This is a genomic window from Aeribacillus sp. JST-2 (genome assembly GCF_056032925.1).
The window spans coordinates 1-57,671 of sequence record NZ_JBVVUU010000008.1 but is presented as its reverse complement, the minus strand read 5'-3'; the positions used below and the strand labels follow the sequence as shown (position 1 = coordinate 57,671).

General features: G+C 39.8%; 48 protein-coding genes and 6 pseudogenes (1 of these 54 running past the window's edge). 39 read left to right on the top strand and 15 right to left on the bottom strand.

All coding sequences use genetic code 11. From position 1 onward, the window contains the following. Window positions 1-1,431 carry the end of an MMPL family transporter gene (locus AC0KTX_RS06355; RefSeq protein ID WP_474251385.1) on the top strand. 1,698 nt of this gene lie to the left of the window's left edge, so 1,431 of the gene's 3,129 nt are visible here — the last part of the coding sequence; its start codon lies beyond the left edge, outside the window; the stop codon is at window positions 1,429-1,431. Between the two features lie 64 nt (window positions 1,432-1,495). Here AC0KTX_RS06355 and AC0KTX_RS06350 read toward each other — a convergent pair whose 3' ends face one another. Next, window positions 1,496-3,604 (bottom strand): DNA topoisomerase III, encoded by a 2,109-nt coding sequence (locus tag AC0KTX_RS06350; protein ID WP_474251384.1) that lies wholly within the window; start codon window positions 3,602-3,604, stop codon window positions 1,496-1,498. 280 nt (window positions 3,605-3,884) lie between these two features. Here AC0KTX_RS06350 and AC0KTX_RS06345 point away from each other — a divergent pair, with 280 nt between their 5' ends. The 3 genes and pseudogenes from AC0KTX_RS06345 to AC0KTX_RS06335 all read left to right on the top strand — a co-directional run bounded on the left by AC0KTX_RS06345 (window position 3,885) and on the right by AC0KTX_RS06335 (window position 7,978). Further along, window positions 3,885-4,289, top strand: a complete 405-nt coding sequence (locus AC0KTX_RS06345; protein WP_474251383.1) for an acyl-CoA thioesterase — start codon at window positions 3,885-3,887, stop codon at window positions 4,287-4,289. 365 nt (window positions 4,290-4,654) lie between these two features. Continuing rightward, window positions 4,655-5,627: pseudogene (locus AC0KTX_RS06340) on the top strand (L-rhamnose isomerase). An 899-nt stretch (window positions 5,628-6,526) separates the two neighbouring features. Then, window positions 6,527-7,978 (top strand): MDR family MFS transporter, encoded by a 1,452-nt coding sequence (locus AC0KTX_RS06335; protein ID WP_474251382.1) that lies wholly within the window; start codon window positions 6,527-6,529, stop codon window positions 7,976-7,978. A gap of 228 nt (window positions 7,979-8,206) precedes the next feature. Here the strand turns inward: AC0KTX_RS06335 and AC0KTX_RS06330 are convergent, their stop codons facing one another. Beyond that, window positions 8,207-10,714 (bottom strand): SpoIID/LytB domain-containing protein, encoded by a 2,508-nt coding sequence (locus AC0KTX_RS06330; RefSeq protein ID WP_474251381.1) that lies wholly within the window; start codon window positions 10,712-10,714, stop codon window positions 8,207-8,209. Window positions 10,715-11,153: 439 nt separating this feature from the next. Here AC0KTX_RS06330 and uvsE point away from each other — a divergent pair, with 439 nt between their 5' ends. Beyond that, window positions 11,154-12,116 carry a UV DNA damage repair endonuclease UvsE gene (gene uvsE, locus AC0KTX_RS06325; RefSeq protein ID WP_474251380.1) on the top strand — a complete coding sequence of 321 codons (963 nt, stop codon included), beginning with the start codon at window positions 11,154-11,156 and terminating at the stop codon, window positions 12,114-12,116. Between the two features lie 91 nt (window positions 12,117-12,207). On the opposite strand, the gene AC0KTX_RS06320 is transcribed toward uvsE, so the two are convergent. The 5 genes from AC0KTX_RS06320 to AC0KTX_RS06300 form a co-directional block, all read right to left on the bottom strand. Next, window positions 12,208-12,780, bottom strand: coding sequence for a spore coat protein (locus tag AC0KTX_RS06320; RefSeq protein WP_474251379.1), 573 nt, complete (start codon window positions 12,778-12,780; stop codon window positions 12,208-12,210). Between the two features lie 104 nt (window positions 12,781-12,884). Further along, a complete protein-coding gene (locus tag AC0KTX_RS06315) occupies window positions 12,885-13,178 on the bottom strand; it encodes a hypothetical protein (protein ID WP_474251378.1) in 294 nt (97 codons plus the stop codon). Between the two features lie 209 nt (window positions 13,179-13,387). Then, complete coding sequence (locus tag AC0KTX_RS06310) at window positions 13,388-13,561, bottom strand: hypothetical protein (protein ID WP_474251377.1); 174 nt, start codon at window positions 13,559-13,561, stop codon at window positions 13,388-13,390. Between the two features lie 410 nt (window positions 13,562-13,971). Next, on the bottom strand, window positions 13,972-15,000 hold the full coding sequence (locus AC0KTX_RS06305; protein WP_474251376.1) for a glycosyltransferase family 2 protein: 1,029 nt from the start codon (window positions 14,998-15,000) through the stop codon (window positions 13,972-13,974). 21 nt (window positions 15,001-15,021) lie between these two features. Beyond that, window positions 15,022-16,713 (bottom strand): DUF6044 family protein, encoded by a 1,692-nt coding sequence (locus AC0KTX_RS06300; RefSeq protein ID WP_474251375.1) that lies wholly within the window; start codon window positions 16,711-16,713, stop codon window positions 15,022-15,024. Between the two features lie 325 nt (window positions 16,714-17,038). On the opposite strand from AC0KTX_RS06300, the pseudogene AC0KTX_RS06295 reads away from it, so the two are divergent. After that, window positions 17,039-18,144: pseudogene (locus tag AC0KTX_RS06295) on the top strand (mandelate racemase/muconate lactonizing enzyme family protein). A 615-nt stretch (window positions 18,145-18,759) separates the two neighbouring features. Then, a complete protein-coding gene (locus AC0KTX_RS06290; RefSeq protein WP_474251374.1) occupies window positions 18,760-19,566 on the top strand; it encodes an HAD family hydrolase in 807 nt (268 codons plus the stop codon). Window positions 19,567-20,042: 476 nt separating this feature from the next. On the opposite strand, the gene AC0KTX_RS06285 is transcribed toward AC0KTX_RS06290, so the two are convergent. Next, the gene (locus AC0KTX_RS06285; protein WP_474251373.1) at window positions 20,043-20,888 is read right to left on the bottom strand and encodes an SDR family oxidoreductase; all 846 of its coding nucleotides are present in this window, start codon (window positions 20,886-20,888) and stop codon (window positions 20,043-20,045) included. Between the two features lie 344 nt (window positions 20,889-21,232). On the opposite strand from AC0KTX_RS06285, the gene AC0KTX_RS06280 reads away from it, so the two are divergent. Together AC0KTX_RS06280 and AC0KTX_RS06275 are read left to right on the top strand one after the other, a co-directional pair. Continuing rightward, window positions 21,233-21,829 carry a ribonuclease H1 domain-containing protein gene (locus tag AC0KTX_RS06280; RefSeq protein ID WP_474251372.1) on the top strand — a complete coding sequence of 199 codons (597 nt, stop codon included), beginning with the start codon at window positions 21,233-21,235 and terminating at the stop codon, window positions 21,827-21,829. Window positions 21,830-21,987: 158 nt separating this feature from the next. Beyond that, window positions 21,988-23,217: a dicarboxylate/amino acid:cation symporter gene (locus AC0KTX_RS06275; protein ID WP_474251371.1), complete on the top strand. Its 1,230-nt coding sequence runs from the start codon at window positions 21,988-21,990 to the stop codon at window positions 23,215-23,217. 275 nt (window positions 23,218-23,492) lie between these two features. On the opposite strand, the gene AC0KTX_RS06270 is transcribed toward AC0KTX_RS06275, so the two are convergent. Then, entirely contained in the window at window positions 23,493-23,657 is a 165-nt protein-coding gene (locus AC0KTX_RS06270) for a DUF4177 domain-containing protein (RefSeq protein WP_474251442.1), read from the bottom strand. Between the two features lie 435 nt (window positions 23,658-24,092). Here AC0KTX_RS06270 and AC0KTX_RS06265 point away from each other — a divergent pair, with 435 nt between their 5' ends. The 4 genes from AC0KTX_RS06265 to AC0KTX_RS06250 all read left to right on the top strand — a co-directional run bounded on the left by AC0KTX_RS06265 (window position 24,093) and on the right by AC0KTX_RS06250 (window position 28,709). Then, a complete protein-coding gene (locus AC0KTX_RS06265) occupies window positions 24,093-25,397 on the top strand; it encodes a methyl-accepting chemotaxis protein (RefSeq protein WP_474251370.1) in 1,305 nt (434 codons plus the stop codon). Window positions 25,398-25,834: 437 nt separating this feature from the next. Further along, on the top strand, window positions 25,835-26,866 hold the full coding sequence (gene desA, locus AC0KTX_RS06260) for a Delta(5) desaturase DesA (protein WP_474251369.1): 1,032 nt from the start codon (window positions 25,835-25,837) through the stop codon (window positions 26,864-26,866). Between the two features lie 113 nt (window positions 26,867-26,979). Beyond that, on the top strand, window positions 26,980-28,113 hold the full coding sequence (locus AC0KTX_RS06255; RefSeq protein WP_474251368.1) for a sensor histidine kinase: 1,134 nt from the start codon (window positions 26,980-26,982) through the stop codon (window positions 28,111-28,113). Further along, window positions 28,110-28,709, top strand: coding sequence for a response regulator (locus AC0KTX_RS06250; RefSeq protein WP_474251367.1), 600 nt, complete (start codon window positions 28,110-28,112; stop codon window positions 28,707-28,709). Before AC0KTX_RS06255 ends, AC0KTX_RS06250 begins: the two co-directional genes overlap by 4 nt. A 347-nt stretch (window positions 28,710-29,056) precedes the next feature. On the opposite strand, the gene AC0KTX_RS06245 is transcribed toward AC0KTX_RS06250, so the two are convergent. After that, window positions 29,057-30,232, bottom strand: a complete 1,176-nt coding sequence (locus AC0KTX_RS06245) for an MFS transporter (protein WP_474251366.1) — start codon at window positions 30,230-30,232, stop codon at window positions 29,057-29,059. Between the two features lie 141 nt (window positions 30,233-30,373). On the opposite strand from AC0KTX_RS06245, the gene AC0KTX_RS06240 reads away from it, so the two are divergent. From AC0KTX_RS06240 to AC0KTX_RS06190, 11 genes are all read left to right on the top strand, one after another. Continuing rightward, window positions 30,374-31,291 (top strand): LysR family transcriptional regulator, encoded by a 918-nt coding sequence (locus tag AC0KTX_RS06240; RefSeq protein WP_474251365.1) that lies wholly within the window; start codon window positions 30,374-30,376, stop codon window positions 31,289-31,291. 935 nt (window positions 31,292-32,226) lie between these two features. After that, window positions 32,227-33,357, top strand: coding sequence for an MBL fold metallo-hydrolase (locus AC0KTX_RS06235; RefSeq protein ID WP_474251364.1), 1,131 nt, complete (start codon window positions 32,227-32,229; stop codon window positions 33,355-33,357). Between the two features lie 228 nt (window positions 33,358-33,585). Beyond that, on the top strand, window positions 33,586-33,981 hold the full coding sequence (locus tag AC0KTX_RS06230; protein WP_474251363.1) for a rhodanese-like domain-containing protein: 396 nt from the start codon (window positions 33,586-33,588) through the stop codon (window positions 33,979-33,981). Continuing rightward, window positions 33,948-34,208 carry a metal-sensitive transcriptional regulator gene (locus AC0KTX_RS06225; RefSeq protein ID WP_063389517.1) on the top strand — a complete coding sequence of 87 codons (261 nt, stop codon included), beginning with the start codon at window positions 33,948-33,950 and terminating at the stop codon, window positions 34,206-34,208. Before AC0KTX_RS06230 ends, AC0KTX_RS06225 begins: the two co-directional genes overlap by 34 nt. A 97-nt stretch (window positions 34,209-34,305) precedes the next feature. Then, window positions 34,306-34,533, top strand: coding sequence for a sulfurtransferase TusA family protein (locus AC0KTX_RS06220; RefSeq protein ID WP_474251362.1), 228 nt, complete (start codon window positions 34,306-34,308; stop codon window positions 34,531-34,533). Between the two features lie 54 nt (window positions 34,534-34,587). Continuing rightward, on the top strand, window positions 34,588-35,070 hold the full coding sequence (locus AC0KTX_RS06215; RefSeq protein WP_474251361.1) for a DsrE/DsrF/DrsH-like family protein: 483 nt from the start codon (window positions 34,588-34,590) through the stop codon (window positions 35,068-35,070). A gap of 15 nt (window positions 35,071-35,085) precedes the next feature. Further along, window positions 35,086-35,451, top strand: a complete 366-nt coding sequence (locus AC0KTX_RS06210) for a rhodanese-like domain-containing protein (RefSeq protein ID WP_474251360.1) — start codon at window positions 35,086-35,088, stop codon at window positions 35,449-35,451. A 14-nt stretch (window positions 35,452-35,465) separates the two neighbouring features. Then, on the top strand, window positions 35,466-35,762 hold the full coding sequence (locus AC0KTX_RS06205) for a rhodanese-like domain-containing protein (protein ID WP_474251359.1): 297 nt from the start codon (window positions 35,466-35,468) through the stop codon (window positions 35,760-35,762). Window positions 35,763-35,791: 29 nt separating this feature from the next. Continuing rightward, window positions 35,792-36,361: a sulfurtransferase TusA family protein gene (locus AC0KTX_RS06200; protein ID WP_474251358.1), complete on the top strand. Its 570-nt coding sequence runs from the start codon at window positions 35,792-35,794 to the stop codon at window positions 36,359-36,361. Between the two features lie 361 nt (window positions 36,362-36,722). Further along, a complete protein-coding gene (locus tag AC0KTX_RS06195) occupies window positions 36,723-37,499 on the top strand; it encodes a sulfite exporter TauE/SafE family protein (RefSeq protein ID WP_474251441.1) in 777 nt (258 codons plus the stop codon). Between the two features lie 88 nt (window positions 37,500-37,587). Then, window positions 37,588-37,767 carry a hypothetical protein gene (locus AC0KTX_RS06190; RefSeq protein WP_474251357.1) on the top strand — a complete coding sequence of 60 codons (180 nt, stop codon included), beginning with the start codon at window positions 37,588-37,590 and terminating at the stop codon, window positions 37,765-37,767. Window positions 37,768-38,297: 530 nt separating this feature from the next. Here AC0KTX_RS06190 and AC0KTX_RS06185 read toward each other — a convergent pair. Further along, on the bottom strand, window positions 38,298-38,507 hold the full coding sequence (locus AC0KTX_RS06185) for a hypothetical protein (RefSeq protein ID WP_474251356.1): 210 nt from the start codon (window positions 38,505-38,507) through the stop codon (window positions 38,298-38,300). Continuing rightward, window positions 38,410-38,673, bottom strand: a pseudogene (locus AC0KTX_RS06180) (hypothetical protein); the annotation flags it as partial. The gene AC0KTX_RS06185 and the pseudogene AC0KTX_RS06180, both read right to left, overlap by 98 nt. A gap of 277 nt (window positions 38,674-38,950) precedes the next feature. On the opposite strand from AC0KTX_RS06180, the gene AC0KTX_RS06175 reads away from it, so the two are divergent. The 4 genes from AC0KTX_RS06175 (at window position 38,951) to copZ (ending at window position 43,016) form a co-directional block, all read left to right on the top strand. Then, entirely contained in the window at window positions 38,951-39,679 is a 729-nt protein-coding gene (locus AC0KTX_RS06175; RefSeq protein WP_474251355.1) for an urease accessory protein UreH domain-containing protein, read from the top strand. Window positions 39,680-40,064: 385 nt separating this feature from the next. After that, on the top strand, window positions 40,065-40,376 hold the full coding sequence (locus AC0KTX_RS06170) for a metal-sensing transcriptional repressor (protein ID WP_474251354.1): 312 nt from the start codon (window positions 40,065-40,067) through the stop codon (window positions 40,374-40,376). 15 nt (window positions 40,377-40,391) lie between these two features. Continuing rightward, complete coding sequence (locus AC0KTX_RS06165; RefSeq protein ID WP_474251353.1) at window positions 40,392-42,788, top strand: heavy metal translocating P-type ATPase; 2,397 nt, start codon at window positions 40,392-40,394, stop codon at window positions 42,786-42,788. Window positions 42,789-42,812: 24 nt separating this feature from the next. Then, window positions 42,813-43,016 carry a copper chaperone CopZ gene (gene copZ / locus AC0KTX_RS06160; protein WP_474251352.1) on the top strand — a complete coding sequence of 68 codons (204 nt, stop codon included), beginning with the start codon at window positions 42,813-42,815 and terminating at the stop codon, window positions 43,014-43,016. 216 nt (window positions 43,017-43,232) lie between these two features. Here copZ and AC0KTX_RS06155 read toward each other — a convergent pair whose 3' ends face one another. Continuing rightward, complete coding sequence (locus AC0KTX_RS06155; protein ID WP_474251351.1) at window positions 43,233-44,819, bottom strand: multicopper oxidase family protein; 1,587 nt, start codon at window positions 44,817-44,819, stop codon at window positions 43,233-43,235. A gap of 781 nt (window positions 44,820-45,600) precedes the next feature. Between AC0KTX_RS06155 and AC0KTX_RS06150 the strand changes: the two genes are divergently transcribed. From AC0KTX_RS06150 to AC0KTX_RS06140, 3 genes are all read left to right on the top strand, one after another. After that, the gene (locus AC0KTX_RS06150; protein ID WP_474251350.1) at window positions 45,601-46,026 is read left to right on the top strand and encodes a hypothetical protein; all 426 of its coding nucleotides are present in this window, start codon (window positions 45,601-45,603) and stop codon (window positions 46,024-46,026) included. Next, window positions 45,995-46,321 carry a M20/M25/M40 family metallo-hydrolase gene (locus tag AC0KTX_RS06145; RefSeq protein WP_474251349.1) on the top strand — a complete coding sequence of 109 codons (327 nt, stop codon included), beginning with the start codon at window positions 45,995-45,997 and terminating at the stop codon, window positions 46,319-46,321. The genes AC0KTX_RS06150 and AC0KTX_RS06145 overlap by 32 nt, the downstream gene beginning before the upstream one ends. 597 nt (window positions 46,322-46,918) lie before the next feature. Next, on the top strand, window positions 46,919-47,389 hold the full coding sequence (locus AC0KTX_RS06140) for a 2-thiouracil desulfurase family protein (RefSeq protein WP_474251348.1): 471 nt from the start codon (window positions 46,919-46,921) through the stop codon (window positions 47,387-47,389). Window positions 47,390-47,652: 263 nt separating this feature from the next. Here AC0KTX_RS06140 and AC0KTX_RS06135 read toward each other — a convergent pair whose 3' ends face one another. Beyond that, a complete protein-coding gene (locus AC0KTX_RS06135) occupies window positions 47,653-47,892 on the bottom strand; it encodes a hypothetical protein (protein WP_474251347.1) in 240 nt (79 codons plus the stop codon). Between the two features lie 449 nt (window positions 47,893-48,341). Between AC0KTX_RS06135 and bioW the strand changes: the two genes are divergently transcribed. From bioW to bioD, 4 genes and pseudogenes are all read left to right on the top strand, one after another. Beyond that, on the top strand, window positions 48,342-49,136 hold the full coding sequence (gene bioW / locus AC0KTX_RS06130) for a 6-carboxyhexanoate--CoA ligase (RefSeq protein ID WP_474251346.1): 795 nt from the start codon (window positions 48,342-48,344) through the stop codon (window positions 49,134-49,136). A gap of 28 nt (window positions 49,137-49,164) precedes the next feature. Next, window positions 49,165-49,760: pseudogene (locus AC0KTX_RS06125) on the top strand (aminotransferase class III-fold pyridoxal phosphate-dependent enzyme); the annotation flags it as partial. A gap of 71 nt (window positions 49,761-49,831) precedes the next feature. Further along, window positions 49,832-51,004, top strand: coding sequence for an 8-amino-7-oxononanoate synthase (bioF, locus tag AC0KTX_RS06120; RefSeq protein WP_474251345.1), 1,173 nt, complete (start codon window positions 49,832-49,834; stop codon window positions 51,002-51,004). After that, window positions 51,001-51,168 (top strand): annotated as a pseudogene (gene bioD / locus AC0KTX_RS06115) (ATP-dependent dethiobiotin synthetase BioD); the annotation flags it as partial. The gene bioF and the pseudogene bioD, both read left to right, overlap by 4 nt. A 187-nt stretch (window positions 51,169-51,355) precedes the next feature. Here bioD and AC0KTX_RS06110 read toward each other — a convergent pair. Then, complete coding sequence (locus AC0KTX_RS06110; protein WP_456687936.1) at window positions 51,356-53,062, bottom strand: sigma-54 interaction domain-containing protein; 1,707 nt, start codon at window positions 53,060-53,062, stop codon at window positions 51,356-51,358. A 444-nt stretch (window positions 53,063-53,506) separates the two neighbouring features. Here AC0KTX_RS06110 and ahlS point away from each other — a divergent pair, with 444 nt between their 5' ends. The 4 genes and pseudogenes from ahlS (at window position 53,507) to AC0KTX_RS06090 (ending at window position 57,475) form a co-directional block, all read left to right on the top strand. Continuing rightward, window positions 53,507-54,355, top strand: coding sequence for an AhlS family quorum-quenching N-acyl homoserine lactonase (gene ahlS, locus AC0KTX_RS06105; RefSeq protein ID WP_063389500.1), 849 nt, complete (start codon window positions 53,507-53,509; stop codon window positions 54,353-54,355). 110 nt (window positions 54,356-54,465) lie between these two features. Continuing rightward, entirely contained in the window at window positions 54,466-55,647 is a 1,182-nt protein-coding gene (locus tag AC0KTX_RS06100; protein ID WP_474251344.1) for an iron-containing alcohol dehydrogenase, read from the top strand. A gap of 494 nt (window positions 55,648-56,141) precedes the next feature. Continuing rightward, window positions 56,142-56,408, top strand: a pseudogene (locus tag AC0KTX_RS06095) (transposase); the annotation flags it as partial. Between the two features lie 593 nt (window positions 56,409-57,001). Next, the gene (locus tag AC0KTX_RS06090; RefSeq protein WP_474251343.1) at window positions 57,002-57,475 is read left to right on the top strand and encodes a hypothetical protein; all 474 of its coding nucleotides are present in this window, start codon (window positions 57,002-57,004) and stop codon (window positions 57,473-57,475) included. Window positions 57,476-57,671: the final 196 nt, after the last annotated feature.

Below are 57,671 nucleotides of genomic sequence, written 5' to 3'. Positions count from 1 at the left end.
AAAAGGCTGCAATCGGGAGCGGAACAGCTTTTAAAAGGATATGAAACAGCTGGAAACGGGCTATCTTCGCTGCTTGAGCAATATCAAAAAATGGAATCGGGACTTGGGGCATTGGCTGACCATCTTTCTGGTATTAACGATTCATTGGCCCGCATTGAGCAGAGAAATCAACAACTACAGCAAGATCCTGAGTATCAACAAGTCAAAATGGCGGCTGCCCAACTGAGCGGGCAAGCAAAACAAATGGCCAACGGATTCCGCCAAGTAAACGAAACGCTCAATCGGGTCGCCGCTGGGGTAAAACAGGCGAATCGTTCATTTTCTGATCTGATTGCCGGACAAAAAGCGCTCGTCCATGGCATGACAGAACTTGTCAGCGGGCTCGATCAGCTGCAAAAAGGGCTGGATAAAGCAGCGGAAGGGCAGGGAGCAGTCCTACAACAATTGCCGCAGTTTTCAAAAGGGTTAAGCGAGGTAAACGACGGACAGGAGGAATTGTTAAAAGGCTTTTCCCAATTGGACGGACAAATGAGCCAATTCATCACTGGGCTTGACAGAAGTGTGGATGGTCTTCATCAAGTGTCAGATGGTCTTGGATCAGCGGAGAGTTATTTGTCTGATCTTTCATCTTCAAAGAATGAAGAAACGGCCGGATGGTTCATGCCGGAGGATGTCTTGGAATCAAAAGAATTTCTAGAGGCAAAAGAAGCCTATTTATCTGCTGACGGCAAAGTGGCCACCATCGATGTCGTTTTCAAGAAAAATCCGTATTCAACTGCAACAATGGATCAACTTGACGCCGTCAAACAAGCAGTCCAAACGGCTGTAAAAGACACGAAGCTGGAAAATGCCAAAATTGCCTTTGACGGAGTGACAAGCATTTATTCCGATTTGAACGAGATTTCAGCCAAAGATTACTCCCGCACGGTGGTATTGATGCTGATCGGAATTGCGCTCATATTAGTTGCCTTGCTAAGATCGTTTGTCATGCCGATTTACTTAATATTATCGCTTATTTTAACGTATTATACTTCAATGGCTGTTGCTGAAATCATTTTCGTCCAATTTCTTGGGTATGACGGTATAAATTGGGCGGTTCCGTTTTTCTCTTTTGTAATTTTAATTGCCTTGGGGATCGATTACAGCATCTTTCTTATGGATCGTTTCAACGAGTACAAAGATTTGCCTGTCAAGGAAGCGATGCTGGCCGCAATGCGCAATATGGGGACGGTTATTATATCCGCTGCCATTATTTTAGGCGGGACGTTTGCTGCGATGCTTCCGTCTGGCGTGCTCTCGCTTTTACAAATTGCAACGGTCGTTTTAACAGGGCTGGTATTATATGCTCTAGTCATTTTGCCGCTCTTTGTGCCCGTGATGGTCCACACGTTCGGGAAGGCGAATTGGTGGCCTTTTATAAAGGAAAAATAAAAAGGAAACCATCAATGTGAGCTAAAAAATCTACACCGCTGAAAATCAAAAAGGGAACGGGGCGTTATGCCTCTGTTCCCTTTTCATCTTTGTTTGTCAGCGCCTGCTTTAATAAATCTCCTAAATTTGTACCAAAGGATTCGTTTTTCGGGCTGTATTTTCGGAGTAAGTGTCGGTCTTTATGAGAAGAGGCTTGTCTTTTTTCCTCTGCTTTTTCAACCACGTTGCAAGGCCGGCATTGGAAATAGACACCGGCTTTTCCTTCATGAATTTCCATCCGCCGTTTACATTGCGGACAGCGGCGGTTGGACAGTTTCGGATCTTTTCGTTTTTGGAAGCGGCATTTCATATTGGAACAAACTAACATTCTTCCTTCTTTTGTCGTCCGTTCTTTTAAAAAGGAGCCGCATTCCGGGCACATGGATCCAGTCAAATTGTAAGCCCGATAGGAACGGTCGCTTTGTTTGATTTCTGCGACGAATTGTTCGGTTTGTTTGCGGATATTTTGCAAAAAGGCTTTTGCGTTTCCTTTTCCGCGGGCAATTAATTCAAGCTCTCTTTCCCAGCGTGCCGTCAGTTCTGGTGATTTCAGCTCTTCATTTACAAGATCTATGAGCTGTTTTCCTTTTTTCGTCGGATAAAACCGGCCATTGTTTCGCTCCACGGCTTCTGTTTCGACAAGCCGTTCAATAATGTCGGCTCTTGTTGCCGGAGTGCCAAGGCCGTATTTTTCCATTTTTGCAAGAATGTCGGCTTCTGAATAGCGAAGAGGGGGTTCCGTCCATTTTTCTTCCATCTCGAAATGTTGGATCGGCACAGTTTCTCCCGGCTTCAAAACGGGCAGCTGCTTATTTTCCCGTTCATTTTCGTGAATTTCTAAAACCTTTTTAAAACCTTTATCAATGACCACATTTTCTCTCACAAAAAAGGTTTCTCCGCCAACGGATAAAATCGCTTGTACAGATTCATATTGGCAAACCGGATAAAACAGCGCCAAAAACCGGCGGGCGATCAAATCATACAGTTTCTTTTCATCGGCGGAAAGTTCACTTATTCTAAGGGGTTCCTCCGTCGGAATGATCGCATGATGATCAGTCACTTTTTCATTATTGAACACCCTTTTGGCCGCGATTTTCCCTTGCTTGGAAAGTAGCGGGCGAACTTCCTCTTGATAATGTGAAGACATCGCCAGAAGTCTGTCATACATAGTCGATTCCATATCTGTTGTTAGATAACGGGAATCTGTTCGGGGATATGTGACAAGTTTATAATGCTCGTACAGTCTTTGCAGCACCGTTAACGTTTTCTTGGCCGAAAAGCCAAACCGTTTATTGGCATCCCGCTGCAGCTCTGTCAAATCATATGGCAACGGCTGCAGTTCTTTCTTCGGCTTGCGCTCTACTTTGATCGCCGTTCCTTTTTCGCCTTTCAACTTTGCCAACAACTGTTCCGCCGTTTCTTTGGAAAAGATTCTTTTTTCGCCGTTTCGTTTCCATGAGGCGGCAATGGAGCCGATGTTTGCTTGAATCGTCCAATACGGTTTCGGTACAAAAGATTGTATTTCTTTTTCCCTTTCGATGATCATTGCAAGGGTAGGGGTCTGCACGCGGCCAGCCGAAAGCGGGTCGTTATATTTTGTCGTTAAGGCTCTTGTCACATTTAAGCCGATGAGCCAATCTGCTTCAGCGCGGCAAACGGCTGACCGATATAAAGATTCAAATTGTTTGCCCGGTTTTAAGTGCTTGAAACCGTCGCGAATCGCTTTATCGGTTTGAGATGAAATCCAAAGCCTTAATATCGGCTTTTTCCAGTTCAGCTTTTTTAAAATCCACCTTGCCACGAGTTCTCCTTCGCGTCCGGCATCTGTGGCGATGATGCAGTCTTTTATGTCCGCACGTTTCGCCAAGTTTTCAATTCCCCTAAACTGGCGGCTCGTTTGCTTGATGACTTTCAGCCCCATTTTTTCCGGGATGATCGGCAAGTCTTCCAGCCGCCATGTTTTATATTTTGGATCGTAATGCTCCGGCATTTTCAATTCAATTAAATGGCCGAGCGCCCATGTCACAACGTATTTGCTTCCTTCAAAATGATATTGGTGCTGTTTTTTGCATCCGAGCACCCTAGCGATTTCACGGGCAACGCTCGGCTTTTCAGCTAGAACGAGAGATTTCATGCAATGCTCCTTTCTAATAAAAAACACTTACTGATTTAGTATAGCGGAAAAAAAGAAGATTTTGCACCTTGGGAGGGATGTAAATCGCTTTAATTGATTGGCCGTTTTAGAAAAGCTTTTGCAAAAACACTCGCTGCACCATTTTTTTGCGTCTTTCATTTTGTCAGCTGAATGGAACAGAGCGAAAGAGGAATTTTTGTTTTTTTATCGTATATTTGATTTAGAACGACATACAAAACATAAAGCTTTTTGCAAGGTGATATTGGAAAGGAAGTTATGGATGAAAACCATTCCGGAAATTCAAGTATATGTGCGTTATTGTGAAACCGATGCCTCAGGACATGTCAATAATACAAGCTATTTTTTGTACATGGAAGAAGCACGGACAAGATTTTTGGACTTTCTCCGAAAAGAAATCGGCAGTCAAGACTGGAATTTTATATTGGCATCGACAAAATGCGATTATTTGGCGCAAGCTTATGCGCATCAAACGTTGACAGTCGCTTCAAAACTGATACGGATCGGAACAAAAAGCTTTACGATCGAGCATGAAATGAGAAACAGCGAAACGGGGCTTATCGTTGCCCGGGGGAATGCTGTTGTCGTTTGTTTCGATTTTCATAAACAACAATCTCAACCAATCTCCCCTAAATTGCGTTCAATTTTGGAGGAATTTTTGGCTTAAACAATTAAGCTTGCAGGCTAATGCGCTTCAGCAAGCTTTTATGGCATATGGATCTCATTGTTGCCGACGAGGGATAGAATGACCTGAAAATATAGCGCCTTTAGATGAAAAGAATGATGGACTTTTTTCAATAACAAGCAAGGGAGATTGATCTGTTTTTGTCGATTTTTCAAGGAAACTTCGGTGAAATCAACGATAAAAAATCAAATCAAACAAAAATGAAATAACAACATCACCAAAATAAATAAAACAAAAAATGTTTATTTGATTTTGTTTTTGTTGTATGATGATAGGAAGATGATTGGAAAGTCTATGACAAATTTTCTAGAAAACGGTTGCAAAAAAATATGCAAGAAGGCTTTTTAATGATTTCACCGCAAATTCAAGATGCATATGAATATGCAAATCATGGGATTGATACGGATCAAGCGCTGGAAAAATTAAAAGCTATTAAAATATCTTTGCATTGTTGGCAAGGGGACGATGTTCGCGGATTTATTAACAAAGACCAACCATTGACGGGAGGAATTTCAGTAACGGGAAATTATCCGGGCGCTGCCAGAACACCTGAAGAGCTTCGCCAAGATTTAGAAAAAGCCAAACATAAATTAAACTTGCATGCAATTTATGTCGACACGGACGAAAAAATAGATTATGACGAGATTGAACCGCGCCATTATCAAAAATGGGTCGATTGGGCAAAAAAACATAAATTAGGTTTGGATTTCAATCCAACTTGCTTCTCCCATCCAAAAGCGGAAGATGGTTTTACGTTGAGCCATCTTGATAAGGAAATCCGTAATTTTTGGATCGAACATTGCAAAAGGGCGCGCAAAATCGGCGAATATTTTGGAAAAGAAACAGGACAAACATGTGTGACAAATATTTAAATTGTCAGCGCTTTCGTTATATTCGAATGGAATTTTGCTTCATGTCAGGCGTCCTGTCAGATGGGATAGCGACCATGTCGTCATTATGGATGACGAATTGCAGCAAATTGCCCATGAGCTGGTTGTCAACCATTTGCTTGAAAAGTCATTCATCGGCCTCGATTTCTTTGACGCAAGCATCAATCGGGTTGCCGCATGGGTGATCGGAACCCGCAATATGTTGAAAGCATTGCTTCGAGCATTTTTGGAGCCGATTGAGTATTTGAAAGAATTGGAATTAAAAGGTGATTTTACATCTCGTTTGGCATTGAGGGAAGAATTCAAATCATATCCGTTCGGGGCTGTCTGGGATTACTATTGCGCCAGCCAAGATATACCAGTTCGTGAAGAATGGCTTGCTGCAGTGAAAGAATATGAAGAAAAGGTGCTGCTGAAAAGAACATCATAGCATTCCTGTCAGGTAACATGATGAAGCAAAAGGCAAGTCACTAATGATGATGTCATATTCCAGAAACTTTTTTAATATAAGGAGTCCCTTGCGTTTATAAGCACGGAACTAACAACAACACATTTGTTTGGATGGCTCGAACATTGCCGGGGGTGTCCGAAAAATCGTTTTTAAGCCCAATCATGAAAAAAGTAAGACCAAAGAATGCTGTTAAATCAACATTCTTTGGTCTTATATTTGGAAACATGTGACATTAAAATGGGCTTTTCAGACAGCCCCGGCTTATCTTTTTTGATTGAGAACAGGAAAAAAATCTTCCAACGTTATTTCTTCTGTGCGGACGGTGATAATTACAGGTTTCCGTTTATCTTATAACTAGTTTTTAAGGAATTTTTCTTTGCGTTTGAGAGCTGACTCATTACGAGTGAACGACTGCGAAAAATCGGCTGCCCGCTAGTTGAAATGGGTGATTCAAAAGGAACGGCACGGGTCGCATTTGCTGTCCTTCGGATCGTGCTGTTCAAAAAATGAGACACGTTTGAGAACTGAAAAAACGGGATTATCGTAGCAGTTCCTGTTGAGAAATGTTCTTGGCAACGCTTTTTTCTTTACCTTGATCTTTTTTTAAAGGGGGATGTTTTAACTAATATGAGATGAAGATCATCACAACAGCTTTTATATAAAACGTGTTAACAATTAAAGGAAAAGTTTTGGGGAATCTGTTTTCTGTTTCGCCTTGTTCTAAGATCAATTTTTCCCGATGTTTACCATTTTGATCATTCTTCTTTCAAAAGGGGCGGAAAAAGTATAAAATAACATTTGCTAGAAAACCTTAACAACCTTGATTTATCATCACTGATAGAATTATGTGAGAAATCACAGAAGAAAGAAGGAATAGCATGAATAAAAAAGAAGAGCTGGCGCAAGCGGAAAAGAGTTATAATACCGTTCCGATTATCTTTGTATTAATGTCAGGCGCGTTTGTTGCGATCTTGAATCAAACATTGCTCGGTACAGCTTTGCCTCACATGATGGCAGATTTTCATGTGGATGCCAACACCGTTCAATGGCTTCAATCCATCTTTATGTTGGTTAACGGAATAATGATTCCGATTACGGCCTTTCTAATTGAGCGGTTTACAAATCGCGGGCTGTTTCTGTCCGCGATCGGGATCTTTGCCATTGGAACGGCTATTTGTGCAACAGCCCCCAGTTTTTCCTTTTTAATGGCGGGAAGAGTCGCCCAGGCTGCCGGGGCGGGAATCATCATGCCATTAATGCAAACGATTTTATTTTTGATTTTTCCAATCGAAAAACGAGGAACCGCCATGGGGATGTTTGGGCTTGTTATTGCTTTTGCTCCGGCAATCGGTCCAACGTTATCCGGCTGGCTAGTCGAACATTTTTCATGGAGAAGTTTATTTTACGTCGTTTTGCCGATTGTTGTTATCGACTTTATTTTTGCTTATTTTATTTTGAAAAACATTACAAAACAGTCTTATCCCAAAATTGATATTTTTTCTGTCATCCTTTCGACGTTCGGATTCGGCGGTTTGTTATATGGATTCAGCGCAGCAGGAAGCAGCGGATGGCTGAGCGGGCAAGTCATTTCTTCGCTGATCATTGGATTGGTTGCCGTATCTTGGTTTATTGCCAGACAGTTGAGATTGGATCAGCCAATTTTGGAATTCAGGGTATTTCAAAGCACAACTTTTTCACTGACCACTGTTCTAGGAATGGTTGTATTTATGTCCATGATTGGGGGAGCGGTCATTCTGCCGATGCTCATGCAAAATATGCTCGGATTTTCCGCATTGGAATCAGGGCTGGCGCTATTGCCGGGGGCATTAATTCAAGGCGTGACAAATCCGATTTCCGGAAAGCTGTTTGATAAGTTTGGAGCGAAATGGCTGACAATTATTGGATTAACAATTTTAACGGTTACAACGTTTATGCTGACAAACCTTACCGACCATACGACATTTACATATTTGGCGACAGTGAATGCCTTAAGAATGATCGGGATTGCGATGGTCATGATGCCCGTGACGACAGCCGGGTTGAATCAACTTCCTCCTCATTTAATCCCGCACGGAACCGCGATGAACAACACGATGCGCCAAATTGCCGGGGCGGTGGGAACTGCTTTGCTTGTGACCGTCATGACAGGAACTGCATTGCCTGAAGAAGGTGTTCAAGGGTTTATACATGGTGTAAATATATCATTTTTTATCGCCGGCATATGCTCTGTCGTTGCTTTAATATTATCCTTGTTTATGAAAGATTCAGCGAAAGGCGATGGGGATCGTTTTGAAAATCGGCAGCCGCAACGGACAATTCAAGAAAGCTAAAAACAAACGGAAACGAAAAACTCCATTCCCGGTTTTTTAGATTTAGGCAAAAAAACGGGGAAGGGGAGGGAAATGAAAAATGAACGTATGACATGGTGGGCGCTCTTTATTTGAAAGCTGCTGTCCATAAACGTCTTGTCGGTTTTCCTGTTTGAAATCTGCGCTTCTGATAAATGAACAATGAGGGCAGCTCCTTCAAATTCCTTTTGGAGCTGCCCTTTTGGGAAATTATTTTTTCAGATAAAAATGTTGTAAGACCGATGATTTATTTTTGCTTTTATCTGTTGCGATAATACCAAAGGAATAAGAGCCGTTGGCCATTTTCGAAACATTCCAAAAAGCCGTATGCGAACCTCTTCCTTTATTTTTATTTTTTTCTAAATAGGCGAAAATTTGGCCTTTTTTATTCTTTACATAAATGGTTACTTCTGACTGTTCACTTATATAGTAATGCAATCTTACTTTTTTATCCTTTGATAAATAATATGCCTTTACACTGCCAATGGCAGGGGCTTTCGTATCCTTTGGCGCAGTTTTTTTCACATCCGCTTTAACGGTTTTCTTGGATTTATTACGGCTTTTGTCCACAGCCTCCATCAAAAAAGTATAACTGCCATTGGGCGCTTTCGAAACATTCCATACGACGGTATGATTTCCCGCCGATTTCGGTTTATTTTTTTCTAAAGATGCGACAAGCTTTCCGCGATGATCTTGAACGACAATTGTCATATTGGCAGCTTCGTTAATAGAGTAGCTGACATATACTTTATTTTGTTTTGGATCAAAAGCGGCTTTTTGAATTTTCACCTCTGGCGCCTGTATATCCTTCACCGGCTTCTTTAAAAGAAACTGATGGGTAGCGTTGGATTGATTGTTGTTTTCATCTGTTGCAGAAACTGAAAATTTGTAGGCTCCGTTTGCGATTTTCGACACATCCCAATACAAGTGATACGTTCCCTTCTCTTTCACTTTTCCCTTTTCTAAATAAGAAATGATTTTATTGTTTTGGTCGGAAACCGAAACAGTCATTTTTGCTTTTTCGTTCACTTGGTAAGTGAATGTTATTTTGTTCGTATTGCCGTCAAAATTGGCTTTTAGTCCGCTGACTTTTGGAACTTCCCCATCTTTTTCTTTTTTAACCAATTCAAAGGATTTAACAGTTGAAGACTTATTTCCGCTTCCGTCTACAGCTATGACCGCTAGTTTGTATGTTCCGTTTTTAACATTGGAAACATTCCAAAAAGCGGTATGAGTTCCGCTGTTTTGTTGTTCTTCATTTACGAGCGTAGAAACCGTTTTGTTATCGCGATCTGATACATACACTTTTACTTTGGAGCTTTCATTGATCTTATATCCAACCGAGACGATGTTTTTCAATTCGTCAAAATGCGTTGTTACATCACTTATAATGGGTGCTTTCGTATCTTGCGGTATAGCTGGTTCAACTGGTGTTGAACGTTGATAAAGGGTGGAAAGCATTGTTCCGGGGTAATAGAAATCCAATATTTCCCTGTATTTCTTTCCTGCTTCCCCCATATTTTTTGCGCCGTATTGACTCATGCCTACGCCGTGCCCGTCTCCAAGCCCTTCAACTCTTAAACTATCAGCGGTATTTTTCAGAGCGGTAACGTAGTAACTTTTCATAATACGAACACCAATCATGGCACGGACTCTCGACGCCGGACAATCAACAAATTCCACTTTTTGCGGGATGAGTCTGCCATTGGAATCGACAATATCTTTTACGAGAAAATGGACGGTGATGGAACCTCTGCTTACACGCCCCCCTGAAGTCGGCTTATGTAATGACAGTGTTGGCACCGATACGATCTTAATGTCTTTGTTTGCATAGCCATTTGTTTTTAACCAGGATTTTATATTTTGGGCAATTGCGCCATCCGCTTCATTTGTTTTGTTCCACCATAGGTCTGGGCGGGACAAATCTTTATCCGACAAATCCATTTGCTGTTTTTTTAATGAAAAATTCCACGGCATTTTAGGATCAAACGGATCTTCTTTTATGATGAGATATGGTGATTGGGCGGAACCCCAAACATTTGAATTTGATTCTGTTTTTCCCCCGTTGCTGGCGGAAAAAATAGCGCTGATCAGCCTGCCGTTGTATTGAAGAACTTGACCGATTGTTTCGTCTACCGCTTTTGTGCTATTAGGATGCCAGGAATATCCTCCATAGACCTGAAAGTTGATCGTATCATCGATCACTTGGTTTGAATAATTCATGGCATAAGTTCTGGCGGCAACCGCTTGTGCTTTTAAAGCCTCGAGATTCCAAGATGCCGGCATTTCATACGGCACAACCCCTTTGAGATATTCTTCTATCGGGATGATGTTGACAGGCCTAACATACAAGCTTTTCTCAACCGTAAAATCAAAACTGCCCAGATACGGCCGCGAATTGATCATTAAATAGTTTGTCTGTCTGGAAGGTTTAATGCTTAATTGATCAAATCTTCCTTTCAATATGCCGCCTTCATAAAGCGATAGTTTTGAAGATTCGGCTTTCACGACATATTTTTTGTTTTCGCTTAACACAACGGAACCATCAGCACTTTTATATTCGCCTTTAACTTCTACATTCAGTTCTTTTTGATTGCCTAAGTAATTGACTAATTTCACCCGAACAACCGGCTCTTGCATAGGAGCTGCTGCGGTCGGAATAGAAAAATGAGACATTACGAGGGCAAATGCTAGAAAACAAGAAAAGAGCTTCCCCATCCAAAAATCCTCCAAGTTTCATATAATTTGCAATAGACCCATCATAAACGTCTTTTATCGTTTATGGCAAGATGAATTTATTCCCATCAATCATTTTTTTAGCAAAGATTAATAGATGATTCAATGTTACCTTGAAAAGCCTTGCTTTACAATATATTAGAAAAGAAAAGGAACAGCAATTTTGCTATATCAGAGCTGAAAGTTGCTGTTCATCTTTGAAACAGTTGGCAGGCGCTTTAGTATTAGCGGGTGCAATTTCCAACAATCGGCTAAAACTAGCGGGTTGCTGCTTCGCAAAAGACTTTTCGAAAAATGATCCGAATCCAATAAGACCATCAGTAATACTGAATGGATAGATTTGATCAATTTTTTTCAATAACCCGTCTAAAATTTGTCAATAGGGTGAAACTAAAAGTAATTCAATGAAATGGTGACGGACATGACAAAAGTAAGATTAGGGTATGTTGCAATGAGCGTGCATTTACAAAATTGTTCGCCTTCCCAGACGATGACATGGGCAAGCTTTCAAAAAATCAAAGATCGGGATGCGGCTATTAGAAAATTGGAGCGCATTGCCGTTTCCAATTTAAACAATGTTATGCGGCTATTAAAACATAATAAAGCGCATGATATTAATTTTTTTCGTTTCAGTTCAAGATTGATCCCTCTTGTGAACCACGAAGAATTAAAAAATTGGAACTATATGGATCCCCTTTACGAGATATTAGGGGAAATTGGTAATTTCATTGAACAACATGCAATGAGAATTGATTTTCACCCCGATCATTTTGTTTTGTTGAATTCTCCAGACTCAAACGTTTTTAAAAGGTCGTTGATAACGTTGGACATGCATGAATCACTTTTAATAGGAATGGGCGTTGATCCGGAACACCGCTGCGTTCTTCATGTCGGCGGAGGATACGGTGACAAAGAAAAAGCACTGGAACAGTTCATTCATAATTGGGGATTCTTACCTCATCGTTTGCAGCGGATGATCATGCTGGAAAATGATGATACAACCTTTACTTTGGATCATACGTTGTATTTGTGTGAAAAATTGAATATTCCTCTCGTATTCGATTTGCATCACCATATGGCCAACAACGAACAGGATTGGAAGGCGAATTGGGGGCGCATCCTTTCTACATGGAAACAATCAAAATTGCCGATAAAAATGCATATTTCCAGTCCAAAGAATGAAAAGGACTTCCGCGCTCATAACGATTTTGTAGATCCGGAAATGTTTATTAACTTTCTAAATGAAATCAAAGGAACAGTTGAACAGATCGATTGTATGGTGGAAGCGAAACAAAAGGACGCCGCTTTGTTTCGATTGATGGAAGACTTGCAGCAATATTCAGAAATTGAAAAGATGGATGGAGGAAGTTTTTTTATACGATAAACCCTTCTTAAATGGAAGAATCTACAACACCTTGACAAAATTTGACTGAAAAAAGCAGGCGGAATGGATTTGCCTGCTTTTCCCGCACAAACTATTTCATTGGCGTTTGATTGTTCATTTGATTGCCAAACGGCTGATACTGATTCATAATGGCCTGAGCCGTATTTTGTTGAAAAGTCGGAACAGGATAAAATCCTTTTTGATTCATATATTGCCATATTTCATATGCTTGTTCCGCACAGTTTTTCGCCCCTTGCACCAACATATTCCGGAATTCCCTGTCAGAGCACTCTAACGCTGCATGCATTCTTAATGTGGCGGAAGCTTTGGCGCAGCCGAGCATTCCTGATGCGACATCATGATCATTCATTTGATCGATAGAGCTGTTCGGTGTTTCTGGTGTGTTGCCAGACATGCCATAAGCCGGATTCACGCTCTTTGCCGTTCGATATGTTCCAATGTTTTGCTGGCTTTTGTTTCTTAACATTTGAACCATTGAATTGTATTCATTTGTCATGAAGTTAATTTGGTTTTGCAAAATGTTTTGCAGCTCAGGATCTTTGCAGTGCGGCTGATAAAGTTGAAATTGATTAATGCCGTCAATCGTGTCAGATAAAACTTCATGGATTTCCATCAATTCATGTGCACCTATCGTTGTGTTCATGGAAAAGGCCTCCTTATCATTTTTTCACAGTTAGTAGTATGTTAAAAATGCTTTCATTTTATACAGAAAAAAATCATCCCCTTTTGAAAAACAAGAGGATGATGTTAAGCGAGAATTTTGATAAACTCTTTTCCAGATCGAGTTTTATATATAAGCATTTGACTAAATTTATGAGGAAAAGATGTATACGCATTGATGTTTCCCAATTCATCAACCGAAAGCATCCAGCCGTCAGGCAGCTCTTTTTCAAAATATGAGTGAAACGACCGGATTTTTTCAGCTGATTCAGGGACAGCCGCTAAGCCTTCCGTCAGCTGATACCAAAGGCTTCTGATAGAATGCAATGCATCTTTTAATTGATATTCAATGGAAAGATCTTGAACACTTTGATAGGTCATAGTTTTCACTCCTTATAAAAACATTATAATAAATTGGAGTAAATAACTATGCCAAATTTTTTCCATCTCCTTGGCGACAACAAGGGAAAGGAGCGGGGAGTGATACCCGATTGTTTGAATCGTTGCCGGCCATCGAAAACAACATTCTTTTCCAAATGCAGAAAGTCCGGAAAAAAACAGGTTACCGTCAAAGATAACCTGTTTAGCATTTATCCGTTGAATTTTCTTGTTTTTCCAGTTATTCGCTTACCGTTTGCCGGGTTTCCGGAAGATGACTCATAACCAACTCGGTAAACATAATCTTTAGGAGCATGTACGATGTTGTCCATGTTATACTGCTTTACATTGTTTTGAAATTGGCCGCCCCTTGCATTTTGCGTCATTTTGTTTTACGCCTCCTTAAACATTGGTGAAGCGATTATATTTTCCCCTAAACGTCTATTTTCTGAACAAGGAAGATTTACAAGGCCGCCTTTTAAGGTAAATGATGAAATTCAAATTTCTTTTGTTAAACATTATAAAAAAGAAGTTCAGGATCATTTTCTGCGCTGCTGAACGGAAAGAAGGCAAAAGGGTGAATGCAGCTTTATAAAGAAAAAACGCGTATTGGGTGGATAAACGATTGGATGAAAATATTATGATTTCTTGCGTCGGAAGGCAAAGATCAGTTGCACAAAGCGGTCACAACCTGCAAAATTGCCGTTGAACAGCATGAACGAATAGAGGCCTGCTTACTTTCAAAAACGATTCATTGGATCCGGCTTGTTCATAAAAATCGAAAAAGCGCATTCGCCTACCTTTTAAACTGAACATCATTTGGGCTTACCATTTCATTTTTCTTTAATTGCAAATGCTTAAATGGGATGTCGGAATATAAATCAATATCGACTGTATAACGGGGGCGGTTTTTCACTTCGGTAAAGATCTTTCCAATATACTCGCCGATGATTCCAATCCCCATTAATTGCAGTCCGCCGATAAACCAAATGGAAATGATCAACGAGGTCCAGCCGGCATTTGTATTGCCAATCACCTTTTGCATCAATGCATACGAGCCGGTGATCCCGCCAAGCAAAAACAAGAAAAATCCAAGCAACGTGATGAATCGGATCGGTGCAACGCTGAATGAGGTAATGCCGTCAAATGCAAAAGACAGCATCTTTTTCAAAGGATATTTCGTTTTTCCCGCCAAACGTTCTTTCCGATCGTATAGCACTTTAGTTGATGGAAAGCCAATCAAAGGGATTATTCCCCGTAAAAATACATTGCATTCGTTGAAGCGTCCGAGTTCCTCAAGCGCCCGGCTGCTCATAAGCCGAAAGTCGGCATGATTCGGAACGAAATGCATGCCGAGTTTTCCCATGAGATAATAAAAGCCGATAGCCGTTGTTTTTTTCAAAAAAGTATCGGTTTTTCGGCTTTGGCGAACGCCATAAACAATATCGTAGCCTTCCTGATATTTTATGATAAAATCGCGAATAACAGACACATCATCCTGCAAATCTGCGTCAATGGAAATCACACAGTCGGATTTATTTTTGGCTGTTTCGAGCCCGGCCAAAAGCGCTTTTTGATGTCCTACATTACGGGCCAATTTCAGACCAAAAACACGATCATTCCTTGCACTTTCCATGGCGATGATTCTCCACGTCCGATCAATGCTTCCGTCATCGACGAATAAAATGGAACTTTCGGTTGAAATCAATTTTTCCGCTATTAAACTGTCTAAAACAGATGATAGTTGTTTGATGGTTTCCTCCAGCACCTCCTCTTCGTTGTAGCAGGGAACAACAATTGTTAAGACAGGCTGCGGATGATTCAAGTCCTTCACCTCTTTAAATGGTTATTTTACTTTGTATAAGTAGATCTTCCAAGCGGATTCCGGATGGCTGAACTCTTTCTTCAGTTCAAGATGATTGTTTTCCGCATTCAAAATGGGAACGGAAGAAAAAATATAGCGGCCGCCCATTTTTTGAAACTGAGCAGTATTGAGTTTTAAATGTTTAATCGTTTTGTTCGAATCTTTTTTATAGTCGTATTTTTTTCCGAGTTCATCCACAAAGAGATAACAGCGGCTGCCCCATTCGTCAAAATACTCTTTCAACTTTCGGTTTTTTTCGAGTTCACCTGCTATTATTTCCCGAAACTGATACTTGTATGTAAGGGGGTAAAAATTGTTATATGTATCCAAAGTATAAAAACCGTTATATTGAGCAATTGCCGGATGCAGACCAATGCTTGCCACCCTGTAAGATTTTTGCGGCAACCCGATGAATTCCTTGATCTCTAAAAACTGTTTCGTCGCATAAAATTCCCGAAATGACGGGGAATGGTTTATGATTCCGTAGCGAATTTCTTCATTAAAAGGAATGAAGATGAGAATTTGCAGGATCAACGCCAATTTGACGAAAATCCGCCACAGCTTCCCTTTACGCCATAAAATAAAACAGGCGATGGCAAAGCTGAGATAAATCACCAACGGGCGCAAAAAATGAAAACGGGCAAAATTAAACGTATTGAACAAACTGATTTTTTCTTTTAACGGAATCCACAGATTGTTAAACCAAAACGCATACCATAAGGAAAGGGCATAGTTAAGGGCAAATAAAAAAAGAAATACTTTTTCTTCCCTCCCTTTTTTGGAAAACATCACGATGCCGAGTGTTAAAAACAGAACGGGGAGAATGACGGCAGTATGGACGGTCATGACATGCGTATGCCCCAGTGCAAAGTTTTTGAATGAAAGACGAATGGAACGCCAAAATTCATGTCTTGATGAAACAAATTCCGTTCGCTGGGTCGGTTCATGAGAAAAAATGAGTGAATAAACGAGTCGATATTCCACTATAAGAAAAACCCCTGCCATAAAGGCGATGCTCCCCAAAAACGGCCAATTCCAATCCCGCTTCACGATCAAGTCGTATAACCAAAGAAACGTCATTGCTGTAAGAAAAAAGAAAAAGCCAAGGACAAAGCTTGAGTAGAAAGGCAAAAGAAAAAGAACTGCCCATTCTTTCCATGAAAAATCCCTTGAACGAATATTTAAAAAAGCCCATAACGCCAAAGGATGGCCAAGAGTGCTGAGCATTCCCGACGGCCAAAAAGGGGTCAAGGCAAAGGCGAGAGAGACCCCTATCCGGATCCAATATGCATCTTTGTCTTTTATGAAATGCTTTTTTAACAGCAAATACATTCCGATGAAAGCAAAAATTCTCGTAACGGTTTGACTTATGGCATAAGCGGTCATGGAAGGAAAAAGAGCATGAAGCAAGACAATGCCGCTAAATTCCGATCCGTAAGCATTGCGCGGTAGCCCATTGATCACTTGAGGAATTTTGGCGTTTAAACCGCCAAACAACTCGCCGCTTTCCGCCAAAACTTTATACCAAGCAATATTGGAATCCATATTATCATGAACGCGTATGTGGGCATCTTCTCCTAAAATATAAAGAGGGGAGACATATAGGAAAAGGATGGCAAAAGCGCAAAACAAATATTTTTTCTCTTCATTGATAGCAATGTTAAAGTTTGTCACTGCGAACACATCCGTTAAATATTCCTAGATTGCAAAAAAGGATCGACACAATAGATAGGATTTGATAAAATCCGCCGGAAAATACATGGGACGATTTTTCTTAAAAAAGAGTAAGGATGGTGCGGAGGAGGAGGAAACAAAGAATAAGCCGGATTGGATAATGGAAAGGACGAAATGTTTGAATCATGGCGATGATCAATCCTTTTGGTTATTTTTTTCGAATATAAGAGGGATGTTGTTTCGCGGATAAAAAAGAAAGGAAAGGGAAAGATATCAAAAACGGAACATAGGAACCAATTATATAAACATCCAGTGGTGAAGAAACGTGAAAATTGAAAGAATTGAAACTTTTCCATTGTTTTATAAACTTTCGCAACCATACGGCGACGCCAACGGCTATAAAAAATACAGGACTTGCTACTTGATTCGGATCATCACAACTAGCGGAGCGAATGTGTGGACTGGCTTCCGACATTACACGAAGGATTTCAAAAAAGAATCATTCCGTACTTAGCGGGAAAATCAGTTTTTGACCACCTTCCGATAATACATACCATTAAAAATGGCATCAGCGGGCTGCAGCCGCTGTCAGCATGGCGTTAAAGGAAATTACTGCCAAATATTCCAACCTTTCTATATGCGATTTATGGGGGGAAATTTCGCGATAATATCCCCGTTTATGCCTCTTTTCAATCTTATACGGACAGTAGCGAATGGATGAACATTTCTGCTGAGCGGATCGAAAAATCGATCATAAAAGGATTTAAACAAATAAAAGTCAAAATAGGCGGAAGATCATGGAAGGAAGACTTGGCTCATATCAAATTGCTGCAAAAATTGACAGAGGAAAGAATCTCTTTCATGTTGGACGCCAATCAAAGCTACGATTTGGCAACAGCCCGCAAATGGGAGCGTTATGTTTCCAAATGGCCAAATATTGTATGGTTGGAAGAACCGATGCCGATCAATAATGTGCCGGAATACCAACAGTTACGGGCAGCTGTTTCTGTGCCGATTTCAGGGGGGGAAAACGTCAAAAATGCGAAGCAATTTTTGCCTCTCCTTCGCCAAAATGCCTTAGACATTATCCAGCCGGACATATTGCATGTAAATGGAACAGAAGAATTTCGAGACGCCTTAAAGCTGGCACGCCATTTTGGAATAAGAGTATCTCCGCACAGCTATGACGGATCACTTTCGAGATTGTATACAATATTTGCTCAAGCAAGTTTAACTCCTTGGAGCAAAATGAATGGGGATAACATAGAGCCAATTGAATGGGATGTCATGGAAAACCCGTTTTCCGACCTTATTCCCATCCAACCTGTAAATGGACAAATTCAAGTTCCGGCTGGCAAAGGAATCGGAGTGGAATTGAATAAGGAAATCATTAAAACATATCTTTGGGACGGAACTGCTTATCAGGCTTAATCGTCGTTCAGAAGTTATGGGAAGGGAATGCATGTTTCTTCATTGAAGAGATATTCAGGTCATCTGAAAAATACGTTGATCTCCCATCATTTTTTACACTCCTTGCCCATCTATTCGCTTTAAGCGTTTCATGAGATGATCGATCTCCCCTTCAGTCCGAGGCACCAATAATTTTGATTTTTGCAAGGTGTTTTAACTTGTTCGTCGCTTTGAACAGATCCTTTGTAGCCAAACTTTTTGCTTTTTTGATCCTCTTTTGCATTCAACCACTGGACAGTTTGCTGCAAGATTGACAATGGGCTTGTGGCGTCTTCCATTAACTTTAACTCTTTCTCAATCCTCGTTGCTTTTCATTCCTACAATATCATGATTCACTTTTCCGTTTGAATTCCATAACCAAGCTTCTTAATTGAAGGGCAACTGGAAAAAGGCACGAACAAAGGTAAGAGGAGTGAGGATATAACGTAAAATAAATAAGGAAGAAGAAAGCTGTCTCTTGAAAAACTTTTGATGAGACAGCTTTCATTTTTAAAAATTTTACACAATATTTGTTACAATAAAATAGATTTTTACATTGATTGATGTCAGGCCGATAGATAGAAAGGAATGGGTTAAATGAAATGCTTTTCGATTGATTTAGACGGCACGCTGTTAAATTCGGAACATCAAATCCCTGATGAAAATTTAGCTGTGCTGCATGAATTAAGAGCACAAGGGCACGAAGTCATATTGAATACCGGCCGCGCTTTGCCCGATGTTATAAAAATCGAAGGAGTCGATCAGCTGGAAGTTCCGATTTTTTGTATTAACGGCTCGGCCTTATATTCAAAAGACAGGGATCTTTTATATGAAGCAACCATTGATGTTGATCGGTTCCGCGACATTTTTCAAACAGTAAGAGGGCTTGGCGCTGGTATTCTCGTCTACACGAACAAGGGCGGTATGCCTTCCACATTGCCGCCATTACATAAACGAGGATGGGATGAAATTGAAAAAATGTTTGCCGAATTTGATTATGACTCGATCTATCAGATCAAAAATTTAAAAATTTATAAGCTCATTGCATTGGTCAATCCAAACGAACCCGGCAAAATCGAACAAGTGAAAAAGGCGTTGCAAGAGCGCAGCGATATATCCATCGCATCGTCTTTCCCAAATAATCTTGAAATAACATCAAGTGAAGCGCATAAAGGAAAAGCCATATTGCGCTACCAAGAAATAAAAAAACTTAAATTTGAAGAAATTTATGCGTTTGGCGACGGCGGCAACGATCTTGCACAATTTGAAGTTGCCACCATTTCGGTTGCCATGGGAAACGCACCGAAGGAAGTGCAGGAAAAAGCGGACTTTGTCACAAAAACAAACGATGAGAACGGGTTTGCCTATGCGGTGAAAGAGATTTTGAAAATAGGGATTTTTTAATGCTGCCAAAAGGAAGGTTCATTCATTCTTTTCCTAAAACTTTTGGTTGAAAAGAAGGCAAATGTTATTGTTTTACTTGGCTAAATAAACAGGATCAACGACTTTGTTATACGAATACATCGTTTTCCCAATTTCGTACCGCTGTTTGAGCATGTCGGTCGAAACCTTGTGCGGCACATCTATTGGACATTTTGTTTCATACAGTAGCTGATGGATTGATAAGACTGAAAGGTCGCAATGAAATTTTGTTTTTAAGCGGCTTTTTCAATTAAAGGAAAATGGGGTTGTCCGAAAAATGATTTTTCAGCCCAATCACAAAAAAGTAAGACCAAAGAATGCTGTTAAATCAACATTCTTTGGTCTTTTATTTGGAAACATGTGACACTAAAATGGGCTTTTCAGACAGTCCCTCTTTAGGAAAATGCGTAATGAATAAATTTCTGTGGGCTTTTTTGACTTTGAAGCTACCCAAAACATTATTTTTCTAACTGTTTTTTCACTATTTTTTCAAGCCAGTTCCAAGGAATGAGGTTTTTGACTCTCACCATTGTTTTTGTACCTCTGCCAACAGGGTAGCGCAGTTTAGGGGAGGGAGTTTTCACGGCCTTCAAAATGGCTGCAACGACTTCATCCGGGTCACCGGCGGTTTCAGAGATGCGCTCGACTTTTTGAAGCATCTTCCCTTTAAAATCTGCATAGGGAGAATCTGAATCGTTTTTGATTAGATCGATTCCCTTTGACCAAATATCGGTTCTGTAAGAACTCGGTTCAATAAGGACAACTTTGACGCCAAACGGAAGCATTTCAAGACGCAGGGATTCGCTGAAGCCTTCAAGCGCAAACTTAGATGCCGCATATGGCCCTAACCCTGGAAAACCAAAGTGACCGCTTATACTGCTGATATTGATAATAAGACCTTTTCCTTTCTCCCTCATGGATGGAAGCACAGCCTTTGTAACGGCAATGGTTCCAAAAACATTTGTCTCAAATTGCTGTTTCCAGTCGTCAATCTCCGTCTCTTCCGCAAAGCCTCCTTGTGCATAGCCGGCGTTGTTAATGAGAATATCTATTTTTCCGTATCGGGCTAAAACATTTTTTATTACTCGATCCACCGCTAAAAAATCGGTTATATCCAACTCTGCTACCTCAATCTGATGGAATACACCATCTTTGTGAGCTTCTTCTTCTAATCGATGCCGTTTTTTTGCATTTCTCATCGAAGCAATGACTTGGAACCCTTCTTTTGCAAGTGCGATCGTTGTATGCAATCCGAATCCGCTTGATGCGCCAGTTATAAATGCAATTTTTGTTTCATTTTCCATTTTGGAGTCGCACCTCTTTATTCCGAATTATACAATATTCATTTTACTGTTTATTCGAAAAACGATGAGAACAATTTTCCGCAAAATTTTTAATAAACTGCCTGGAAATCATGAGAACGAAAAAATGTCTGCATTTCTATACATTTAGGAATTCGATGAAAGATGAAAAAGAAAAAATTATTTTCCGTTGTGCGGCGCTCCGCCTTTCAAAATCAGCAATTTGCCCGTTTTGACCAAGCCGTTTGCAAGATTAAAAAAGTTTCATGATAAAATGAATCAAAAAGGGTTTTAGCAAATAAGAACGAATTATAAAATAAATTTTCCTTCAAGGATGTGCAATCAAAATGAAAAAAAAGAAGAAATATTACGTTGTATGGAAAGGGGCAAAGACAGGGATTTTTACTTCATGGGATGAGTGCCAGCAATATGTCATCGGAATCCCCGGAGCCAAATTTAAGGCTTTTGCCTCGCTGGAAGAAGCAAAACAAGCGTTTGAACATGGCGACATTATTGCCAAAGCCGAGATAAAAACAAAAAAATATATCGAAGAGAGCATATCCGTCGATGCAGCATGCAGCGGTAATCCCGGACAAATGGAATATAAAGGGGTTTGCACCAAAACAGGACAGCAGCTTTTTCATTTCGGCCCTGTACTAGGGACGAACAATATTGGCGAGTTTTTAGCAATCGTTCACGGATTAGCGTGGCTGAAGCAAAAAGGAAAGCAACATCCCATCTACTCTGACTCGGAAACAGCGATCAAATGGGTGAAAGCAAAAAAAGCAAAAACTTCTCTTGTGAGAAACGAGGATACAGAACGTGTTTGGCAGCTCATTGATCGCGCGGAGCATTGGTTAAAAATCAATACTTTTGCCAACCCGATTCTTAAATGGGAAACCGATAAATGGGGCGAAATTAAAGCCGATTTTGGGCGAAAGTAACAATCTTTTTCAATCATCCGGCATGCAAAAAATTAATCTAATACGTTATTCGACTTTAAATGCCGCTTTGTCCCGTTTTTTCCTTTTTCTTTGATGGAATAAAAGAATGTTCAAAAAATATCTTTATAGTATGACATCCTCAAAGGAAGGGGCAAAGCATGAAAAGAAATGTTTTAACGTACATTTTCATTGCATTTTTAGCCGCCGTCCTATTCGGCGCCATTTTTGGATCCGCTGCTCAAATCGTAAAACCGTTCGGCGATCTGTTTTTAAATTTGATTAAATTTATTACAATCCCGCTTGTATTCACTTCTCTTGTTGCGGGTGCAGCCAGTACAGGGGATGTAAAGCAGCTTGGAAGATTAGGCGGCAAAACGATTGCTTACTATTTGGCAACGACGGCTCTCGCTGTATTTTTAGGATTGCTTTTAGGAAATATTTTTGTACCCGGGCAAGACGTAAACATAAAAGCGGATGAAGAAAACGTGGAACTTCAAAAACCACCTAGCATTATGGACACACTTCTCAACATTGTTCCGGCCAATCCGATTGCCGGACTCGCCGAGGGGAACATGTTGCAAATTATTTTCTTTGCACTTTTCGTTGGTATTGGCATTTCGTTGGCGGGAGAGAAGGGAAAGCCGATCTATCTTTTTTTTGACGGGTTTGCCGAAACTATGTACAAGATCACGAGCATTGTTATGGCAATCGCGCCCGTCGGGATTTTTGGCCTAATGGCGCCGATTGTCGGACAGCACGGTGTATCAGTCCTTTTCCCTTTGATCAAATTAATTTTAACAATAGCAATTGGCTGCCTTTTGCATGCCTTGATTGTGTACTCTTTAAGCGTAAAAATATTTGCAAAAATGAACCCGCGAAGATTTTTTAAAGGCATTGCTCCGGCAGCGATGGTTGCTTTTAGCACTTCCAGCAGTGCAGGCACTTTGCCTATTACGATGAAAAATTCCGAAGAAAACTTGGGAGTATCTAAAAAAATCAGCAGTTTTGTGCTGCCGCTCGGCGCAACGATCAACATGGACGGAACCGCTCTGTATCAAGGAGTATGTGCTTTATTCATCGCGCAGTTTTATGGTATTGATTTAACGATTTCCCAACAATTGACCATTATTTTAACAGCAACTTTAGCGTCCATTGGCACAGCCGGTGTACCGGGATCAGGATTAATTATGCTGACAATGGTGTTAACAAGTGTAAACCTGCCGTTGGCGGGAATTGCGTTGATTGCTGGTATTGACCGTTTTCTGGATATGTTTAGAACTTCGTTAAATGTTATGGGAGATGCGTCGGCAGCTGTTGTAGTGAATGCTTCTGAAGGAGAACCGTCCAATTTGGCGCAGCTTGTTGATCAATCGGTCAAGATGGAATAAATGGATGATTCAACCTTAATAAAACACTAATCTACCAAATGCCAAAAAACTATCACTAATGGCATTTTTTCCGGTTTTGGCAGAAATGGAAGAAGATCATAACGGTTTGTGAATAGGTATAATTGCAAAAGCAGGATTTGTTTCCATAAATTTAGAACTGGATGGCCGGAAAAGCTTTTGCAAAAAAGCGACAACCTCAACCTTAAGGAAGAATGACAGTTTAAGGCCACCGGCTGTCTGAACTTTCAAATGAAAGTTTATTTGTAATGCCGAGATTATTTTTGTTCTCTTTCAAAAATGAGCTGAATGGAAAGCGCCTGCCCGCCGGCACCGGTAGAGAGCGGTTCAAAAGTATGCAATCGCCACCCATTTTTTGCATAATCTCTGATGGTTTCCTCATAATTTTCCTTCGGTTTTCCCGAAAAAGCACCAAGTTCAATTTTTACAAATTATATTCAAATATTAATCTTTTTCCTTTCCCAATTTTTATACGAATTAGGAAGCTAAAAGTTACAATATCGTGATCACCGCGTAACCTGTTTTATCAATTGTTCAGTATCCCCCTTTTTTGTTCAATAATTTTTCCCTATTTCAAATTCCAAACAAGCTATACAGAAGGGAAAAGACATAAAAACCTTCATGGAGGCACAGAAAATACATAACCGCGATATTCATAAATGTTGGATGAAAAAAGAATAATTGCGAAATAGGGAAGGACAAGTTACACGTATGTAGTAGGCTCTATTTCTCTCCATTGCAGAACTAAAGGTCGAGCCAAAATATAAAAAATAAAGTAGTAACATTATTAATTTTCGAAATAGCGCTGCCGATATAATCAGTACATATGAATTATGAATTTTGAAGGGGATATCAACATGCTTAAAAAGAAAAAGAAAAAAGAACTTACTTCTATCTTTGGAAAACAAGTGGATCTAGAGCAAATCAAACTGGATGTGACAAATGAAAAATATCAACGACAAATTGCCATGATTGGCCTTTCCAAAGACGATCTTGTCTGCACTTTTTTATTAAAAGATGTGATCCATGACAATATAGCCAATATTACCGATGCATTTTATGAAGTCCTTCATCGAGAACCTTTTTTGATCGACTTAATTAACAAGTATAGTTCAATAGATAAACAAAAGGAAAAATTGAAAAACCATGTATTGCTCATGTTTAACGGATCCTTGACAGATGAAGATATCAAAAGAATGAAGCGGATTGCAGCAGCCCACGTTCGCATTGGTTTGGATTCCATATGGTATATGAGTTCGTTTCAGCAGTTGCAGAAATCTATAATTTCTGTCGCTGCCAACGCATGTGAAACGAAGGAAGAATTTCACAAGGCAGTCAGCTCCATCACAAAAATGATCAACTTTGAACAGCAGATTGTATTGGAAGCATATAACACGGAATATGAAAAAAAACGGCAAAAAATCGAGAAAGACAAACAAGAGCTTCATGAAAAAATCGCTCAAACTTCGGTTCGTCTTGCAAGTCTGATTGAAGCAGCCGATTCATTCATTAAAAAAATCAACGAACAATCCAAGCAAATTGCACAAATCGCCGCCGAACGATTTGAAACAGCAGCATCATCTGAATCGGAGGTCAGCTCAAGGAAAGAAGATTTGCAATATCAGTCCGGCCTGATGAATGATATTAAAGAACTGACAGATAACATTGCGTTAAAAATAAAATCGCTTGAACAAACTTCTGAAAAAATTAATCATGTCGTTTCCATTGTCACTTCCATTGCTGAACAAACCAATCTTTTGGCTTTAAACGCAGCAATTGAATCGGCACGCGCAGGAGAATATGGGAAAGGTTTTGCCGTTGTTGCCAGTGAAGTGAGAAAGCTTGCGGAAGAAACAAAAAATTCCGTTCTGGGAGTTTCCCAATTCATTGAAGAAATCAATTCTAAAATTGGCGATATTGCCTCATCTATTGGGGAAGTAACAGAGATTACAGCCTTCGGTACAGAAAGAATGAAGGAGATGAGCCAATATTTTGACAATATCTTGTATGCTGTCGACAAAAACAAACAACAAACTGAAAAGACGAAAGATGAACTAGAACATTTTGCGAAAATTATCGATGACATGGCAAGTTCGATCGTTCAAATAAAAGAAAATTCAGAATATTTAAAGGATATATCAAATTCTTTCCGTACGGTGTGAAGAATGGAAATTACCGTCCAACCCACCTTTCTATTCCTGGCGAGAGGCGGGTTGGTTCATTTAGTGAATAATGTTAGCCTCATATCCTTTCAGTTCCGCGAACGGCGTTATGCTGCAAAATACATATGAAATGGAATACCTACGTGTATTTGTTTCATCCAATGTTCAGGTCTTTTTCTCTTTTTTGATCATAAATGAATCGGTATATGCCGTTATCATCACAAGTTGGTTTTCAGCCTTCTAGTCGTTTCACTCACAGCAATATGCCTTGACGCAAGTGCGTCCAACCCGCTGTTTGATTGTCCTCCAGCAAACTCCGAAATGCCTCAATGAACCAATATGACAATTATCACATTTCTTACATGACAAATATGACTACACAGATTGATTTTTCTCTTGTAAGATTGGAACTATCAAATGAAGAAGGGAATAAAAAAATGACGAAAGAAATGCAAAAAACATTGAGAAAGCAAATGGCTCCTTATGAAAAACCTCACACAATGAACAGCATTTGGCAGCTTATAAATACAATAGTGCCGTTTTTTCTGTTATGGTTTTTAGCGTATCAAAGTCTATCCTTTTCTTATGTTCTTACTCTTATGATTTGCATCATTGCGTCCGGATTTTTAGTGCGTTTGTTCATCATTTTCCACGATTGCTGCCACTACTCCTTTTTTAAAAATCGCCTTGCTAATCAAATATTGGGAACCATAACCGGTATTTTAACATTATTTCCGTATAGCCAATGGCAGCACGACCATTCTGTCCACCACGCCACCAGCTCTAACTTAGATAAGCGTGGGACAGGGGACATATGGGTGCTGACCGTTGATGAATATATGTCGGCGCCGATTTTGACAAGATTAGCCTACAGGCTGTATCGAAATCCGTTTGTGATGTTTGGGTTAGGATCGATCTACGTTTTCCTTATTAAAAACAGGTTCAACAGAAAAGGTGCGAGGCTAAAGGAACGCCTCAACACATATATAACAAACATTTCAATCGCTGGGGTCGTTGGGCTGCTTGCTTGGACGGTCGGATGGGGGCCGTTTCTTTTCATACAAGGCACCATCTTTTTTGTTTCAGGTTCTTTAGGTGTTTGGCTTTTTTACGTGCAGCACACATTTGAAGATTCTTATTTTGAAGAAGATGAAAACTGGGAGTACGTAAAAGCAGCCATTGAAGGGAGTTCATATTATAAGCTTCCGAAACCGCTGCAATGGCTTACCGGCAACATTGGCTTCCACCACGTCCATCATTTAAGCCCAAGGATCCCGAATTATAAACTGGAAGAAGCGCACAATCAAACGTATCTTTTACAGAACGTGCCAACCATCACTTTAGCGACAAGCTTAAAATCACTCCGATTCCGCTTATGGGATGAGCAAGCGAAAAAGTTTGTCGGGTTTAATGGTTTGCCGAAAAAGAAGGAAAAAAGGCATAGAGCCCATATGAAGTCTGAATTGTAAATGTATCCGTTGCCTTGTGGGAAAGAACGGCAAGATTTTTAAGACGCAATGATCCTTTTTATGATAAAATGAAAGGAATACCAATGGATTAAAATTTAAAGAGGATTTTGACCATGCAAAAAAATATGATCTTAGAGAAATTTTCGGGAATTTCTCCTTATATATGGAGCTCTTTTAGCATACTGCCGTTCTATTTTATTTTCCAATCTTCCTCTACAAAGGAAATCATTGCTGGGATCGTGCTGACCATTATCTTTTTCTTCGCTTATCGTTTAGCTTTTATATCAAAAAAATGGCCCGTTTATTTGTGGACTTGCATTTTGATCGGCATTTCCATCACGATGACGATCCTTTTCCAATTTGTTTATTTTGCTTTTTATATCGCTTACTATAACGGCCAGATAAAAAACCGCATCGCTTTCTTGACGTTATATTTGATTCATCTAGCCGCCACGACCATCTCGATCAATTATAACGTGGTTCTCCAAGAAAAGTTGTTTTTAAAGCAATTGCCGTTTGTCATCATTATTTGGGTCAGCGTCATCCTTCTCCCGTTCAACATTTATAATCGAAAAAAGCAGGGACAGCTTGAAGAACAGCTTGAAGATGCCAACAAAAGAATTGCCGAGTTGGTAAAACAGGAGGAGCGCCAGCGGATTGCCCGCGATCTTCATGATACGTTAGGTCAGAAGCTTTCCCTCATCGGTCTAAAAAGCGACTTGGCAAGGAAATTAATTTACAAAGACCCCGAACAGGCCCGAAGCGAGCTGAAAGACGTTCAACAAACCGCAAGAACAGCATTGAATGAAGTAAGAAAGATGGTCTCGCAAATGCGCGGTGTTCGATTAAAAGAGGAAATCATACGCATAAAACAAATGCTCCAGGCAGCTCAAATTGATTTAATAGCTGAAGAAGAACTCACCCTCACAAACGTATCCCCGTTTCTTGAAAATCTGTTAAGTATGTGTTTGAAAGAAGCGGTAACTAATGTTGTAAAACATAGCAAGGCTTGCACTTGCCGTATTGCCATTCGCCAATCGTGGAACGAAATATGGATTACTGTGCAAGACGACGGAATCGGCATCGTGGAGAGTCAAGATCTTGCAAAAGGGAACGGACTGTTAGGAATGAAAGAACGTCTGGATTTTGTGAACGGCAGTCTGGAAATCTGTTCAGAAAAAGGAACTGCATTAATCATGAAAGTACCGAACATAGTCAAGCAGACCGTTAAGGAGGAGCTAAAATGATTCGAATCGTCATAGCTGAGGACCAGCAGATGATGCTGGGAGCCTTAGGAACCCTGCTCAACTTGGAAGAAGATATGGAAGTGGTCGGAAAGGCAAGCAATGGAGAAGAAGCTATTTCTCTCGTGAAGCAATATCAGCCTGATGTTTGCATCATGGATATTGAAATGCCGAAGAAAAGCGGACTCGAGGCAGCGGAAGAGCTGAAAGAGCAAGCAGTTAAAGTGATTATTTTAACAACGTTTGCCCGTGCCGGTTATTTCCAGCGGGCTTTAAAAGCACGTGTAAGCGGCTATTTATTGAAGGACAGCCCCAGCGAGGAGCTGGCAAGCTCAATCCGAAGCATCATGGCTGGCAGGCAAATCTATGCGCCAGAACTAATGGATGATGTATACAGTGAAGAAAATCCTCTCACGGAACGGGAAAAAGAAATATTAGAACTCGTAGCCGATGGGAAAAACACGAAAAAAATCGCGGACGAACTTAAACTAAAAACAGGCACGGTCCGAAACTATATTTCAACGATTTTGGATAAGCTTGAAGTAACGAACCGGATCGAAGCGATAAAACAATCCAAAGAAAAGGGATGGTTTAAATAGACATGGAAAAATGGATTTTCGCGACAAAAGCAAAACAGGAACCTAAAACTTGCCGATCGTGCAAAATGAACAGTAATGAACACCTTTTTCCCCCTAAGCACGAAAAGTTCCTGAATATATTCTCCTGAAATCATGAGATACACGTTCCGCTTGCCAATGATCCATTCCCATCATTATTAACCATATTTAGGGCACCCTATTAGAATATTATACTTTTCTAGAGAAAACGATTTTTATATGATGCTTGTTTATCTGTTTTAAGTTTCTCGATCAAAAAATATCTCTTTGTGAGCGTCAAGTTTCCTAGTATATGGATTGTAGCATCCTATTGTTTTTCATAGATAGGTTTATTGCATAAGATCTGACATGTTTTTTGCGTTTCCCCGCTTTCTATTGCTTGATATTATCAACCATTGAACCAGCAATGCCGCCAATACTAGACAACCTGCAGCGAACGGAAGGGTGGAAGGAGCCAATCCGGCCAGCAACACTATTCCTCCAAGAGCGGAACCTACCGCACTTCCTAAATAATTAGCGGAACTGTTTAAAGCGACAACAGCTGCGCCGTGATTATGCTGCAAACGTAGCAGTTCATGTTGTTGCGGTGCTTGCGAAGCCCAGCCCATCGCCCCCCATACAATGAAAGGCAAAAAGGATAGGATCGGAAATGGCAGTGCGAATGGTATGCTGAACATAGCGAAAGCCATGATGGCTAAAATGCCAGCCATGAGCAGCTGCGGCCGTCCCGTCCGATCGATGAAAGCGCCAACGGAAAAGCTCCCGACGGCTCCCCCAATGCCCCATGCCCACAGATAAGGTGCAATGCTGCGGGTGTCTTTTAAGTTATCCAAAATGGTTGAAATATACGTATAAAGTCCCAAACTGGCAATGCTTGTCATAAATGTTACACCGATGATTGCGGCAACCCGTCCGTTGGCCATCATGGCAAAACGTTGCTGCAGCGATGGCGGCGCCGAAGCTGGAAAGTTCGGAAACGAAATGATAATCCCGATCATAGCGGCAAAACCTAGTGCAGTGATGAACCAGAGAGTTGTTTGCCAATCCAAATGTTCAGCAATGAACAATCCGAGCGGAACGCCAGCAACCGTTCCCGTGCTCATGCCGCCGAGCGCTATGCCTAGAGCGCGGCCGCGCATCCGTTCGGGAACAAGAGATGCGGCAGCAGCTGCTGCCAACGGAGAATAAAGCCCTGCTCCGATGCCAGCAATTGCACGAGCTATCAACAGCATGGAGAAACTCGGGGCTAGTGCGCTGGCTCCATTGCCTATTGAGAATACGGCAAGCGCCAGCACTAAAATGCTGCGCATTGGTTTACCAGCCAACAACGTCGCAAAAATCGGAGCCGCCAGTGCATAGCAAAAGGTAAAGATACTTACTGCCTGACCTGCTTGTGAAGCGCTAATTTTAAACGTTTCTTCCATTTTCGGCAGCAAACCGGAGATGACATAGGCATCAAATCCGAGAGCGAACATCCCTATCGTGAGCAGAAAAACTTTTCGCATCATAACCTCCATTTTCACTAAATCTTTTCATATGAAAAAATTGTTCTTTATTTTCACTTTACAAAACGAACTTTAATATGTCTAATATATATTTAAATCATTATTAATATGTTAAAAATATTAAAAAGGAGAGGCTTTACGTTGGAACTTCGCCATCTGAAATATTTCATCACAGTCGCAGAAGAATTGCATTTTGGCAAAGCTGCTGCCCGTTTAAATATAGCGCAGCCGCCATTAAGTCAGCAAATTCGCCAATTAGAAGAGGAAATAGGTGTGCCGCTTTTCCAGCGGACGAAAAGAAAGGTAGAGCTGACAAAAGAAGGAGAGGTGTTTTTGGAAAAAGCTTATCAAATTTTGAAGTACGTAGAGGAAGCGGTCGAAACAGTAAAAATGGTAAACCGTGGAGAAGCCGGGCAAATCGTGATCGGTTTTATCGCCTCAGCTGCCTATGATCTTCTTCCTGTTATTTTAGAGCACTATCGAAAACAATACCCGAATATTCATATCGATTTGCAACAGCTGACGACAAGAGAGCAATTGAAAGCTTTGCAAAAAGGCCTTATTGATATAGGAATACTTTGCCATCCTTTCAACATACAAAATGACAGCATTCAGGTTGAAGTCATTCGACAAGAACGAATGGTGCTAGCATTGCCAAAGGATCATCCGTTGGCTGCCAAAACCTCGCCGATTAAACTGGAAGATTTAGCAAACGATCCATTCATTTTAACAGGAAGAAAGGCGAATCAAACTCATTATGATGCAGTAATGAATTGTTGTTATCAGGCGGGATTCCATCCGAAGGTAGTACAAGAAACGCAAGAATTGCCTACTGTCTTATCTCTTGTTTCCTCAGGAATGGGTGTGGCGATCGTACCGGCTTCTATCCAACGGGTATTAAATAATAATGTGGTCTATCGTGAGATTCGGAATAATCCAATTACCACTACAACGGCCTTTGCGTGGAAAAGCGGCAATTTATCTCCAACTGTCCATGCATTTCTCGATTTCATGAAAAAGTCTGTCATCCCGCTTTTTCATAGGAATGATCTTGGTTAGAAGACATTTTTAAGAAAAATATGAAAAAAGCGATCTTCCGTTTCTTTTCTTTTCCAGTAGCAGACAAAGGTCCGAAAATCTGACCGATTTATGATTTTATAAAAATAGGTTTAAGTCATCCGGAGAGGATTGATTATGCCAACGCGGCTTACTTATATCCCTATTTGAATGGAAGATGGTTGTTTCTTTCGATGGGGACTTTGTTTTTCCTTAATTAAAATTAGTAGATCGGCAGGATGTTTTAAGAAAATAAGAATTTTGCTCCCAGAAGGTAGGAATAATTAGAAAAATCACATTAAAAACCACTGGAGGGAAAAGGGGGGAATGTAAACAAATACGAAAAGTTGAACGGAAAGATATCCAACAACTGTTAAATTTAATTCATTAATACATTGTCGACTTCTATAAAAGGACTAAGCCGGCTAAGAAGTGTTGAAAGGATTTGGTAAAGCATTTGTGATACCCCGCTTGCAGGAGACATGTCACAGACAAGATGAGTATTATTAGGTCTTGCTACTGTATTTCTCATTCAGCACTCTTCATGATGTGATTAGAAACTGTACTGCTATCACTTAAATCTAGAACCTTAGATCATGAAGACAAATATACGATATTCTCCTATTTATAAAAAGGGATAAGCTTTAATTCTATTACGAATATGTAAAATCGGTGTCTTCTTCATTGATCGTTTCAATTTTCCGACCTTCCTAATCTCGTTCGAATCATACGTTTATTTTAAGCAAACACTTCAATCCCTCCATTATCGTTTATAGAACAATACGGCGAACTGAAGGAAGTAATTGCATCTAAAATAAAAAGCGTTGACTTTTAGAGCAATGTTTTGTAATATTGAGACCATAAATACCCATACATGTATGTGTAAGATGATTAGTTTAAACCAAATTTACAACATTCGATAGGAGGAAGAAGGGAATATGTCTGTAAAAACCATGACTGTAAAAGAAATTGCAAACAAAATCATCCAAGGGGAAGACTTGTTTATTGTCGATGTCCGCAATCAAGAAGAGTTTGCCGATTGGAGAATCGAAGGAAAGAACGTACAAGTTATGAACATTCCTTATTTTGAGGTTCTTGATGGTGTGGATCCATTCCTCGAACAATTGCCGAAAGAGAAAGAAAACGAAATTTATGTGGTCTGCGCCAAAGGCGGATCTTCGCTATTTGTTGCCGAGCAACTTGAACAAGCAGGGTTTTCTCATGTATATTCCATTGAAGGCGGCATGAAAGCGTGGAGCGAGCATTTAGAACCAGTCAAAATCGCCGAGCTGAAAAACGGCGGTGCCATTTACCAATTTGTCCGTCTTGGGAAAGGCTGCCTGTCCTATTTGATCGAATCAAACGGAGAAGGCGCACTCATTGACACAAATCGCATGACTGATGTATACATTCAGTTTGCGAAGGAACGCGGGATTGTCATTAAACATGTAATTGACACCCATTTGCATGCCGACCATATTTCCGGCGGCCGCAAGCTGGCTGAACAACTTGGAGCGATGTACTATTTGCCGCCGAAAGATGCAAAAGAAGTGACCTTTCCCTATGCACCCATTCTAGATGGGGATCGCATTCAGGTCGGCCATACAGTGATCGAAGCTCTGTATTCACCGGGACATACAATTGGCAGCACTTCGTTTATTGTAGATGACCAATATTTATTAACTGGAGATATTTTATTTATCGATTCCATCGGCCGTCCGGATTTGGCTGGAAAAGCGCAAGATTGGGTCGGGGATTTGCGCAAGACATTATATGAACGCTATAAACAATTAGCAGATAAGTTTTTGGTTTTGCCGGCGCATTTTATGGAACCGAACGAAATGAATGACGATGGAAGTGTGGGAACTACATTAGGTATGCTGTACACAAAAAATCATGGTCTAAATATCCCGAGCGAAGAAGAGTTTCGAAAAACGGTGACGGAAAACTTGCCTCCCCAGCCGAACGCTTATCAGGAAATTCGGCAAACAAATATGGGAAAGCTACATCCAGATGAAGAGCAGCAGCGCGAGATGGAAATCGGTCCAAACCGTTGTGCAGTCCGGTAATGACTAAAAAAAGGGGAGACTTGAATCATTCATACCGAGTCTCCTTTTTCTCCCTCCGCAAATATTTTTTAAATTAAGGAAATGGAGGAAGGCTATATTGATGGCTAACAAGTATAGACAATGCCTCTGTTCCAAAATTTGTTTAGAAAAATAAATCGGTTGATTATATACTTATACATGTATATAATTGTTCATAAATAAAAACAATGAATGAGGTGAAAAGAAAAATTGGAAGGAATACTGCTTTTGGCTTTATTTATTTTGTTATCAATATCTGTCTATCGGCGGTATTATCCAGTAAGAGGAGTTCCGTGTGTTGACTACCGCGATGAAAGTATAAATTCTTTAACAATTGTAGATCTTCGTGATTACAACGAAAAAACGAATCATCATCCCATTGCGAATTCCTTAAACATACCGTTTGCTTATTTAAAACGGCATGTTTATGAAATTCCTAATAAACCAATCCATGTGATTGTAAGTGATGAAGCAGGAAAAAATTTAGGCATTCGCTTTTTACGCAGCCGCGGCTTTAAAGTGAAGAGCTATTCAATGGCCGATTGTCCTTGCAAAGAAAGGAGAAATGCCAAATGGAATACAGCAAAGAAATCAAAAACCGCCTAAAACGAATTGAAGGACAAGTAAAAGGGATTATTGGTATGATGGAACAAGAAAAGGACTGCAAAAGCGTGATTTCTCAACTTTCTGCTGCACGAAACGCTATCGATCGCACTATTGCCGTTATTGTTAGTTCCAACTTAGAGCAATGTATCCGTGAAAGTTTAGAAAATGGAGAAAAAACTGAACACCTTGTAAAAGAAGCTGTAGAGCTGTTAGTAAAAAGCCGATAAAAGAACGTCAACTTTTCAAAGAAAAGTTGACAAATTTTTTTCTTTTTATTAATATACCTATAGGGGTAATGGTAAAAGATAAAGGAGGTCATTGACAATGAATGCAGATAAAGTATTAAATGCAAAGGGTTTAGCATGTCCAATGCCAGTCGTAAGAGCAAAAAAAGCGATTGATGAGTTAAAAGCCGGTCAAGTTTTAGAGGTGCATACAACGGACAAAGGTTCCAAAAACGACTTGACCGCTTGGGCAAAGGCAAGTGGGCATAAGGTTGTTAATATGAAAGAAGAAAATGGTGTTTTTACGTTTTGGATCCAAAAGGGATAATTTTTGCTATCCTTTATACCCCTATAAGTATTTCAGAAAGAAGGTGGGAAACAAGTGTCGCAGCAAAAGAAAAAAACAACGATCATTTTATTTAGCGGTGACTATGATAAGGCGATGGCAGCGTATATTATCGCGAACGGCGCTGCTGCCTATGACCATGAGGTTACAATTTTCCATACGTTCTGGGGGCTTAACGCATTGCGTAAAGATTCGACAGTTCCGGTGAAAAAAGGATTATTAGAAAAAATGTTTGCGAAAATGATGCCGCGTGGTGCGGATCGCATGGGACTTTCGCGAATGAACTTTGGCGGAATCGGCCCGAGGCTAATTAAGCGGGTAATCAAAAAACATAATGCCGTGCCGCTGCCGCAATTAATCGATATGGCAAAAGAACAAGGAATAAAGCTGGTTGCTTGCCAAATGACAGTCGATCTTTTAGGACTGCAACAGGAGGAATTGATAGACGGCATCGAATTTGCAGGGGTTGCTGCGTATTTAGCAGATGCTTCTGAAGGAAATGTAAATTTATTTATTTAAGGTGAGTGAAGTCTTATGATCCAAACCATCATCAATATTTGCTTATTTCTATTGTTGATATGGTTTATTGCCAACCGGCTTCTGCCTCCGAAAGGGGTGCGGATCATATCTGCAGCACAACTAAATCAGGAATTGCGAAAAAACAGTGTCCAATACATTGATGTACGCACACCGATGGAATTTCGCGCGAAGCATATTCCTGGTTTTAAAAATATTCCCTTGCAGGAACTTCCAAATCGGGCTCTTGAACTATCGATAGAAAAAGAAGTTATTGTGATTTGCCAAAGTGGAATGAGAAGCGCCAAAGCAAGCAAATTTTTAAAGAAATTAGGATTTCAACGTGTCACCAATGTAAAAGGAGGTATAAATGCTTGGTCATGAAGGAGGTCAAACGGATGAAACAACTGACGGCAAAAGAAGTTGAGACGCTGTTCCGTGAAGGGAAAACATTCAATATTATTGATGTCCGCGAAGCAGAGGAAGTCGCATCCGGAAAAATTCCTGGTTCAATAAATATTCCGCTGGGACTGCTCGAGTTTCGCATGAATGAACTAGATAAAGAAAAAGAATACATTCTCGTCTGCCGTTCTGGCGGAAGAAGCGGCCGAGCTGCACAACTGTTGGAAAGTTACGGATATAAGGTCATCAATATGACAGGCGGTATGCTGGAATGGGAAGGTCCTGTAGAATAGCAATCCCATCATTTAAGGAGGAGAAAATAATGATTCAAGTGGATATGACAGTAGACGCCAAAGGGTTGTCTTGCCCTATGCCGATTGTCAAAGCGAAAAAAGCGATTCATGAGTTGCAGCCGGGACAAGTGCTAGAAGTACAGGCAACGGACAGAGGATCGAAAGCGGATATGAAAGCATGGGCAGAAAGCACTGGGCATCACTATCTCGGTACAATTGAAGAAGAGGGGGTATTAAAACACTATATTCGTAGAGCAAGCGAGAGCGAGGCAAAGAAGGAAGCGACATTCTCCCATGTCATTTCCAATGAGGAATTAGCGAACAAAATGAATGATGCGTCAATTATCATTTTAGATGTCCGCGAATCGGCAGAGTTTGCGTTCGGGCACATTCCCGGTGCGGTTTCGATTCCTCTTGGAGAATTGGAGGAAAGGATCCATGAACTCCCGCAAGATAAGAACATTTATGTGGTCTGCCGTACGGGAACGCGCAGCGGTTTAGCAGCCCAAAAATTAGCGGAAAAAGGATTTTCAAACGTATGGAATATCGTTCCCGGCATGTCTGAATGGAATGGGCCGCTCGAACAGTTCAATCAATGATTGAACGGCATTTTTTGGTTGTGAATATACCGTATGAGGTATAAATATCAGCAAAAGAAACCCAATTTTTTTGTTGTATGAAGAGCGAACGATTTCTTCGATTGGAAAATTAAAGGCGATAATTTTGAATATTGAAATGTTCCTTATTATGATTTAATCAATGTGCCAAATCAGTGTTCGATTGCATTAAGGGGCGAAAACTCATTTATTTCCTTGGGCACAAGTCAACGGGCATGCGATGACAAAGAAGAAAATGGTGTATAGATATTCGTATTAAAAAAGGATGATTCACTTACTAGCGGGGTGCGTATATGGGTACCCCCAATTTTAACAAAATCAAAGGGGCAGTATATCGATGGAAATGACCTTCAATTATATTATCGTGATTTTCCTTATTGGTTTTATCGGTTCCTTTCTTTCTGGCATGGTTGGCATTGGCGGTTCCATTATTAAATATCCGATGCTTCTTTACCTTCCGCCGTTTTTTGGACTTGCCGCCTTCAGCGCCCATGAAGTATCGGGGATCAGTGCTGTGCAGGTATTTTTCGCGACGATTGGCGGTGTTTTAGTCTATCGGAAAGGCGGATATTTAAATAAGTCGTTGATTCTTTACATGGGGATCAGTATTTTAATTGGCAGTTTCATTGGCGGATATGGCTCTAGGGTAATGAGTGAAGGAAGCATAAATCTTGTTTACGGAATTCTAGCAGCATCAGCTGCTATCATGATGTTTGTTCCAAATAAAGGGATTGATGATATTCCGTTGGACAAGGTGACCTTTAATAAATGGCTGGCAGCGGCGCTTTCATTTATTATCGGAATTGGATCAGGAATTGTTGGGGCGGCAGGCGCATTTCTTTTAGTGCCGATTATGCTTGTGGTGCTAAAAATTCCAACTAGAATGACAATTGCTTCCTCATTAGCGATTACATTTATTTCCTCAATCGGATCGTCGTTTGGAAAAATCACAACGGGTCAAGTTGAATTCATCCCTGCGATTATTATGGTCATTGCAAGTTTGATTGCATCTCCATTAGGCGCAAAAGCAGGACAAAAAATGAGTACAAAAGTGCTCCAAGTGATTTTAGCTGTCATAATTTTAACGACGGCAGGGAAAATTTGGATCGATATTCTTTAAGTTTTGTATAGATCAAGAAAAGAAGGAAATATCTCTATCTTAAGAGTGATAAGGAGGGGAACTTTATGTTGAATAGGAAGCCATGATGATGAACATAGGTATGATGTTAAATATGTTATTTTGGATTATTATTATTATTGGATTTGCAATATATGGGATGATCTTGTTAATCATGAAACCATTTGAAAATAAATCAAATCATGCAAAGCGCGACTTGCCCGGGGAGAAATTGATGCAGAAGAATATGAAGAGAATAAACGGCTATTAAAAGATTAATGAGTCGTCTTTATATTTCTTCAAAAAATTTGAAGTACATATGTAAGATAGCATGAGATATGTTAGAGAATAGACAAATCTCCATATTTTCATCAAATTTATTGTCTATAATGGTTTTAAAACAAAGGGAGGGATCATAGATGAAAAAGAAAATTGCGTTTGTTTCTTTATTTGTACTGGCAACATTGTTAGTAGTTGGACAGTTTTCTTATGCGGAAAAGTCATGATGAATGGAAACGGTATGATGAAGATAATGGAAGTGATGAATTCACCTCAAGGATAAAAAGTGATGAAGGCATGCGGATAATTCATGGAATCTTTTAATAAAGCTGAATAAAACCAGTGTAAAAATCGATAAAAGCCCTTCTTTTATTTTTTGTTTAAAATCCATTGTTTGGAAGGAGATTTTCACACTCATTTATAAGATTCAGCAATTATCCATCCAGAATTGATTAAACTCGCGGATGAAACAGGAAACCCGATACAATTAGAAAAAACGATAGTTAATTCAAAAGATAAAATTCATGTGTTTAGCCGAATAAAAAACGATAATTGCAATATTAAATGCAACGATTGATAAAAAACAAGGTAAACCGTAAACATAAAGAACAGAAAGATGGCACGAACAAATAAATCAATTGCGATCGATAACCAAACACCAACTATACCCATTCCTAATTGAATTCCCAATATATAAACGCCTACAAACATTCCTATTGCTGTACTGTACATTGGACTTTTTGTATCTCCTGTCCCCCTGTAAAGCGCCTGTTAAAACCTTTGCCTTTTCAAAATCCCCGGCTCCTATATAACGAGCAACAAGCGAAAGACGGTACCTACTCCGATTGCCATAAAAACCGCTATATATACAGCTAAGACAGGCATTAGACACACCAACTGCAGTAACTTCATTTAATCCGAGTTTAGAGACAAAAAGAGTATCTACAAAAAAACCACAGTTTGGAGAATATCTTCAATCATGGATGAAACAGCCAAAGAAATCATGGAAATCTTTTGTTTGGTTGTTTGCTCCTGAATAATGCGTTCAGAAAACATACCAATCACTTCCTAATGTATGAAATTTTTGCTTTCTTAAAATATTTACCGCTCCACAATTTCTGCAAAATTCATTGTTACAATTTGGTCATCAGTAAGAAAAGAAGGTGAGAAAAAGGGTGTATTCGTTTTTTAGTGAAATAAGCAACCTTCTCAGTCAACCGTTACTAAATATTGCAAATAGCACGACAGCGATTCCCATTTTGTCATCGTTTGTTCTTGGTATAGTAGGAGCAATGGTTCCTTGTCAACTCACGGGCAACTTAGGGGCAATCACAATGTACAGTCATCAATCCTTGCAAAAAGGGATTGCGTGGAAAGAGCTGCTCCTATTTATTTTCGGAAAAATCATTGCTTTTTCCGGTTTAGGTTTGATGGTCTGGTTGATGGGGAAAGAGATTCAAAGTACACTAACATTATATTTTCCATGGTTAAGAAGGCTTGTTGGCCCGATTCTCATTCTTGTTGGCTTATATTTGTTGGGCCTTTTTAAAATGTATTGGAACGTCAAATTGTTCAAAGTACCTGAAAGATGGTTAAAAGGAAAAATCGGTTCGTTTTTCATGGGATTTGGATTTTCATTAGCTTTTTGTCCAACGATGTTTATGTTGTTTTTTGCCACTCTCATGCCTCTCGTTTTTTCAACGTCGTATGGGGTGCTATTACCGGGCATCTTTGCCATTGGAACCTCTGTACCGGTTATTTTCTTCATTATCATCCTTTGGTACTTAGGATTTAGCGGCGCTTTTATGAGGAAAGGAAAACAAGCAGGAAGGTACGTCCAGAAAGCAGCCGGAATCGTGATGGTTTTCCTTGGAATCATAGACACCATCACATATTGGTTTTAAAGCTAGAAATCAAAAGGGGGTATTGAAGGCTCTTACATAATGACTGGGATATGTAATAATCGCCATAGGTCTTTAACTTCTGCTTCGTTTGAAAAGTTTCAATTAGATGCTTCAAATGTTCAAAATATAATTTTTGGATAGTGGTTCAAATTCTTCTATAGTGATCGAGCGCGAACGATGAAGATACGCCTGATTATGCATGGCCAAGCAACCCCAATCGCAAAACATTATTATGTCCGCATTCAATATAGATTTAAACAAAATATGATGAATAGATGTCCAGTTAACCAGACAAAAATAAAAGAAGGAACAATACAATTGCATCTTATACCCCTTACCGGTATAATGTATTTAAGATGATCTTGTCATATATGAGGTGATGCCAATGAATCAATATGAAGAAAACCATCTAAACGCCAAGATGGTGCCGAGAACTGAAGAAGAGATCGAAAGCATCGTCAAGCGTTTGAAGCGCATTGAAGGACAAGTGCGCGGGGTGCAAAAAATGGTTGAGGATAATCGGTACTGTATTGATATTTTAGTGCAAATTTCCGCGATTCAAGCCGCGTTAAACAAAGTAGGTTTGAACTTGCTGGAACGCCATGTCAATCATTGCGTTGCTAAGGCGCTCCGCGAAGGAAGCGGAGAAGAATCCATCCGGGAATTAATGGATGTGATTAAGCAATTCTCAAAGTAAAGGAGGGAAAAGTTTATGAGTGAGCAAAAACACATAACCTTGAAAGTAACCGGCATGACATGTGCGGCATGTTCCAATCGTATCGAGAAAGTGTTGAACAAAATGGATGGAGTAAAAGCCAATGTCAATTTGGCGATGGAAAAGGCAACGATTGAATTTAATCCATCGAAACGAAGCATAGCCGATATCCAAACGAAAATTGAGAACTTGGGGTATGGCGTTGCCGCTGAAAAGGTGGCGCTAGATATTGAAGGGATGACATGCGCAGCATGTGCCACTCGGATTGAAAAAGGGTTAAATCGTATGGAAGGTGTGACAAACGCTGTTGTAAACTTGGCGACTAACAGTGCCGTTGTAGAATACAACGAAGGCATTACTTCTGTAGAAGACATTTTAGAGAAAATCAAAAAGCTTGGGTACAAGGGACAGATCCGTAACGAAGAACAAGATCAGGCAAGCCGGAAAGAAGAGGTTATTAAACAAAAACAGCGGCAGCTTGCCATTTCTATCATCTTATCGTTGCCTTTGCTTTATACGATGATTGCTCATATGCCGTTTGATATAGGCTTGCCGATGCCGCACTTGTTGATGAATCCGTGGTTCCAGCTTCTTTTGGCCACACCCGTTCAGTTCTACATCGGCGGTCCATTCTATATAGGGGCGTACCGGGCATTGCGAAATAAGAGCGCCAACATGGATGTACTAGTGGCGCTTGGAACGTCGGCAGCTTATTTTTACAGCTTGTTCGAAGCTTTCAAAACATTAGGAAATCCCGAATATATGCCAAGATTGTATTTTGAAACAAGTGCTGTACTAATTACGCTTGTACTTGTTGGAAAATATTTCGAGTCTCTTGCGAAAGGGAGAACAACAGAAGCCATCTCCAAGCTGTTGAGCCTGCAGGCAAAAGAAGCGACTGTCATCCGTAATGGGGAGGAAATAAGAGTTCCGCTTGAAAAAGTGGTGATCGGTGATACCATTCTCGTCAAACCGGGAGAAAAAATTCCTGTTGACGGAATCGTCATTGCCGGGGCATCTTCCGTAGACGAATCAATGATTACCGGTGAATCCATACCTGTTGATAAGAAGGAAGGCGACTCGGTCATCGGGGCAACCATTAACAAAAACGGTGTTCTAACCATTCGTGCAGAAAAGGTAGGGAAAGATACAGCACTTGCCAATATCATTAAAATCGTTGAAGAGGCACAAGGCTCGAAAGCGCCGATTCAACGCATGGCTGATGTCATCTCAGGTATTTTCGTGCCGATTGTTGTAGGAATTGCTGTCGTTGCATTTATTGTATGGTACTACTTTGTTGCACCAAGCGACTTGCCGAAGGCGCTTGAGGTGGCTATAGCCGTTCTCGTCATTGCGTGTCCATGTGCACTTGGCCTTGCTACACCGACATCGATTATGGTCGGGACAGGCAAAGGGGCGGAAAAGGGAATCCTTTTTAAAGGAGGTGAGTACTTAGAGGGAACGCATAAAATCAATGCCGTATTACTGGATAAAACAGGAACAGTGACAAAAGGGAAACCAGAAGTAACAGATGTGTTACAATTCCAAGAAGGTATGATCGAATATGCCGTTTCGGCAGAGAGCGCATCGGAACATCCGCTGGCTCATGCCATTGTGGAATATGGAAAGAAACGAGAGGTTTCTATAAAGCAGCTGGAACATTTCTCTGCCATTACCGGCCACGGAATCGAAGCTGTCATTGATCGAAAAAATGTCCTTGTTGGAACGCGAAAATTAATGAAAGAACGCTCTGTCGAGATTGCCATGCATGAAGACAAAATGGTAGAGCTTGAAAATCAGGGAAAAACTGCTATGCTAGTTGCCATCGAAGGACAGCTTGCCGGCATCATCGCTGTTGCGGATACGGTAAAAGAAAGCTCGAAGGAAGCGATTCAAACATTAAAGCAATTGGGGATTGAAGCATACATGGTAACGGGAGACAACAAACGGACTGCGGACGCGATCGCAAACCAAGTGCACATCGATCATGTCTATGCAGAGGTTCTTCCAGAAGACAAAGCGAAAATCATTGAGGAACTGCAAAAACAAGGGAAACGAGTGGCGATGGTCGGAGATGGAATTAATGACGCTCCTGCCCTTGCGAAAGCGGATATTGGAATGGCCATCGGTACAGGAGCTGATGTCGCCATCGAAACGGCAGATGTTACCTTGGTCGGCGGAGATTTAGCCCATATCCCGAAAGCGATTGAGCTAAGCCGCAAAACAATGAAAAACATTCGACAAAACCTGTTCTGGGCTTTGTTCTATAATACCATTGGCATTCCTGTAGCCGCTGCTGGATTATTGGAGCCTTGGATTGCCGGAGCGGCAATGGCATTCAGTTCTGTATCAGTTGTGACCAACGCGCTTCGTTTGAAACGCGTGAAAATATAAAATGGCAAATAGGGAGGAATAATGATGACCATTACATTAAATGTCCAAGGAATGACTTGCGGTCATTGCAAAATGGCTGTGATGAACGCGCTTAAAGAGCTAGACGGTGTTAAACATGTAGAAGTACATCTGCAAGAAGGTACTGTGGATGTAGATTATGATGAAACAAAAGTAAATGTAGAAAAAATGAAAGAAGCGATTGAAGAGCAAGGGTATGATGTGAAGTAAAATAAAGAGGTTGTCCCAACAGTGATCATTTTTGGGACAACCTCAATCGTATTAAGATGATAAATTGATGAATCGATAATCTTTGTCGTCGATAATCGCTCAATTTCTTGGAATTCATGTTTATTTTTCTTATTTCTACTGTCTACTTGACAGGGGGCAGTTCAGGGTGCTGAACAGCCTCTGAAATCAGCCTCTTTTACTTACTACGTTAAGCCGTTATTCAGGTTGATTGGTTGTGTCATTCGGATTTGGTGTATAATTCGATTTGTAATCTTTATATTTTACTTCTGTGACCATTCCGGCTGAAGCATGGTGCAGGTCATGGCAATGGAACATCCAATTTCCCGGATTATCTGCTTTAAATGCAACGACATATTCTTCCCCCGGGTTAACATTCAAGCTATCCTTCATCAATGGGGAGCCTGTAATCGGCTTGCCGTTTTTGCTTAATACTTGGAAGAAATGTCCGTGTAAATGCATTGGATGCAAATCTGCCGGTGAATGGTTGACAAGTTTTACTTTTACTAGATCTCCTTTCTTAACATTGACAGGTGCTGTTTCAGGATATGTTTTGCCATTAATCGTATAGACCATACCGCCTTTGCCCACGGCTGTTCCTAAATCCATCGTGTACTCTACATCATATTTTTCGTCTAAAGTAAATTGGCCTAATGCACGTTTTCCGTATGTCGTCATATCCACGACAGGGAGGTTTTCCTTTGCATTTGCTTTGTCCGTATTTGTTTGGCCTCCTTCGTACTGAATTTTCACTTTCATTCCATCGGTGCCTTTCATATCACCATGGCATTCTAATAACCATTCCCCAGGATTATTGGCTGTAAATTCAATATCATAACGTTCACCCGGTGCAATATTCAATAGTTCATCTTTAATTGGCTGCGGATCTTTTAGAGGCTGACCGTCCGTTGCGACAATTTGATATTCGTGGCCATGCAGGTGAAGTTTATGGGACATATATCCTGCATTGATAAGGCGAAGCCGAACTTTTTCGCCTTTTTTCACTTTTAAAGGTTTTACAGCGGAACCGCTTTTCCCGTTAATCGTGAAAAGATCATACATACTCATATCATGGCCCATGCTGCTCATATCCATATGTTGGCCATCTGTACTATTTCCATGTCCCATATTACTATGATCCATACCACTCATATCCATATTTCCTTCATCTTGATTGCTCATCCACTCATCTAACACAAGTGTATAATCCCGATCTGGTTTTTCCTCATTCTTAGGCTCTACAATTAATGTGCCATATAACCCTTTGTCCACTTGTTTCGCACTCTCTTGATGGGAATGATACCAATATGTTCCAGGAGCGGTCGCCGTAAATTCATACGTAAAGGTTTCTCCCGGTTTAATTGCGTTCATCGTGACGCCTGGAACTCCATCTTGACTATTTGGAACAGGATAGCCGTGCCAGTGGATCGTAGCTGGTTCCGGCAATTCATTTTTGAAATGGATTTTAACTCTGTCCCCCTGTTTAATACGGATTTGCGCGCCAGGAACAGAGCCGTTGTACGTGTAGACAGGAAGTTTTATTTTATTATTTATTTGTAATAATGCTTCCTTAGCAGTAAGATTAATCTCCTTAGCTGATAAAATTTCTGTATTTGTAGTCAAAGGCAATTGCTTACTGGAGTCCTGTGAGGCGTTTTCCTCCTTTGTACTCATGTTTGACATATCGTGTTCATGCATGGAACTGTGAGGTGAAGCGTTATTGGAGCAGGCTGCGCCAAAGGCTACGACTCCCGCTAAAATGGTTCCGACCAACATTTTTTTCATACCATATTGCCTCCCTATGCTATGGCTTAGATTCTTTACGGATTTCATCATAAAAATAATATTTGCAAAATTTGTGGAGAAAATATTACAATTTTCAGGCGTTTCAAAGAGTGGAGCATTAGAAAAAAGAAACAGCAGCTTGTGTTTTTCCGTTTTCCCTAAGCTTCATCAAAATGACTAGCTAGCGTGCTTTTTCGCAAACAATAATCTGCAGCCATTTTTGAAGAAGAGCGCCAAATCAAAGAGTTGGGGCTCACCAAAAACGATGGCTTCTTGGCATTTGGTTTATTGGAAAAATCAACAGCAGATAAATATCGACTCGTCGGGACATCTTTCAAAAGAAAATGGTGATATGCATATTTACGAAGATGAACTAAAGAAACATAATCAATGATTTAAAAAAGGTTCTAAAAAGGACTTTTTTCAATCAATTTTTCACTCGTAATCCTGAAAATTGGGTCTAATGTGATATTTTCCGGTTTTTCTTAAAAAAAATCCTCCTTAAATGAGGAGGCGACAAAGAACCCACGATCTGCCTTTTTATTTAATTTAAACAATGTGCTAAATGAAAAAAACATTTACTATTAATCATATTTTTTCTAGAGAGGGAAGATTTCGAAAAAAAAATAAACCGTTTATTCTTCCTTGCTATTTGTACAAATGTGCAGAGTAAATGTATGATGGAAAGTGATGGCATGTTGAAACACTTTTAAATCAAAGGAAAGTCTCTTCTTTTTTCTAAAGAAGGAAGAAATTATGAAATTTAACAGCAGAAAGAATTATGAGGACAATAGTTGATACGTATCTAGATAAGGTACTGCCACCTTTTTTTAGAAAAAATAATTTGCCCAAGAATGTACTATCAATTGTTGCAAACGATATTGGAAACAGGATTTATTCTCTCCTATTTCACTGGAATGATTTCGAATTTACAAGAGCCATATTAACTACTTGGATTGGGGAAGCAGCTTTTTATGAACCGAAAGTTAATATAGAATTAAGTTGCTTTGTTGTAGCTGACATTAATACTATTTCAAAGGTTGTGGATAGCACCATGGCTGGGACACAAAATGTTTCTGCTGCTGCAGAAGAGCAACTGGCTTCTATAGAACAAATTGTTTCTGCTGCAACAGAATTGTCAATGATGGCAGAGGAACTGGAACCGGGAAGGAATTTTGAAACATGGACCGATTTGGTCAAGCAGTAAAGGCATTTTAGGAGCGGATGACCGTGCCGGTGTCGCAGTGCTGCTTGAGATTGCCGAATGGCTTGAAACTTCTGACTTCAATGGAACGATTAAGTTTGCTTTTACTGTGGAAGAGGAAAGGGGACTCATCGGAGCGCAGGAGCTTGAGGAATATTTCCTTTGGGATGTGGATGCGGCGATTGTCGTTGATCGGCGGGGAACAGGCGATATTGTCACTTCATGCGGAGCGATTCAGCCGTTTTGCGATATTCGCTATGGACAGTTTTTGAAAACGCGGCTGACGAGGCAGGGCTGACAGGCCGGAAATGTACGGCGGGAGGAAGCAGCGACACAAGAATATGGGCTTCGCATGGCATTCAAAGCGTAAATTTATCAACCGGTTCACTGATGATGAAATCTTGGATACGGATGTTTGTTAGAAAACGGCTCAGTTCATCAAAGCGGTGTTCAATCAAACAAGAGAGCTTCAAGAATATTGCGGAGTTTACTCCTAATCGATGCAATATGATGTTGGCTTATTCTTTAATGAAGAACTTTATATAGCTAGAAACCAGATTGTCAATTAGAGTTTGATTAATGGAAAAGCAGAATTCAATAGATAAAGGCAGCGTGGAAAAGTACTGGCACGACTCGAAATATGTCAAAGGTTGGATAGAATACTAGAAAGAGAGCTATAGACATTCCAAAAAATCACTGGTTCTCTTAAGAAACTCCAATTTACAAATACGATTCTTGGGGTTATTGTTATTTTAGGTATTTAATATCGTAATGGACGCCGTTTGGTATTTGATGGGTTTGGCGGAGGCATTATGGGGCATTTTCATTAGAACAAACAGCTATGTTCCTATATGACGATTTTTTTAATGGGCTTAACAAGAAAGAGGTGAGTTTTATGATATTAGTGAGTTCCTGTTTAGCAGGGTTGGAGGTAAGGTATAATGGGACACATTGTTTACATCATAAAATATGGAAATTAGTGCAGGAGAAGAAAGCTGAAACGATATGTCCTGAATTATTAGGCGGATTTTCAACTCCTAGAGAACCTGCTGAGATTGTCGGTGGAGATGGGGAGGATGTGCTCGATGGAAAGGCGAAAGTGGTGGATCGGTCAGGCAATGATGTAACGGAGTTTTACTTAAAGGGAGCCTATGCCACATTAAAAAAAGCGAAAGAAATAAAAGCAACATTAGTAGTTCTCAAGGAGAATAGCCCGTCTTGCGGCAGTTCAATGATTTACAACGGTGAATTTACTGGGAAGAAAATGGTTGGAAGTGGAGTAACTGCTGCTTTACTAAGGAGAAACGGATTTCAAGTCATTTCAGAAGAACAATTTGCTGAACTCGATTCTTTCCTGTTGGGGTGAAGAATCCCGGGAGCCATCGGTGTTATATCCGCCGACTTCAGTTACATTTGCTGTTGCGCTTATTCTTTTGCCGCTATTCGGAATGGTTTCTTTTTTTATTTTAAGAAAAAAGGATCCACACCTTGAACGCCTGTATAAAATGGTGTATCCAGTACCTTTATCAAAAGGACATAGAGAGCCGACGTCTATGCAGCGTTGGCCATCAAAAGATTTTCCATATGAAATGGTTCAAACAGGAAATTGATCAATCGATGGAATGCGAGTTAATAGATGTTCAAAACATTTTTGACTCGCTTAATTTCTTTTTTGTTGTCAAACAATTCCTTTACGAGAATTTTTTGACCATTGAGTTGTTTGTCCATCAGGGTAATCTTTTTTTCGACTTGATCCAACCGCTCATTTATTTCGGTCAATTGCTGCTTCGTTTCTTCACTATGATTTTTTAGTTGTTCCGCTAATTCCTTCAACGCTTGGAAAATTATTTCATTCGTAATATTAGCCATAACATGAGCCCTTTCTTCATTTTTATTCTCTCATTATAATATGGTTCAGCCTTTTCAACGTAGATCACATCATTTTTTTACAAATCGACATTGAACTAATAGTAAAATGGTAAAAAATTCTTCAATTTCTAGGAATGATCATATCCTTTTAGACGTCATTAAGATAAAGACATTTTGCAAAGCATTCCTACTCAGCTTAACCGTTTATCTTCAGTAAAAGCTCCTTTCGCCTGAGACTGGCTGCCATTTTGTACGCGTATTTTAGTTAACCTATTGACATTAATAGTTTACAATTTTATCATTTAATTGTTAACCATTTTATTTTAAAAGTTTACATAAAACAAAAGATTGGAGGTTGGAAAAATTAGAAATAGCTCTTTAATTAGTTTAATGAATTTTGACGGAAAATCATTGACATAAAACAAATGACGGAGGCTGGAGGCCAACGAATGAAAGAGGAAAGGTACTATAGTGTCAGAATGAGAGCTGCCAAGAATGGACCTCATGAACATGGCGGAAAACATATATCTGGTGGAGAACTGCTTTCAACCTATAGTGATTTAAAAAATTCAGTAAATGCTTTATTAGAAAAGGGACTTCATCACTCAAGAGGTACTCCAGATTTTATGCAAATTCAATTTGAATCTATTCACGAACCGATTAAACGAATTCAACCATTACATATTGACACAAATGAGGCAGATACAGTAGAGAAAGGGCGAAAGTTGTCTAGGCTGCTTTTGGAGAAAGTCGGTATCGAAAGACAGGTTATTGAAAAAGCATTTACAGAATGGACGAAATATTCAGGAATGAGAGGCGCTATATTAATTGATGTTCATTCAGGCAAACGTATTGATGATAGACAGGAAAAGGGTGTGCGTGTTTCAAGAATCGATTGGATGAAGACGAATTTTGAAAATTGGGCGGACTACTTTCATGTGCCCAAGAGTACAAGAATCAGGGAAGCACTTGTGATTGCCACAAAGGTGTGTGCGCATCCGGCTACCATCGCTGAACTATGTTGGTCAGACGATCCTGAATACACTACTGGCTATGTTGCAAGTAAAAAGCTGGGGTATCAACGGATTACAAACCTAAAAGAATATGGAGATGAACGCGGCTGCCGCATCTTTTTTGTTGATTGCAGGAAAGATCTGAATGCCTATATTCACTATTTAGAAAAACAGCCAGTCTTTATTCATTGGGAGGTAGAGAATGAAACAACAATTAATCGAAAAAAGTAAAAAATATCTATGACTGCCTTTTACACAGATGATGATCATCCTTTAATAATTGAAAGCGGCTAAGGAATGAAAGTTAAAGATATTGAAGGAAAAGAATATATGACGGCTTTTCTTCCGTTTGACTTAACGTACATGGTCATCGTAAAAAAAGAACTGGACGAAGCAATTAAAAAAAGCTCGAAAAAATTGCCCACTCCACATTGTTAGGCATGACAAATGTTCCAGCAACAGAGCTTGCGGAAAAGCTCATTCAAATAAGTCCTGAAAAGCTGACGCGTGTTTTTTATTCAGATAGCGGAGCTGAAGCGATGGAAATTGCACTTAAGATGGCGTTTCAATATTGGAAAAATATCTATAAGCCAGAGAAACAAAAGTTTATTACAATGCAAAACGGCTATCACGGGGATACGATCGGCGCTAAGTGTCGGTTCCATCCAGCTTTATCATCAAGTATATGGGCGATTAATGTTTGAAAGTTTTAAGGCACCTATTCCTTACGTTTATCGGTCAAAAAGCGGCGATCCGAAACAGTGTCGTGATGAATGCTTAAACATACTTGAACAACTGCTTAAGGAAAAGCATCAGGAAATTGCCGCACTAACAATTGAATCAATGGTCCAAGGATGAAAGAAGCAATTGTCACGGTAACAGAAAAAGAGGTTTTGCTTTTTAAAGACATAATGAGGTGACAAGCGTTGAACTTCAATGGGTGGTTAAACGACCGTTTAGCGAAGACAAGGGAATCCGGCTTGTATCGGACGCTTAGAACAATGAATACTGCACCTAGTCCCGAAATGTACGTAGATGGCCAAAAGTACATAGTATTTTCCTCAAACAACTATCTGGGCTTGGCCAATGATTCACGCTTGATTCTTGCAGCAGAAAAGGCATTGCACGAGTTTGGGGTTGGGAGCAGCGGCTCAAGGCTAACGACAGGCAATACGCAGTGGCATCAAAAGCTTGAAAAAAGATTTGCAGATTTCAAACAGACTGAAAGTGCCTTGCTGTTTTCAAGCGGTTATTTGGCGAATATCGGCGTGCTTACTTCATTGCCTGAAAAAGGTGATGTTATTTTTAGCGATCAATTAAACCATGCGAGTATTATCGATGGATGCCGTCTCTCACAAGCAGATACCGTCATTTATAACCATGTAGATATGGAAGATTTGGAAAAGAAATTAAAAGAAACAAATTCATCACGGCGACGCTTTATTGTCACAGATGGTGTCTTTAGTATGGATGGTACCATTGCGCCTTTAGATAAAATCATGTCACTTGCTCAACGTTATCATGCATTTGTCATTGTGGATGACGCACACGCAACAGGAGTTTTAGGAGAAAACGGCAGGGGAACAAGTGAATTTTTTCACGTCTTTCCGGATGTAGTGATTAGCACTTTAAGTAAAGCGGTTGGAACGGAAGGCGGGGTCGTTTCTGGATCGAAGGTTTTCATTGACTTTTTGCGAAATCATGCCAGAACCTTTATCTTTCAAACCGCACTTTCACCATCTATTTGTGCAGCTTCATATACAGCATTGGAAATCATCGAACATAGTAAAGAAAAACGACAGCAATTGCTTATAAAAGCAAAACGAATAAAAACTAGTTTACAAGAAATGGGGTACACCGTGAAGGGAGATCATACACCAATTATTCCTGTATTGATCGGAGATGCTCATAAGGCTGTCCTATTTGCAAAAAGATTACAAGAAAAAGGAATATATGCCCCGGCGATTCGACCGCCGACTGTACCTATTGGAGAAAGCAGAATTCGGTTAACGGTGACCGCGGACCATAGCTTAAAGGAGATAGATTATTTGTTGCATGCATTTAAATTAATCGGAAAAGAGTTGAATATGATCAAATGAAAGGTCTTTTTGTAACAGGAACTGATACTGGTGTTGGAAAAACGATAATAGCTTGCGGACTAGCAGCTGTATTAAAAGAGAAGGGAATGGATGTCGGCGTCTTTAAACCGTTTTTAAGCGGTATTTCGCGTGATGATCCTACAAGCGATACAAGTCTTTTAAAAGGGAACCTCAAAGTCGAAAATTGACTTATGAGATACCCCATGTAAAAATTCTACTTCTTTAATATAGAGCGTTTGAATATAGAGCGTTTGAAAAAAATGAGGACGCTTCTTTTGATTAGGCAAGTGCAAATTATTTTTCTCCGGCACAACAGAATAAAATCTTTAGATGAGCAGAAATCGAGATTGTTTATATGTTTGCTTTTTTGGGATCTAAACCCCATCTCTTTAACTTTTTGACTAATGTGGAATGGTCGATGCCGAGTTCTTTTGCCGCAATCCGTAGTGATGGATATTTTTTGATCACATCTTTTACAATTCGCTGTTCAAATTTTTCCACGCGCTGTTTCAGCGTCAAAGCTTCTTCACCGTCTTTTTGATCATGAATGTGCAAAGGAAGATGGTGCGGTTCGATCAATTGAGAGGGAACCGATACGATCATGCTTTCTATTAAATTTTTCAATTCTCGGACGTTTCCAGGCCAATGGTAGCTCGTTAAAGCCTTCTTAGTTTCTTTTGACAATGTTTTATCGACATGGTAAAGCTTGCAAAAGTATGAAAAGAAATGATCAATAAGCGGTGATATATCTTCTTGGCGTTCAGATAAGGGCGGAACAGTTATTTCAACAACATGCAGACGGTAATAAAGATCCTCACGAAATTTTCCTTCTGAAACAAGTTGCTTTAAATCTTTGTTCGTTGCAGAAATAAATCGAATATCAAGCTTAATTGGCTCCCTGCCTCCTATTCGCTGAATTTGCTTTTCTTGCAATACTCGTAATAACTTTACCTGCAAAGAGAGAGGCATTTCTCCTACTTCGTCAAGCATAACGGTTCCGCCGTCCGCCAATTCAAGCAGACCAATTTTCCCCTCTTTATTCGCACCAGTAAATGCACCTTTTTCATAGCCGAATAGTTCAGATTCAAGCAGATGTTCAGGAATGGCCCCGCAATTCACTTTAATAAACGGCTTTTGTTTCCGTTGGCTGTGATGATGGATAAAATTGGCGATCACCTCTTTTCCTGTTCCGGAAGGGCCAGTTAAAAGGACGCTTGTTGGAAAAGGCGCCACTTGTTTTACTTTCTCATAAATGTTTTTCATTTTTTTGCTGTTGCATATAAACATTTGTTCTGATCCGTTCACATGAGCCGAAAAACGGTTTTGGTTTATTTCGGAAATACTTTTTGCTTTTTCTAACTCTTTTCTAAGTTTATTTAATTGTGTGATATCCCTTACGCTCGTCACTACGAGCTCAACGTCTCCTTGATCATTAAATACCGGATTTCCGGTGACAATGACATCTTTTTTGCCTCCTATTTTTTGCATAATGGAAATTTGTCTCTTTTTTTCCAAAACTAAGAGAGATACTGACTGGTCAATATAACCATTCGTCATCAGATCCCGCATATGCCTTCCGACCAGTTCTGTGCGTTCAAAACCTGTAATCTCTTCATATGCGGAATTAACATAGATCGTAATCCCTTCTTGGTCAACAACATAAAGGCCGTCAGTTGAAAACTCGATAATCGCCTCAAGCTGTGTTAGTAGGCTGCGATATTGCTCGATTTCAGTAATATCTTGAATAACACTGATCGCACCGATGCGCTTGCCGTTTTGATACAGAGGAGTCCGGTTTACCATACATTGTCTGTCCGCTAGTATCATTTTTTGACCGATTGAACGATCGCCGCTTTCCACAACCTCCAAAATTTTTGTGTGAGGGACGAGTTCTTGAATATGCTTTCCTTCCCAGTTTCCATTTTCCGCTTGCAATAACTTTTTTGCAGCAGCATTCATCACAACAATGTTTCCTTTTCGATCGACGACAACTACTCCGTTATGCATGCATGAAAAAATATTTTCCCAAGTTAAGGAATTAATAGAGTTTGCTTTGATTATAATCACAACCTTTCATCTGATTGGTGAATTTTTTCAACCGTTTGGTGAATAATTTCACCATATATTTTCGATAATTTCGATTATTAATCCTTTTTTATGGTGAAATTTTTCAACAGTTTTCAGTAAAGAAGCTTAAAAATCCCTTTGTTTGTAAGAAGCTTTTTTTGGCATGCATTTTGCATTTAAATTGATGATCAAAAAATAAGGAGGGGGAAAGTAGAACGAATGATGAATGAATAGAAAAAAAGAATATACTGCCTCTATTCTTTCAGCAGTATTTCTTGTACTGTATAAAGAAAGCGCTTACGGAATTTGGAATATGTTGTGGTAGAAATGGCTGAATGTTGAAATAAAAACAAGAACACATTTTTACATGTCGTCATTTAAGAATTATCTCATGTCTTGATTGACATTTTCTATTTCATTATAGGAGGGTTTTTTATGGCAAACATTATTAAAAAACACCCGAAACTGTATGTAATGGACAACGGCCGAATGAAAATGGACAAAAACTGGATGATTGCGATGCACAATCCAGCAACCATTGACAATCCGAACGCGCAGACTGAGTTTGTCGAATTCCCGATTTATACCGTTTTAATTGACCATCCTGAAGGAAAAATTCTTTTTGACACGGCATGTAATCCAAATTCCATGGGTCCAGCAGGTCGCTGGTCTGAAACGACGCAAAAAACGTTCCCATGGACAGCGAGCGAAGAATGTTACTTGCATAACCGACTTGAGCAATTAAAGGTCAGACCAGAGGATATTAAATTTGTTGTGGCATCTCATCTTCATCTCGATCATGCGGGCTGCTTAGAAATGTTTACAAACGCAACCGTTGTCGTACATGAAGACGAATTTAACGGCACATTACAATCTTATGCCCGCAACCAAAAAGAAGGGGCATACATTTGGGCAGATATTGATGCATGGATAAAAAATAATCTTCAATGGAGGACAATCAATCGGGATGAAGATCATGTTGAACTTGCGGAAGGGGTGAAAGTTTTAAACTTTGGCAGCGGTCATGCTTGGGGAATGCTTGGTCTTCATGTACACCTTCCTGAAACTGGCGGCATCATTCTTGCATCTGATGCGATCTATACGGCAGAAAGCTACGGGCCGCCAATCAAGCCACCTGGAATTATTTATGATTCTCTCGGATATGCGAAAACGGTCGAACGAATTCGCCGGATTGCCAAAGAAACAAATTCCCAAGTATGGTTCGGGCATGATGCAGAACAATTTAAAGGATTCAGAAAATCGACGGAAGGATATTATGAATAAAATTTCCCGAGTTTATGTAGAAGAAATGGGTGGAAACGTCAATTTCGATTTTAAAGAACACAAATGTCGATGCTTTAAGAGAACATTCCAGGGTGTGAAGGAGGAGAGTCATGACACATTCAAAGCTAGTTTTTACACCTTTATGTTATACTGGATGGGGTTCGTTAAGCCAGCTTGTTCCGGAAGTTGAAAAATATCAACCTAAGAAAATTCTTGTTGTGACAGATCCGGTGTTGAATGACATAGGGCTCGTTGACCGCGTCACATCTCCATTACAAGAAAAAGGATACAGCATTGATGTATATACTGACATCGAACCAGAGCCTCCGCTTCAAATCGGAGAAAAGCTTGTCGCCTATACGAGAGAAAACAAATTCGATCTCGTCATAGGTTTAGGCGGAGGAAGCGCAATGGATTTGGTAAAGCTTGCAGCAGTCTTGTCTGTTCATAAAGGAACAGTGGAAAGTTATTTAAATTTAACAGGTACAAATCAAGTAGATAAAAAAGGTCTCCCCAAAATTTTGATACCCACAACTTCCGGAACGGGCTCTGAAGTCACTAATATTTCTGTCTTATCTTTAGAAAGTACGAAAGATGTTGTAACACATGATTATTTGCTCGCTGATGTAGCAATTATTGATCCGGAACTAACTGTCACTGTCCCGCCGAAAGTGACCGCTGCAACGGGGATCGATGCATTGACACATGCAGTGGAAGCATATGTCTCAATCAATGCCAATCCGGTAACAGACGGTCTTGCCCTGCAAGCGATGAGACTGATCAGCCGTTCCATCCGTAAAGCTGTGTTAAACGGAAATGATAAACAGGCGCGGATTGATATGAGTTACGGCAGCTATATTGCCGGATTAGCTTTTTTTAATGCCGGCGTGGCAGGCGTACATGCTTTAGCCTATCCGCTTGGAGGACAATTTCATATTGCCCATGGCGATTCCAATGCAGTTTTATTGCCATATGTGATGGGCTACATCCGAAAAAGCTGCCAAAAAAGAATGGTGGACATATTGAATGCTCTAGGCGAGAATTCAAGCTATTTGTCTGAAAAAGAAGCTTCCTATCAATGTGTCGAGGAACTAAAAAGATTAGTGGCAGATGTCGGAATTCCGACAACTTTGGGAGAATTCGGCATTCCGGAAAGTGCGATCGAAAAATTGACGGAAGACGGGGTGAAACAAAAAAGATTGCTCGCAAGAAGTCCAATGAAGCTTAATAAAGAAGATATCCGAACCATATATCAGTCAGCCTTTCAAGGGATAGTAACGGAACCGTCATAATTGTCGATAACTTGAGTTTTATAATTCACAGTTGAAAGGAAGATAAGGGCCAGATTTTTGATATTATCCCCTTATAGTTAGACAGAAAAAAGAAAGGGATGTCACTGTCTACTAGAAGGGGGGATTTTTATAGGTAAAAATTAAAAAACATACAGTAAAGAATATAAATTAGATGTTGTGAAGAAATATTTTGATGAGGGAAGGGCAAACCGTGAAATCATGGATCACTTTCACAACTCTGTTTTTGCAAAATAAAAGTGCAGAGAATTACAAAATCCTTACGCAGTGATATACAAGGTGCTTTACATGGAGGGGGGACATGAAAACCTTTTTTGGTTTTGCCAAAACTGTTGAAGCTGGTGCTTGGCTAAAGAATCATGGCTACAGAGGATCCATGCCAAGCCCTTGATGGATAGATCGCATATATGTATATTTATACAAAATTTGGATATAGATATACTGCAAAACTCTGTATTTTTTTCTTTCAGAAAACAACATGTCAACTAGGAACAAAGCAATGCCGTTCGAAGAAACGTTATCGAGTGGCCATTTTTCGTGACACCCATGGACATGAGATTCGCATTGTAACCAATGTTTTGACTATCGGCGGAAAAGATCGCCGATATGTATCCAAAACGTTGGACGGTCGAGATCTTTTCGGTGGATCAAGCAGTATCCTATTTGGGACAATAGAAAACGCAGTCGACAATTGGCAATCTGAGATGGCAGTTGCCTTGTTTAAGTATTCCCAAATTTTTTGGAAATGACATACCTAATTTTGGATAATCAACAGTCGTGTTGTAAAATATTAAAAAATATGATATTGACTTCCAAAATATTGATATAGTATTTTTTTAATAAAGTAATAATTTTTTCCTATTATAAGAATTTTTACCATTAAAGTCTATTATTATATTTTAAAGAAAAAATACTAGTGTTAGTTACAGTATTTGGATTATCAACTTGTCAATAATATCCTAGCCGTATGTTTTTATTAACTTTCATCGATTCGGTTTGGTTATTATAAATAGACTTCTAATTACAAGTAATGCTAAAAGAATATGTCATGCACTGCATGATATATTCTTTTAATATTTATTAAATTTAAATGTATATATTCAATCAATTGAAGAAAAAGGAATTTCAAAAAATCCATCAAATGAAGGATGATAAAAGTCTAATTTTGTTTGTGAAAACTTGATAAGACTACTTACAAATAGATTCCCTTATCCTTTTTTTATATACCGTGCGAATAAAAACTCAGAATGTTTTTTATTAGATAATATGCCGACATGATAAAACACTGACCTTTTTAAGCTGTACCATGCAAGTAGTAAAATATTGAGGTGATGGCATGATTCAATTAATTAAGCTTGAACTTAGTAAGTGTATGAAAAGAATAGAGTTCAAGATAGCATTTATAGCTGTTTTTTGTGCAATATTTTTAGACTACATTATTTTGTGTAAAGAATATTATGGATCGGAATTATCTAAGGTAATGTCTGCTTCAACTGGTACTATTCTTACAAACGTTGTCGCAACACCTTTGTCACCAATAGTAGGGATCTTGCTGCCACTAACCGTAAGTATCATTTATTCTGTGTCATTCCTAGAAGAAAAAAATTGGGGATTAAGTAACTTTATTCATACAAGGGTACACAAAGAAAAATATATTTTAGCTAAAGCTATGTCGATTACTCTAGTAAGCTTTTTTGTAATATTTATACCATTATTAGTAAATGAAATTTTAGCAATTATTGCTTTTCCAATCCAAGGACATAATACATTCGGTTTACCAGATTATAAAAAGTTATCGTATATAGTGTAAACTTTCATTTTATCTCATCTAAAAAGAGTACGATTTTTTCAAATTCCTTCGGAATCATCTTTGCTATCCTCTGAAAAAATGTGCTAAATTTTTTGTGAATTATTTCATAGGGGGATGGGGGATCTGTGATCTTGATTCATGATTTTGGAGTCGATCTCGAAACCTATCATGAATTAGGAAAAAACAATGACTTTCC

What these genes read in the sequence shown, in the direction of transcription:
- AC0KTX_RS06190 (WP_474251357.1), top strand. Translation starts at nt 37,588, where the DNA reads ATGAACATAGGTATGATGTTAAATATGTTATTTTGGATTATTATTATT.
- AC0KTX_RS06285 (WP_474251373.1), bottom strand. Translation starts at nt 20,888, where the DNA reads ATGGAAAATGAAACAAAAATTGCATTTATAACTGGCGCATCAAGCGGA.
- AC0KTX_RS06275 (WP_474251371.1), top strand. Translation starts at nt 21,988, where the DNA reads ATGAAAAGAAATGTTTTAACGTACATTTTCATTGCATTTTTAGCCGCC.
- AC0KTX_RS06310 (WP_474251377.1), bottom strand. Translation starts at nt 13,561, where the DNA reads ATGACGCAAAATGCAAGGGGCGGCCAATTTCAAAACAATGTAAAGCAG.
- AC0KTX_RS06140 (WP_474251348.1), top strand. Translation starts at nt 46,919, where the DNA reads ATGATATTAGTGAGTTCCTGTTTAGCAGGGTTGGAGGTAAGGTATAAT.
- AC0KTX_RS06330 (WP_474251381.1), bottom strand. Translation starts at nt 10,714, where the DNA reads ATGGGGAAGCTCTTTTCTTGTTTTCTAGCATTTGCCCTCGTAATGTCT.
- AC0KTX_RS06150 (WP_474251350.1), top strand. Translation starts at nt 45,601, where the DNA reads ATGAGGACAATAGTTGATACGTATCTAGATAAGGTACTGCCACCTTTT.
- AC0KTX_RS06265 (WP_474251370.1), top strand. Translation starts at nt 24,093, where the DNA reads ATGCTTAAAAAGAAAAAGAAAAAAGAACTTACTTCTATCTTTGGAAAA.
- AC0KTX_RS06165 (WP_474251353.1), top strand. Translation starts at nt 40,392, where the DNA reads ATGAGTGAGCAAAAACACATAACCTTGAAAGTAACCGGCATGACATGT.
- AC0KTX_RS06200 (WP_474251358.1), top strand. Translation starts at nt 35,792, where the DNA reads ATGATTCAAGTGGATATGACAGTAGACGCCAAAGGGTTGTCTTGCCCT.
- AC0KTX_RS06205 (WP_474251359.1), top strand. Translation starts at nt 35,466, where the DNA reads ATGAAACAACTGACGGCAAAAGAAGTTGAGACGCTGTTCCGTGAAGGG.
- AC0KTX_RS06225 (WP_063389517.1), top strand. Translation starts at nt 33,948, where the DNA reads ATGGAATACAGCAAAGAAATCAAAAACCGCCTAAAACGAATTGAAGGA.
- ahlS (WP_063389500.1), top strand. Translation starts at nt 53,507, where the DNA reads ATGGCAAACATTATTAAAAAACACCCGAAACTGTATGTAATGGACAAC.
- AC0KTX_RS06245 (WP_474251366.1), bottom strand. Translation starts at nt 30,232, where the DNA reads ATGCGAAAAGTTTTTCTGCTCACGATAGGGATGTTCGCTCTCGGATTT.
- desA (WP_474251369.1), top strand. Translation starts at nt 25,835, where the DNA reads ATGACGAAAGAAATGCAAAAAACATTGAGAAAGCAAATGGCTCCTTAT.
- AC0KTX_RS06195 (WP_474251441.1), top strand. Translation starts at nt 36,723, where the DNA reads ATGACCTTCAATTATATTATCGTGATTTTCCTTATTGGTTTTATCGGT.
- copZ (WP_474251352.1), top strand. Translation starts at nt 42,813, where the DNA reads ATGACCATTACATTAAATGTCCAAGGAATGACTTGCGGTCATTGCAAA.
- AC0KTX_RS06220 (WP_474251362.1), top strand. Translation starts at nt 34,306, where the DNA reads ATGAATGCAGATAAAGTATTAAATGCAAAGGGTTTAGCATGTCCAATG.
- AC0KTX_RS06335 (WP_474251382.1), top strand. Translation starts at nt 6,527, where the DNA reads ATGAATAAAAAAGAAGAGCTGGCGCAAGCGGAAAAGAGTTATAATACC.
- AC0KTX_RS06350 (WP_474251384.1), bottom strand. Translation starts at nt 3,604, where the DNA reads ATGAAATCTCTCGTTCTAGCTGAAAAGCCGAGCGTTGCCCGTGAAATC.
- AC0KTX_RS06345 (WP_474251383.1), top strand. Translation starts at nt 3,885, where the DNA reads ATGAAAACCATTCCGGAAATTCAAGTATATGTGCGTTATTGTGAAACC.
- AC0KTX_RS06255 (WP_474251368.1), top strand. Translation starts at nt 26,980, where the DNA reads ATGCAAAAAAATATGATCTTAGAGAAATTTTCGGGAATTTCTCCTTAT.
- AC0KTX_RS06210 (WP_474251360.1), top strand. Translation starts at nt 35,086, where the DNA reads ATGATCCAAACCATCATCAATATTTGCTTATTTCTATTGTTGATATGG.
- AC0KTX_RS06320 (WP_474251379.1), bottom strand. Translation starts at nt 12,780, where the DNA reads ATGAACACAACGATAGGTGCACATGAATTGATGGAAATCCATGAAGTT.
- AC0KTX_RS06280 (WP_474251372.1), top strand. Translation starts at nt 21,233, where the DNA reads ATGAAAAAAAAGAAGAAATATTACGTTGTATGGAAAGGGGCAAAGACA.
- AC0KTX_RS06315 (WP_474251378.1), bottom strand. Translation starts at nt 13,178, where the DNA reads ATGACCTATCAAAGTGTTCAAGATCTTTCCATTGAATATCAATTAAAA.
- AC0KTX_RS06235 (WP_474251364.1), top strand. Translation starts at nt 32,227, where the DNA reads ATGTCTGTAAAAACCATGACTGTAAAAGAAATTGCAAACAAAATCATC.
- AC0KTX_RS06100 (WP_474251344.1), top strand. Translation starts at nt 54,466, where the DNA reads ATGACACATTCAAAGCTAGTTTTTACACCTTTATGTTATACTGGATGG.
- AC0KTX_RS06135 (WP_474251347.1), bottom strand. Translation starts at nt 47,892, where the DNA reads ATGGCTAATATTACGAATGAAATAATTTTCCAAGCGTTGAAGGAATTA.
- AC0KTX_RS06090 (WP_474251343.1), top strand. Translation starts at nt 57,002, where the DNA reads ATGATTCAATTAATTAAGCTTGAACTTAGTAAGTGTATGAAAAGAATA.
- uvsE (WP_474251380.1), top strand. Translation starts at nt 11,154, where the DNA reads ATGACAAAAGTAAGATTAGGGTATGTTGCAATGAGCGTGCATTTACAA.
- AC0KTX_RS06170 (WP_474251354.1), top strand. Translation starts at nt 40,065, where the DNA reads ATGAATCAATATGAAGAAAACCATCTAAACGCCAAGATGGTGCCGAGA.
- AC0KTX_RS06155 (WP_474251351.1), bottom strand. Translation starts at nt 44,819, where the DNA reads ATGAAAAAAATGTTGGTCGGAACCATTTTAGCGGGAGTCGTAGCCTTT.
- AC0KTX_RS06185 (WP_474251356.1), bottom strand. Translation starts at nt 38,507, where the DNA reads ATGTACAGTACAGCAATAGGAATGTTTGTAGGCGTTTATATATTGGGA.
- AC0KTX_RS06290 (WP_474251374.1), top strand. Translation starts at nt 18,760, where the DNA reads ATGAAATGCTTTTCGATTGATTTAGACGGCACGCTGTTAAATTCGGAA.
- AC0KTX_RS06250 (WP_474251367.1), top strand. Translation starts at nt 28,110, where the DNA reads ATGATTCGAATCGTCATAGCTGAGGACCAGCAGATGATGCTGGGAGCC.
- bioW (WP_474251346.1), top strand. Translation starts at nt 48,342, where the DNA reads ATGAAAGAGGAAAGGTACTATAGTGTCAGAATGAGAGCTGCCAAGAAT.